The following is a 57,671-nucleotide window of genomic DNA, read 5'->3' as shown; positions in this document are numbered from 1 at the left end:
GAATGGCAATTCCCACGAAGAGTCCGTCACCCTGACGGATGAAGTTGGGCGATCGCTGACTTGCAACATAGAATATTCTATGAACCTAGAAGATCAAGAATACGCTTTGCTGCTTCCGATCGACTCACCCGTAGAAATTTTTACCTGGCACGGAGACGATAACGACGAAGCAGCAATTCCTGTAGAAGACGAGACCGAAATTGACAAAATTTTTGATACAGCTAGAGTTGTACTGCAAGAGCAGAACTTGACGCTCCGACGCACGGCGGTGACGCTGACTGTGGTTGGCGAATTGCCGGAATTTCCCGAAGAGGATATGGCATCCGATGTCGATCCAGATGAGGAGTCGGATTTCGAGGAGCTGATGTGGCTGACCAGTTTCTACCACGAAGAACAGGAATATGCGATTTATACGCCTCTCGACCCGTTCTTTATCTTGGCTAGAATGAATGACGACGGCAAGCCAGAATTGCTCTCGGAAGAAGAGTTCCAAAGGCTGGAACCGATGTTACCTATGCTGGAAGACCAGTTCTTTGACGAGCTTGATTAGATATTAATTGCAGGCATAAGGCCTGATGGCAAAAAGCAGAAGTTTTTACTATTTTATAAAAAAGTAAACTGCTCGCCCGATCGAACTTTTTCGAGATGGCACTTCTGCCTTCGCGATCGGGCTTTTGAATGGGATCGCGTGAATTGGGTCTTTTAAAAGGCTTGTATCCGTAACTTTTCGGTCATCAATCGCAGGTCATCAGTCATTAGTCGCTAGTTAATCGCCACTTATCCAGGACAACGGACTATGAATAAAGAACAAATGACAAAAGGCAGCGCACGCGAGAGCCAAAAAGGTACTCCGCAAGTCTCTAAATGGTTGTTTTATCTGGCGTTGCTGCCGGCAATCTGGGGAGTTGGCGCTTGGCAGGGCTGGGCTTGGTGGAGCTGGGCTTCGGCGCCGCCTAAAATAGCTGAAACGTCAACTTCCCCGGCAGAGGATGCTGCTGTTTCTATCCAAATCCCGGAGGGTACTCCCAGTCAAAAAATCGGCCGGGATTTAGAGGCCGCAGGGTTGATTCGATCGAGCTCGGCATGGAATATGTGGGCCCGCTGGCTGACTCTGCAAAACCGCGAGGGAGGTTTTCAAGCAGGAACTTACCAACTGTCGCCGACTCAGCCCCTGAGTGCAGTTGCTGAAAAAATTTGGAAGGGCGAAGTCGTACAGCAGAGTTTCACGATTCCAGAAGGGTGGTCGCTGCAACAAATGAGCGCTTATTTTGAAGCGCAAGGTTTTTTCCCGGCTAAGGATTTTATGGCGGTGGCGAGTCAAGTTCCCTACGCGCAGTACCCTTGGTTACCGAGTGGCCTGCCTCACTTGGAAGGTTTTTTGTACCCGGATACTTATCAGCTAGACGGCGATGCAATTAGTCCGCAAGCTGTCATTAAGCAAATGCTCGGTCGTTTCGAGCAGTTGGCTTTGCCGATATATCAAAAAAATCAGAAGAATACTAAGCTGGATTTGAAAGAGTGGGTGACGCTGGCGAGTATTGTGGAAAAAGAGGCTGTGGTGGCGGGCGAGCGCAATCTTATTTCTGGGGTATTTAACAACCGTCTGAATAAGGGTATGACCTTGGGTTCTGACCCGACGGTTGAATACGCCCTCGGCATTAGGCAAACGAAGGAGAAGCCTTTGACTTTCAAGCAGGTGGAAACGCCTTCTCCTTACAATACTTATATCAATGTAGGGCTGCCGCCAACTCCGATCGCATCTCCGGGAATAGCAAGTCTGGAAGCGACTCTGACTCCGGAAAAGACAGAATATCTGTATTTTATGGCTCGATACGACGGCACTCACATTTTTAGTCGCACGCAGGCGGAACACGATGCTGCTATTGCTAAAGTTGAGCAGCAGTTGCGATTGAATCCATAGATTGGCAATGACTAATAAAAAAGTAAAAAGTCAAAAGTAACAAAGGAAAAGCCATAATTATTAACTTTTGATTTTTTACTTTTTGACTCTTTAACTCCCAATTTATTATTTTTCAATCTAAACTCTAAAATCTAAAAGCTAAAATCATTATGACTTGGGGTAAACTACTACAGCCTGACTTAGTTTTAGGCAATTCGGTCGTGAATTTAACTGCAGATATTCTGCAGAAATATCAGATTAAAGGATTAGTGTTGGATGTGGACGAAACTCTCGTTCCCATTACGGCAATGAATGCTTCTCCTGAACTCAGTTTGTGGGTGCAAGAAATTAAACCCGTGGTATCGCTATGGTTGGCGAGCAATAATTTAAGTCAAAATCGGATCGGTCGAATTGCTGATTCTTTGAATCTACCTTACATCACGGGTGCTGCTAAACCGTCGCGCCGCAAGTTGCGAACAGCAGTGACGGCGATGAATTTGCCGGTGGAACAGGTGGCGATGGTGGGCGATCGACTTTTTACTGATGTTTTAGCTGGCAATCGTTTGGGTATGTTCACTATTTTAGTGGAACCAATGGTTGATGCTGGCTATGCGCTTCGCAAGTATCCGGTGCGCTCTTTTGAAGTTTGGGTTTCTCAAGCTTTGGGGGCTTCTCTGAAAATTAAAGATTAAATAGGGCATAGGGCATAAGGCATAGGGCATAGGGAATTGGGCATAGGGCATAGGGCATAGGGCATAGGGCATAGGGCATAGGGCATAGGTAACTAATGACAACAAACAACAGTCAACAGTCAACAGTCAACAGTCAACAGTCAACAGACAACAGTCAACAGTCAACAGTCAACAGTCAACAGTCAACAGTCAACAGACAACAGACTAAAACTATTGTTGTTAAAATTGGAACTTCGACGCTGACTCGATCGACTACAGGAAACTTAGCTCTTTCAACTATTGCTGCATTGGTCGAAATTTTAGCTGATTTGCGGCAGCAAGGCCATCGAGTAGTTTTGGTTTCTTCCGGTGCAGTTGGGGTTGGCTGCGCGCGCTTGGGTTTGACGGAACGCCCGCGAAACATTGCTATGAAACAGGCTGTGGCGGCTGTGGGCCAAGGGCGACTGATGCGGGTGTACGATGACTTGTTTACTACTCTGCAACAGCCGATCGCTCAAGTATTGCTCACCAGGGGCGATTTAGTGCAGCGTAACGGTTATGTTAACGCTTGCAATACTTTTCAACAACTGCTCAGGTTGGGCGTGATTCCGATCGTCAATGAAAACGATACAGTAGCGGTAGACGAACTCAAATTTGGCGATAATGACACGCTTTCGGCGCTGGTGGCGAGTTTGGTAGAGGCAGATTGGTTGTTTGTACTCACGGATGTCGATCGGCTGTATTCGGCAGATCCGCGCAGCAATCCCGACGCGCAGCCGATCGCCCTAGTCCAAAGTATGGCACAGCTCACAGAATTTCAGGTGCAAACAGGAGATTCCCGCAGCGGTTGGGGAACCGGCGGAATGGTGACAAAAATTGAAGCAGCCAGAATCGCCACTGCATCGGGAGTGCGGACTGTCATCACTGACGGCTGCTTTCCTGGTAATATCGAGAAAATACTTAACGGAGAGTCGATCGGTACTCAATTCGAGCCTCAACCGCGCCCTGTAAACGCTCGCAAACACTGGATAGCTAACGTGCTAATTCCAGCCGGAAAACTATATTTAGATGCGGGTGCTGTCAAGGCAATTTCCCACAGCGGAAAATCGCTTTTAGCTGCGGGTATTGCTCAAGTAGAAGGAGAATTTCAAGCTGATGATTCCGTGCAGTTGTGCGATGCAGCCGGCAAGCAAATTGCTAGAGGACTTGTGAATTATAGCAGTTTAGAATTGAGACAAATCCAGGGCTGCAAGTCCGATAAAATTGCTGAGATTTTAGGCTATGCAGGCGTAGAAACGGCGGTACACCGAGATAATTTAGTAATTGTTTAAACTAACAAATATCGAGACAGTCGATCGGGCAATGAGCGAAGGCAGAAATTGAGGATATTTGCAGCACAGTCTTGCAAGAATTTGTTTGGCTGTGCCGGAATAGCTCGTTCATCGCTTCTGTAAACAGTTCAAATACATTTTGTGCTAATTCTAAAGCTGCTTGGCATTCCGCATTAGTAAGTTTGATCTCTGCTAAAAGTTGCAACATCTCTGGCGTGTTTAAAAGGTAATAATTTTCTAAACCCCCATAACCTCCTCCAAAATCAACAGATTCTTTTTGGTTAATTTGCTGTAATTCCATTACCACTGCTAGCGCCGCCTCAAAAAAAACTTGGGCAGTTCCTTCGAGGACTTCCACTAACACCAGTTTCTGAATGGGAGAGGCTTTCCAAGCGTAGCGTTCGATCACGGAACAAAGCGATCGAGTTTTTTTAGTTTCTTCACCCCAAAGCAGTCTGAAATCGCCGTAACTCATTAATTGGTTTAAGCCCAGTTCCTCTAGGTATTCTAGATAGTCGTGCCAATAATAGTTTTTTTTATAAGTATATTTATTAATGAGTTCCTGAACTTTATTATTACTAGAAGATTCTCGCAGTACATATTTATTTAAATCGCTCAATCCCACAGCCAAAGGAGCGAGTACAGGTGCAAAAATTAGTCGTTGATTCGCGTGAATCTGTTTATTGGCTAGAAAGTCAAACAAGGGCAATTTTGCAAACTCTTGCTTTTTGGGTTCAATGAATCCTACAATGGCTTTCATACTTTTTTCGCCTGAATAATTGCTGTCAAGATAATCTTCATACCTCCGTTAATTATCTATATTTTCGAGCCTAAATAATTGTGTTTATTATCATACATATTTGTATTTGAGATCATAGGTAAGAGTGTTGGCAGTCACAGTAAATTGTGACTTGTATCATATTATGCCAGAAGTTCGAGCATCTTGTTCGCTAGAGATAAAATGTTCTAAATTTAGATTGCATATTTCAGGCGTTGCTCAAAGCCACCCCACAAGAGTTGGATTATTTATTTACCGATAATTCAAAGGCTGATTAACTTATATAGCAATCCTAAATCATTTGTGAATTTCTTACTCCCTCCCCTTGATAAGGGGAGGGTTGGGGTGGGGTAAAAAGTTTACGACTCCTGCAAGGATTGCTATATGGGCAAGTGAGCATCCTGTTCGCACTGCTAAAAAATGCTTTTTACAAAATCGCGGTGCTCCATGCAAATCAGTCCTAGACGCATAGAAGTCTCGAAACCAGGTTTTTTTGGAGATTCATAGCTGCTCAACAAAAAATTTTCTGAGAAACCCGGTTTCTTTAACCCTAGCTTTTATTGCTTCTTCCCTCTTTTCTCTTCCCTCTTCTTATTCCTTCTTCCTTCTTCCTGCGGTCATAAGCCAATACGGTTCACTTAACACTATTTATACCCCGGAGATCCCCCTCGCATCCCCCGAAAGCAAGGGGGACTTTGAGGGCATTCTTGTCCCCCCTTTTTTAAGGGGGGTTAGGGGGGATCTGTCTTAAGTGAACCGTATTGAGCCATAAGTCTCCAAATGACAATTTCCAATTCTCAGAATTGCCTTTAGGTGCGTTCTGAGTTACTCTATCTTTTGGATCAGTTAACACAATTATAGGAGTTAATCTTGGAACGGACTTTTTTAGCGATTAAGCCCGACGGCGTACAGCGCGGACTCGTCGGCGAAATTATCGGTCGTTTTGAAGGCAAAGGCTTTAAGCTAGTTGGCATGAAGCTAATCACGGCGAGTCGCGAACTTGCCGAACAACATTATGGCGTACATAAAGAAAGACCCTTTTTTGCGGGACTGGTAGACTTCATCACTTCCGGGCCGATGGTGGCGATGGTGTGGGAAGGATCCGGCGTTGTGGCCTCGGCGAGGAAAATGATTGGCGCAACAAATCCTCTGAATTCAGAACCGGGGACAATTCGTGGCGATTTGGCTGTGAATGTAGGCCGCAATATTATTCATGGTTCTGATGCTGTGGAAACTGCCCATGCGGAAATTAGTCTCTGGTTCAAGGAAGAAGAATTGAGTGCTTGGACACCTTGTTTAAATCCTTGGATTGTGGAATAGTTTTGATATTCTCCCGGTGGTTAATCGGGAGATATAGCATATTCCATGTATAGGTGGTACACACAATCTTGTAGTAAGTAAGGTGCGTCGCCACCCGTCAATCTGCAAGTTCCATTGAACCATAGAGCAGATCCGCACCCTACATAACACTATCCTGTCGCGGACTCACTCATAACTGTAAAATATAGAAGAGTTTGACATTTTTACTCGTTACCAGAATATTCCTGGTAACGAGAAGAAAAAACGTTAATCGGAACTTAAAAACTCCAAATAATTATTAGTCAATTCTTTGACTGCTAATTCGTAAAACTGCTGACCTTGTTCGGGGGTTGCTAAGCCGGGATTTGAACCCATTCTCCCGTCGGGAAATCGGCGGCGGAAATCAGCAGCACCGTAAATTTTGTACCCGGAAGCGACTTCTTCCGAAAGCGGAGCTTGCTTGATTGCTTCTGGATAAAGGTACTGGGTTAAGGCAATTTCGCTGGGGGTGGCGTGGGAACCTTCTTGGTTTCCGTATAATTCTTTTGCTAGTTTGTAGACTGAGCCGCACATGAACCAGTTGCCGATTTGACACTGGATTCGATCGGCATTTGGTAAATTTAAGTCTGACAAATGCGCGTATGTCTCGGAAAATGCTGCTTTCATTGTGGCAATGTTGCCGCCGTGACCGTTAATAAAGAAATATTTCTCAAATCCAGATTTTGCTAAAGATGTGATATAATCCCTGATTACGAGTATTAGCGTCTGCGGTCGGAGGCTGATTGTGCCGGGAAAGCTGGTGTGGTGCAAGGCCATGCCTACATTAATTGTCGGGCCGATTAAGGCATTGGCAGCTTCGCCGACTCCGCGGGCGATCGCACTCGCAGCAATGGCGTCAGTGCCGATCAAGCCGGTGGGCCCGTGCTGTTCGGTGGAGCCGATCGGGATAATTATGCCTCGGGAGCTATCGAGATAAGCTTCTACCTCGGGCCAGGTACTCAAATGCAGCAACATGATAGGCAGTCTACAGAATTTTTACTTGCTATCGTCGATCGTAGCCGGCACGGGGAAAAAAAGGACTTTGGGCAAACTTCTTATTGTCTTCTTAAAAAAGGCTCTACAGTGCGATCGCAACTTTACAGTTATATTACTTAACCTTAATAATTTAACCAATTAATTACCAAAACTTTACCTTTTAATAACCTTTTAAGAGTAGTATAGCAAGCATCTCCCTATAGATTGGGTGTTACCTGGTCCATTAACAGCGGGCAATGTTTTATGAAATTAACACCGACCCCGAAAAATGACCAGACTTCTGTGGCCTGGACGCAGGCAGACAGCGCGGTTCCGGCAACTGCTCTACGGCTGTATTCCTTACACGAGCAAGTAGCCAAGGTCGAGCGCGTGTCTGTGGGATGGACTGGCGAAAGATTCTAAGCGATCAAACAAATGGCGATCGTACAAGCGATCGCAGCGCGAGAGTGCCTCAGCTACTGAAGAAGGTACCTCGCGCTAGCCACATACAAACATCACTCCCATTGATATTTATGTCTTCTGCTGAATTAAGCGAAAGTCCTTCAAGGTTGGCTGTTGGACAAGCCGGCCGTATCTTGTTATTGGAAGGTGAAGATCTGTTGCGGGAAATGCTAGCTTTAGCCCTTAAAGAACAGGGCTACGAGGTGGTGGTTACTAGCGACGGGCGCAACGCTCTGCCTTCTGTACAGGCTTCTTCGTCATACCACGGTGAATTTGCCTTTAACCTGTTAATTATGGATTCAATTAACGGTTTGGATCTGTGTCGAATGTTACGACATCAAGGAAATCCCGTCCCTATTTTGATTATCGGTGCTAGAGGAAGTGCCAACAATTGCGCTTTTTATTTAGAAGCCGGATCGGATGATTATCTGACAAAGCCTTTTGGAATGCGCGAGTTTATCGCCCGCTGTCGGGCGCTGATGCGGCGCCAGCGCCTCGGTCAGTTGCCGCAACCGATGATGCTGCAATATAAGAGCATAACTCTGTATCCTGAAGAGTGCCGCGTGTTGGTTCGCGGTCTAGAAGTGAAATTTTCTCCTAAACAGTTTCGCTTACTAGAACTATTTATGAGTAATCCCCGGCGAGTTTGGTCTCGCGATCAGTTGCTGGAAAAAATTTGGGGCCAAGATTTTATCGGAGACAGCAAAACAGTTGACGTTCACATCCGCTGGCTACGCGAAAAGTTGGAAATAGATCCGGGCCAACCGGAATATATCATTACGGTACGCGGGTTCGGCTATCGATTTGGTTAAATTTTTAAATCAGTTGTAGGGTAGCAAGTTGCAGTCGAATTGACATAGGGACACAACATTCTTGTGTCCTTATTTGTCTATGTAGGGTGCGCCATACAATAGCTTGCAGGTGCAACCAGTAGATATCTTCCAGCAACTGTTGCCGTTCTCTTTTACCCGCTCGCGAGCGGTATAAACTCACATCTTGCACCATTCTCAAGAACAGGCAAGATGCCTGTTCCACAAAGATTGAATTTTCTTGTGGAACAGGCATCTTGCCTGTTCATAAAAAGCTTATTGAGAATGGTGCAACATCTCAGTATAAATCAAAACTCCCTTCTCCACTCCCAACAATGAAGTTTCGAGCAATCTCCTGCAACCGCAACAGCCGCCACCATATCTGAACAGGGAAATAATTCAATTAAAGACCATTTCGATGCTTCTTCGGAGTTTCCTTCAACATTTAACAGCGCGGCAGGTTCTCCTGGTGCGAGGCTGACATCAAACTGATTCAGGGGAATAGAAAGTCCTTTTCCGACTGCTTTAATGTAGGCTTCTTTGCGAGTCCAGCAGGTAAAAAAAGCAGTGGCTTGGAGATGTTCTGGGAGCAAACGCAACACAGAGTTTTCTAATGGTGAAAAAAACTTTTCAGCAATCTCCAGAAAAGGAAATCTTGGATTTATGCCTTCAATATCGACACCAATATCTCGATTTTTGGTAATAGCAATTATAGCCATTTCCCGACAGTGAGACAAATTGAAACGTAGGGTATTTCCACCTTGGGCGACGCTGAGAGAGGGTTTGCCGTAGGGATTGTAGTCAAAGCGCAAAATGTGAGAATTTATGGTAAGATAGCGACTCAGTATTTCTCTCAGCGCCCCACGACTCACAATAAATTGCGATCGACCTTTTGGAAAGTGGAAACGATCGGCTTTTGTCCGCTCGTCGGTAGAGAGAGTCTGTTGTAAACTCTGCAAGCAAGATTCTGTTTGAGCCAGAGAGACACGCCAAACATGAATTTCGTTGATGTCTAATGTCAGGTTTTGCGGTGTGGAATTCCACGAAGGAACGACAGCAATCATATATTTATCCGGCTTGATCCAAAACTTCCACGTACCAAATTACCGATATTCTTCTTTATCTTCTCTCTCTTCCTTCGCGCCCTTCGCGGTTCGTTAAATAAGTCCCAATTCCAACGGTCAATAAATCCAAGTTTTTACAACTTTTCCCGCTATTTTTTGTCCCAACCAAGGCGTATTTGCCGATCGCGACTTCAGACTTTGCCCGTCAACAGTCCAACTCATTTCCGGGTCGAACAAAATCAGCTCAGCAGAGACTCCCGGTGCAGCCGTGGGCGGAGTTTGACCGAGACAAACGGCAGGGCCTGCGCTCAAAACTCGCCACAGTTCCAAAGCCGAAAATTCGCCAGTTTCTACCAGTCCGTGCCATAGCAAAGGCAAAGCTAATTCCAAGCCGATCGCCCCGGGCGGACTATCAGCAAAAGCCACAGTTTTCTCCTCATAAGTATGTGGGTTGTGATCGATCGCGATCGCATCAATTACGCCATCTTTCACAGCTTGAATCAGCGCTAATTGGTCGTTGAGATTGCCCAACGGCGGTTCCAGGTGTAAATTCGGATCGTAGGCCAACGAAGCAGTCAGAGCATTTTTCCCGCCGCCGGAATTTTTCGAGTTTCCTGAAATGGCCCCGACATTCAACAGCAAGTGCATCCAAGTCACACTCGCAGTCACCGGCAAACCCCGCGCCTTCGCATCTCGAATCAATTCCACGCTGCGCGCCGTAGAAACGCGCATAATGTGAACCGGAGTGCCCGCAGATGGCACCAACTCCAGAATTGCCGCCAAAGCCGAAGTTTCCGCACTCGCCGGAATTCCCGGCAAACCCAAGCGCACCGACACCGCACCCTCCCGCGCCGCGCCATTTCCTGCCAAAGTTCGATCGCACGGCCACAAAGCCACCGACTTGCCCAAAGGCTGGATATACTCAAGCAAACGCCTCACCAGAGCCGGATTAGACAGCGGCAAACCGTCCGCAAAACCCACCACCGCAGAGGAGACCAGCTCGCCCAACTCAGCCATCTGCTGCCCTTTAACGCCCGCTGTCAGCGCGCCCCAAAAATACAAGCGGGGCAGCCCGATCGGCAAATTGCGAATATGTTGCTGCAACAAAGCTAAACCGGCCAAATTGTCAACAGGCGGCGACGTATCCGGCAAAATCGCCAGCCGCGTAAAACCGCCAGCCGCCGCAGCCTGCATCAAGGATTCCAGGGTTTCCCGATCCTCAAAACCCGGTTCTCCACTGTGACTGTAGATATCAGTTAACCCCGGCCCCAAAATCAGTCCCTGGCAATCCCGCACTTCCGTGTCAGGGGGAAACTCGGTAATTTTTTTGTCAACGGCTTCGATCTTACCTTCGGTAATTAGAATATCAGCGATGCGATCGCTCTCTGAAACTGGATCTAGCACCCGTACATTTTGTAGCAGTTCGCGGCTCATAAATTACAATTCATAATCAAATCCGCTCTTCATCGGAATTATTCATCTCTCTTGTCTCCCTCTGTGTTCTCTGCGTTCTCTGCGGTTAAATCATTCCGATCCAACCGGAAACGATATCAAACATAAAAATTCAAACATTTCAAAACTTATATAGCAATCCTCAATGATTTGTGTAATTCTTGTAGGGGCAAACCCCCCGTGGTTGCCCCAATGACGGCTGGGGTAGGCACGGGGGCACTACCCCTACATATTTGTACAACTGATTTAGGATTGCTTATCAGGTTTGTAGTGAGGACTTCAGTCCTCACTACAAACCTATTACAGTGCTCCGGCTGCTGTTTGGTCAAAAACGCCGCCGCTCAAATGAGTGGTCACATTCATCGCCTGCAATACCGGCAAACCATCGGGGCCGTGGGGATAATCAATCACGCTAACGGCTCCGTTTCCTTGTTTGAATTTCCAGAAATGTTCGGGTTCCAAACCGAATAGATGGCAGAGAATTGCTTTGTTAATGGCGTCGTGAGCAACGACAATCCCAGTACCAGAAACTGATTGTACGATTTCTCGCCAAGCTGCGATCGCCCGACTCCAAACTTGCTCCAAGTTTTCTCCTTCGGGCATTTGGACTGTTTCAGGAGATGTTTTCCATTCATCAAGCAAACCCGGATAGGATTGTTCTATTTCTGATTCAAACTTTCCTTCCCAAAGTCCGTGACTAATCTCTCTCAATTCGTCGCGGAGTTCCAGTTGCAAACCGCCGTGATATTTGAGAATAATTTCCGCAGTTTCTTTCGGGCGCAGCATCGAACTGCTAATCGCAAAATCCAATTTTATATCCTTGAGAAATTCTGCAGCTTGCCGAGCTTGTTCGCGACCGTTATCGTTGAGAGGTACGTCTATTTGTCCTTGAAATTTACCTGCTTTATTCCAATCTGTTTCGCCGTGACGAACCAGCAACAAGCGCGGGCCGCTGTGTCCGTCCCTCGGTTTCGGGAAAATTTCTCCGGTATGGGCGGTTAAATTCAGCGATTCTAATTGAACGGCAATTTTCTTATTTTGCTCTGTTTTTTCATCGCCACCTACAGGAGAAGGCCCAAAATTGATGACGCTAATCCCGCAATTTGACTGTTGAATTGATTGATAATAATTCGGGGTAATTTCCGACGCGGTGGCGATGAGAGCGCGGTTGATTCCGTTATGACCTACTACTAGAATTGTGCCGTCTTGGTGGCGCGATAAAAGTTCTTGCCAAAAATGACGGGCGTTAGCAAAAACGGCTAATACTGGAAAGTGTTCGATTTCTCCATCAGCAGATGGCAGTTTCATGGAAAATTTGTCGGGCTGTCTTTGCCACTGCTGATATGCTTCGGGGAATTTGTCTATAGCATCTTGGCGCAACATTCCTTCCCACAGAGGCAAATCGATTTCCATCAATTTATCAGTTGGCTGCAGTTGTGGCGGATTTGTCAAGCGCGACAAGATGATTTCCGCTGTTTCTTTGGCTCGTTGCAGGGGACTGGTATAGGCGGCATCAAAGGCGATACTGCTGAGTGTGTCGCCTACTTGCAGGGCGGCGTTGCGGCCTGCTTCTGTCAAAATTGATTTATCGAGGCGGCCTTGGATGCGGCGCTCTTGATTGTAGGTGCTTTTGCCGTGACGGACTAAGATAATGCGAGTCATTCGATTTTAGATTTTAGATTTTAGATTTTAGATTTAGCCTGTTACCGCGCTTCGAGTGCGCCGTGCACCCATTGGTGTCAACTTAAGCCTGAAACCGCTGATAAATGTCGCTTTTAGGCAAAGTCTAGATCCCCCTAAATCCCCTTTAAGAAGGGGGACTTTGAGAAGACTCCTGTCCCACCCTTATGAAGGGGGACTTTGAGAATACTCCTGTCCCACCCCCTACTCCCCTTATGAAGGGGGGGCTAGGGGGGCTCTGGTCTTAATAGTCCAACATCAGTCTATAACTGGGTTTGACGTTAAGTTAACACCAATGGTACGCACCTTACTTATACATGGCGGAGCGAGGATTTGTGGCGTAAGTCTTGTTGAGGGGAGTCAAAAAGATGAGCCAGTGAAATTTTACCAGTTGTCGGGATACTCTCGTCTGCAACAACCTATGATGAAAGACGGAAAAGATTTAGTCACGGATTCGCGCGGGACGGAAAAGCAGTAATGACACTGAAGCGGGTTATTTTAGGTATTTTAACGGCGATCGCGATCGCCCTGGTCGGTTTATCTTTACTTGCTAGTTGGAATCAGCCGCAAATTCAAAGCCGGCTGGAACTCTACCAAACAAATTTGCTGCTGCACGCCTCGGAGTGGCAAGGAGAAAATAATCAGAGTGCTAATTTAAGTTCGGCGCGCAACAATATTGTCGGTGCAGATCCTTTAAATACGGCTTTGACGCAATATCAAGAAGCGCGAGACTCGACTCGCAAAACTCTCGAAACAACTCAATCACAATTTAAAGGAATTCAGTCTGCCATCGCCTCCAAGTCTGCTGATAATACTCTGAACTTGGCTCAAAACAAGGCTTTGTCAGAGTCTATCGATCAACAGTCAGTGCTGCTAAACGAACTTGACTTGCGCTTGGGAATTTTGCAGGCAAGCAGCGGCAAAACTGAGGCGGCGCTTCAAACTTGGAAAAATTTAGTTGAGCGCTACCAAACTAAAAGTGATGACGATTCTTCGGTGGTAACTGCTAAAGTTTTAACTGGAATTTGGAGCAATCCGGCTCAACTGCTGCCGGATGCCGAGCCTCGCATTCAAAAGTCTTTGGACGGCTGGTTTCGCTATAGCGCTCTAGCTCAACTTTACAAGCTGCAAGAACGTTCTAAAGAGCTGGTGGCGCTGCAAGCAGCAGAGCAAGTAACGGCCCAGCAAGCTGTAGAAAAGTTGGCAATTATAGTGGGCGTTCCGGCTATATCGCTTTGTATTGGTACGGTTTTGCTGGTTGGTTTGACCGTGCAGTGGTTGTTGCAGCGGAAGCAGTTAGATACAGCAGGTTCCGGCCCGGTGCTGGCGCGAAATGCGAGCTTGATTTGGGATGTGCCTTGGGACGGTGAGATTGTTTGGCAGGTGCTTGTGGTCGGCTTTTTCTTTGTCGGGCAAATCTTGATTCCCTATTTGTTGCTGCCTGTTTCTCTGGCTGTTTTAAAACTCAACCCTGCTACTTTTGACCCGCGCGACAAGGCTTTTTATATCTTTGCTACTTATTTGTTGCTGTCGGCTGGGGGGCTTTCGGTACTGTATTTTTCAGTCAAGTCTTTTTTGCCTTTGCCGGAAGGTTGGTTTCGGATTAATTGGCGGGGAAGTTGGTTTTTGTGGGGTTTTGGCGGCTATTTTGTTGCTTTGCCTTTGGTAGTTTTGGTGTCGCTGATCAATCAGCAATTTTGGCAGGGACAAGGTGGCAGTAATCCGATTTTGCCGATCGTCCTTGAAGGTAGAGACAACGTGGCTTTGGTGGTGTTTTTCGGCACTGCTGCGATCGCGGCTCCGGTTTTTGAGGAAATCGTGTTTCGGGGCTTTCTGCTGCCTTCTCTGACTCGCTATTTGCCTGTTTGGGGGGCGATCGCAGCTTCTGCTTTCTTGTTTGCGGTGGCTCACTTGAGTGTCTCTGAGATTCTGCCTTTGGCGACTTTGGGTGCGGTTTTGGGGTTTGTGTATACGCGATCACGCAATCTACTTGCTCCTATGCTTCTCCACAGTCTTTGGAACAGCGGGACTCTCCTGAGTCTGTTTCTTTTGGGCGGCGGCGCGAGTTAATTGGGGCGGTTGTTAATAATTGTGAATTAATCGAGTTTTTTGGAGAGCGATCGTCAGGGCGATCGACTCTTGCCAAAAACAGCAGTAGGGTGCTCGGTGCGCCCCTGATATCTAGTCCGTTCAGTTGACAGTTGACAGTTGACAGCTTGCCCTGAGCGAAGTCGAAGGGTTGACAGTTGACCGCACGGGTAGCGACCTCTACCTGGAAGGAAGAGGATTGAAGTAATGAATAGTCTTCTTTTAATTTCTCCCGAGCAGGCTTTGGGCTTTAAACCAATTCTTTCTGGTAAAATAACCCGAATTCCTATAGGGGCGGGTTCACCCATATCTGTAATATCAGCAACAGATCCAGATCTGCCCGCCCCGGTTCCTTACTTTAGCGGAAAAACAGGGTTTAACATGGAAGTAATATCTTGTCGGCTGATGATTGAGAGACTCACGCGGGCGATCGTACCAAACGGAAGTTGACAATCCGGCTAATTTATAGCTAAATTTTAATTTAGGATGAGGCTTAAACCGAATGAGCAATTTGAACAGCCGCAACTTAGAGGGAACGCCGAGTTGGATGCGTTTCGCACCCTACGCAGCCTTGGGAATTTTAATATTTTCTCTCAATTCAGGCAGCGAACTAAATTATTTCTTGAGAGGCTACTTGGTCATTCTACAAGCTCAAGCCGGTATAGTTCTGCTGTATTTTGCGATGTCTAAGTTTCGCAAAAACCCAAATAAATGAGTAAAAATTAGTAAGATTACTTAGCTAGCTCGTTAAATGTCGAGAGTTAAAGGTCGATCGCGGAAGTTAAAATAAAAAACTGGGGAAAGTAAAAATGGTAAAAGATAAAACCGTAGCAGTTGTGTTAGCTTTCTTTGTAGGAGGTTTCGGAGTTCACAAATTTTATTTGGGCAATAACTTAGCAGGGGTATTATACTTGCTATTTTCTTGGACATTAATTCCGTCACTGATCGCATTTTTCGATTTTATCGGGCTGCTGCTGATGTCGGAACAAGCTTTTCAGGTACAGTACAATGGCGGCACGTTGCCGTCGGGGTATGCCCTCAGAGCCGCAAAAGATGTAACCGGGGCGATCGGCGAATTGAAAAAACTTTACGATATGGGCGCTATTACGGCCGAAGAATATGAAGAAAAACGCCAAAAACTGCTGCGAGAATTGTAATTAAGAAGGAATAATTCAGTTGACAGTTGACAGTTGACAGTTGATAGTTGATAGCGACCTCTACCTGGAAGGAAGAGGATTGGAGTAATGAATAGTCTTCTTTTAATTTCTCCCGATCCGGCTTGGGGCTTTAAACCAATTCTTTCTGGTAAGAAGAAAGAAGAAGGAAGCCCACTATTAAAAAAGTGGAATTGAAATAAGTGTGAGAACACAACTATTTAAGGATAAAATTAAAGTGTCTCAAGATTTATACTGGCTGCGTCAAACTCCAAATTGGGTGTGGTATGCTTTTATTCCCTACTTCGGCGGATTGGCGATCGCCTATGCAGGCCAAAAGTCAAATATTCGCAGTTGGATGGGATGGGGTGTTGCCATTACTTTAGCAGCACTAGCGGTATCTTCTTCAACTAATTTGGGTACGATCGTGTGGATTGCTCAAATTGTCACTGCTTTTAGTTTGAAAAAGCGCTATCTGATCAAAACCGCACCTAGAGGTTTACTGGTTCCTGCAACTGCGACAAATGCCGAAGAACTGGCAAACGTGCGCGGCAAAATAGATATTAATGAGTGTACCAAAGACGATATGGTCAGAATCTTGGGTTTGCCGATCGTCTACGCCAACGATATTGAATCTTTGCAAAACGAAGGCTACATTTTTACCCACGCCGAAGAGTTATCAGAAATAGCCGGAGTTCCCGAAAGTCACGTCAGACGCATCGCCCCGATGATTTGCTTCAGCTATAATTATCAAAAAGAATTGCAGTTTACTTGGAAACGGTTAAATATTCTTTCGCCGGAAGAGTTAATCGCCAGCGGTTTAGATCGATATGTTGCGGAAAAAATAGTTAGAGAAAGGCAGAGAAAAGGCGCTTACAAATCAGTTGTCGAAGTCAAGCGGCGGACGGGACTGCCTTTTGATTCCTACCGCCATATTTGTTAATTTACAGTTGTTAGCACGAACAGCTTATGACAACAAAATTAGAAGTTGACAGACAAAAATTGTATGATACAGATTACCTGAAATGGATTGAAACCACTGTGGAAAAGTTGCGGGTTCGCGACTATTCAAACATCGACTGGGAAAATCTGATTGCAGAAATAGAAGACATGGGGCGAAGTGAACGCCGGAGTTTAGAGAGTAATCTGGTGGTAATTCTCCTGCACTTGCTCAAGTGGCAATTTCAACCGGATCAAAGAAGCGGTAGTTGGAAAGGCAGCATTGTCGAACATCGCAGACGCATTCGCAAAGCTCTGAAAGATTCCCCCAGTCTCAAACCATATCTTGAAGAGGTACTGGCTGAATGCTATGCGGATGCAGCGGAACAAGCAAGTGCTGAAACTGGATTGCTTGTAGAGACGTTTCCGAAATTATGTATCTACAGTGCTGTCGAGGTTCTAGATTCTGAATTTTTGCCAGATTTTCGGCCAGAGGAGATGATTCAAGGGTAGTATGGCAAAAAAGCTCGATCGCCTCCTGGTAATTGACATTAAATGCACCTGCGGGCAAAAATCTCCGCCAGCAGGCGGGCAAGCGCGAAATTATAAAAAAAGTATTTATAATCTTGACATTTACACAAAATAATGATATTTCAATATATTGTGAAACTCGTACTTTTCCCTAGCATAAACTCCAAACCAGGGTAAGTTTTCCAGAATCTGCCTTAAATATCAGTGGTAAGCTATCTGAATTATTATTGAAATGCAAAACGACACAATAGTAGCAGTACCGCTAACATCAAATTATGTCTGACTCTCCTCCATCCCAAATCTCCCCAGAAGCTGCACCGGAAAGTGCTGCTACCGAAAACCGCGGTGCCAAAACTCGGCAACTGTTGGGCATGAAAGGGGCCGCTAGCGGGGAAACTTCCATCTGGAAGATTCGCTTGCAATTGATGAAACCGATTACCTGGATTCCCTTAATTTGGGGCGTGGTGTGCGGGGCGGCGTCTTCTGGAAACTATGTTTGGAACCTAGAGAATTTCTTGATCGCAGCAGCTTGTATGTTGATGTCAGGGCCGTTGCTGACCGGTTACACTCAAACTTTGAACGATTTTTACGATCGCGACATCGACGCCATTAACGAACCCTACCGTCCAATTCCCTCCGGTATCATCTCGATTCCCCAAGTAGTAACGCAAATTTTGGTATTATTAGCCGCTGGGATTGGGGTGGCTTATGCTCTAGACTTGTGGGCGGGTCATGAATTCCCGATAATGACTGTTTTGACTCTCGGCGGCGCGTTTCTAGCTTATATCTACTCTGCGCCCCCGCTGAAACTCAAGCAGAATGGCTGGTTGGGAAATTATGCCCTGGGTGCTAGCTACATTGCCCTGCCTTGGTGGGCGGGTCAAGCTTTGTTTGGTACACTAGATCCCACTATTATGATTTTGACCCTGTTTTACAGTTTGGCAGGGCTGGGAATTGCGATCGTCAATGATTTCAAAAGTGTTGAGGGCGATCGGCAATTAGGGTTAAAATCTTTACCAGTGATGTTTGGCATCAGCACCGCAGCTTGGATTTGCGTTTTGATGATCGACATCTTTCAAGCTGGGATTGCAGGCTACCTGATCAGCATCCACCAAAACCTTTACGCTGTCATTCTGCTGCTGCTGATAATTCCCCAAATTACTTTTCAGGATATGTACTTTTTGCGTAATCCCCTGGAAAATGATGTTAAATATCAGGCAAGTGCTCAGCCTTTCCTGGTTTTGGGTATGCTGGTAGCAGCCTTGGCACTGGGTCATGCGAGTTAAGCAGAGTTTTGAGGTTTGAGTTAAAAAATTTTGAATTCAAAAAATCTAATTCACTTCTCAAAAAAATACCAAGCTCTGCAGCGTTAAGAAAAGTTTTGAATTTTGAGTGGTGAATTAAAAAGTTTTTAATTCAAAAAACCTAATTCAAGGCAGCGTGTTATTCAAGAAAAAATGTCGAATTAAAAATTAAGAATTTAAGAAAGCTAGCTTTTTTAATTTTTAATTTTTAATCGGACTTGATGAGGTTTGAAGGTCTGAACGTGGCAGAATTTTTCTCAAATATCAAAGATACATTGAGCAAAGTCACTAACGCAATAAGCGGTAATTCCGATCGAGAACCGCCGAAGGATGCGAAGGGCAATAAGCTCAACTCGCCGGAATCGGAGGCGGAATTTTCTCCACGGACAAGGGATGAGCGATCCGAGTATGTAGTATCAGAAGATGCTGCGCCTCTAGAAGAGTCAGAATATTTAGAGTCAGAATATTTAGAGTCAGAATATTTAGAGCCAGAATACGCTCGATATCCAATAGTCAATCGCAATTGGCAAGGGTTGAAGCGCTTAATTGCGTGGTTGGAAATTGAACCTCAAGTTACCAGCTTGCAAACCAAGGGAAAAGAATTGTTGCGGCCGGGATTAAGTTTGCTGGGAACTAAATCCCCCCAAAAATCGGATAGTAGCGAATTGCCGGAAAATAGCGCATCGCCGAACACCCAACTGCAGATAAATACGGCACTAGAGGAAAATAGCGCACCGCAGGAAAATACTAAAAAACGTATCCCCCGCCGTCCTAAATTTTGGATAAGTTTAGGTGTGGCTAGTATAGGCGGGGGCGCTTTAATCTACGGTTTATGGATTTTGTACACCTTAGACAAAGGTTTGCCCGATGTTAACGATTTGTCAGCGTTTAACCGCGACGGAACGCTGACAATTAAGGCGGCAGATAATACGATTTTGTTGCAGTCGGGGCCTGCAACTAGAGATAAACTGCAACTTAAAGAAATTCCCGAACTGTTGGTTAAAGCTTTTATTTCCATAGAAGACCGCCGTTTTTACCAACATCGCGGGGTGGATTATCAAGGTATTGTGCGATCGATTGTTTCTAATTTGATAGCGAGAGATTTAGTCCAGGGCGGCAGCACAATTACGCAACAATTGGCTCGCGTTGTTTTTCTCAATCAGGAAAGAAGTATTAGGCGGAAGGTTCGGGAAGCTCTTTTAGCTCAGAAAATAGAGCGGGAGTTGAGTAAAGACCAAGTTTTAGAAAGATATTTAAATCTGGTTTATTTGGGTTCGGATGCTTACGGAGTGGCAGATGCGGCTTTGGTTTTCTTTAGCAAAACAGTCGATAAATTAACTTTGGCAGAGATGGCAACTTTGGCGGGTTTGCCGCCGGCACCGAGCGAATATTCGCCTTTGGTGAATCCCGATATTGCTAAGAAACGGCGCAATCTTGTGCTGCAACAAATGCAGGAAGCAAAGGTAATTACAGAGGCTGAGGCGAAGGAGGCGATGGCGGAACCTATCGCAGTTAAACCAAGTCCGCCGAAGCGATTTAAAGTAGTCGCACCTTATTTTGCTAGTTACATTCGGAAGGAATTGCCGCGCTATGTTTCTCAGGATGCTTTGGAAGCTGGTGGTTTGACTGTTGAGACGACGGTGGATTTGAAGTGGCAGAAAATAGCGGAACAGGTGGTTAAAGATGCGATCGAAGTTGATGGCCGCCGTCAGGGTTTTGAACAGGCCGCTTTAGTTTCTATGGACACTAAGACTGGGGAAGTTAAGGCGCTGGTGGGCGGCGGAAATTTTAAGGAAAGTGAGTTTAATCGCGCTACGCAGGCTTTGCGGCAGCCCGGATCGACGTTTAAAGGGTTGGTTTATGCCGCGGCGATGGCTGCTGGTTTTTCTCCCTATGACGGTTACGAAGACGAACCAATTATTATCGACGGCTATCAACCGAATAATTATGGCAAAAAATTTAGCGGTTGGCGATCGATGTCTGATGCTTTGACGCGTTCGGTGAATGTCGTAGCTGTGAAGGTGTTGATGGATGTGGGCTTTGAACCGACGATCAAATTAGCCAACGATATGGGAATTAAATCGAAATTGAGTCCGATTTATTCCCTAGCTTTGGGTTCTTCGGAGGTAAATTTGTTGGAGTTAACCAATGCTTACGGTACTTTAGCCTCGCAAGGGAATTTTATTGAAGCCCACGGAATTAAGCGGGTGATTAATCAGCGGGGAGATGTGATTTATCAGGCTAATTTTAAACCGAAGCGGGTTTTGGATAAGGATAGTGCTGCGATTACTACTTGGATGTTGGAGGGTGTTGTGCAAGACGGTACGGGGGGGCCTGCTGCTTTAAACGATCGCGCTGTGGCTGGCAAAACTGGTACTTCGGAAAATGTCAGGGATTTGTGGTTTATCGGTTATATTCCACAGGTGGTGACTGGCGTTTGGCTAGGGAATGATGACAATTATCCCACCTGGGGAACTAGCGGTACGGCGGCTTACAATTGGCGCGATTTTATGAATCAAGCTGTTAAGGGAATGCCGGTTGAGAAGTTTCCGAAGTTGCCGGAGTTGGAGGGCCGCAAGGGCAGTATTAAAGCTAAACCAGTGCAGCCTAAGAGGATTATTCGGGGGATGATTGTGAATGAGGATGGTGCGATCGTGCCTTACAATCCCAATCCTCAGCCGAAGTATTACCCACCGCAAGAGCCAGCTTATCAAGAACCTGCTTATGAAGAGCCAGCTTATCAAGAACCTGCTTATCAAGAACCTGCTTATCAAGAACCGGGATATTAAACTCTCGGTTTGGAGTAAGGGTTTTAGTTTTTTTTCAATTGCTTTAGCCTCACCATAAAAAAGCCGTCCATCTGGTGTCTGTGCGGCCACACTTTCACCCATCCTTCGGGTGATGGCTGTACGGGTAAATCAATTGTTGGCAGTTCGATTTGCCAGTGAGGATTGCTGTCTAAGAACGATCGCACAACTTGTTCATTTTCCAAGGGATGAATCGTGCAAGTTGCGTAAACTAATACGCCGCCGGACTTGACAAATGTCGCGGCATTTGCTAATAGTTCCGATTGCAGTTGGGATTGTTGTTGAATGTTTTCCGGCGTGTGCCGCCAGCGGGCGTCGGCGCGGCGGTGGAGGGTTCCGAGGCCGGAACAAGGTGCGTCTAATAATACTCTGTCTGCTAGGTTGATAAATTCTGGGAATTCGCGGCTGTCTCCGGTATGAATTTTAATGGATTTCATCTGGAGTCTGTCTGCATTTTCTTTAAGTTTTTTGAGTCTGCTGGCGGTTTTGTCGCAGGCATAAATAGTGCCTTCATCCTGCATTAGTTCAGCGCTGTGGGTGGTTTTCCCTCCGGGCGCAGCGCAGGCATCGATGATGATTTCCCCTGGCTGTGGATCGAGTAAATGGGTGACTAATTGAGCGCTGCTGTCTTGGATTGTCCACCAACCTTCGCTATATCCGGGAAGGTTTTGAATTGCGCCGGTGCTACCATTTAGTCTTAATGCTTGGGGTAAATGGGCGATTCTGCTAGTGGAGATGTTCTGGGCTTGGAAGGCAGTTTCGATTTGGGCGATCGAGGTTTTTAAGGGATTGATTCTGAGGTGAATTGTGGGGGATTGATTGAACCATTCACAGAGTTGTTCCGTTTCAGTTTCGCCTATTTGTTCGATCCACAATTCTACTAGCCAGTCGGGGAAACTGTGGATAATTCCGAGGCGTTCGACTGATGATTTATACTTAGTAATTGTTAATGGGTTTAAGTCGGTTTCTGTTAAACGGATGTATTGTCGCAGCAAACCGTTGACAAAACTGCTGAGTCCTGCAAAGCCATTTTCTTTTGCTAGTTGAACGGTGGTGTTGACGGCGGCGGAGGGGGGAATATTGTTGAGATATTGGAGTTGATAGAGGCCTAAATGCAGGAGGGTGCGGAGGTCTGGCGGTTGTTGGGAGGATTTTTTTGTGGCTAGTTTGTCGATGATGAAGTCGATCGATCGCATTCTCCTAACGCTACCGTACACTAATTCTGTGACTAAACGGCGATCGAGGTCGCTGAGTTGGGAGTTGCGGAAAGTGCGATCGAGTGCGGCATCTGCGAATGCACCGCGGCGGTGGACTTCGCGGAGTGCGAGAAAAGCTATTTGGCGGGGATTTTGCATGGCGGCTTGCTAATAGGTCAAGTTATTATAGGTTGTTTGAGGATTGAAAATAAAAAATAGAAATCACGGCGATTGAAATCGCATCTATACAAACAAAGATAAGACGGCGATTGAAATCGCGCCTATACAAACGATGTCCGCCTCTGCGGACGGAAGAAAATAACGCGGTTTTAACCGCCCGGTCTTTTTTGTTCAAATTTCGTCGGGATTGATGCCCATTTCTCGCAATTTCTCGGAAAGGCGATCGGCTTTTTGCTGTGCTAACTCTTTATCTTGCCGTTCTTGTTCCATTTGTTGCTGTGTTAGTTCCATTTGTCGCTGTGCTGATTCCTGTTGTCTTGACAACTCCACATAAGACAAAAACTTCTGTCCATCAGGCCGATAAATTTCCAAGTCTCCTGATGCAGTTTGAAAACGGATCTGCAAACGCGGACTCACCCAACCATCCATTAATTCAATATAGTTGAGTTTTCCATCAGAACGCAGCCAACCAATTAATTCATTATCCTCTGGACTGTAGACATAATATTCTTCGACTCCATAATCCTGGTAGAAATTAAACAGCTTAAACAGTGCTCCGATTCGATTTCCCGGCGAGAGGATTTCAAAGACAACTTGCGGGGCGATATTATCTTCAAGCCACTGTTGGTAGGAACCTCTGTAACCTTTCGGTCTGCCAAACACTACCATCGTATCAGGTGCTTGGCGAGTTTTGTTATCTCCTTCCACGGGATACCACAGCAAATCACCTGCTACAAAGACATTTTCGTTGTCTTTGTATAAGGCATCTATTCCGCCTTGAATGGTGACAATTAGTTCAAACTGTTTGGTATTGTCTGACATGGGTTTGCCGTCGCTGTCTGGGTAGATGATTTCTGCTGAGGTTTTAGTTGGAATTGTTGCGGTCATGGGGATGAGTCCTTTGCTAGTATCATCAATTTCTATTTTATACCTATTTTATAGGACTTACCCACGGGGCCCAGAAACCTGTTTTTTTTACGAAAATACTTCGTTCGTACTCGAAGATTAGGTAAAAAACCCGGTTTCTTTGTCGGAGTGCGTAAGTCCTGTTTTACTTATTCGGGTTTTGTTGACACCAATGGTTCTAATAAATTGCGTTCTTCTATAGGAAGTTCTAGCAAAACTCGTCTGTCGCCCTTGGTTTCCTTATAGCGGACAGCGGCATTCAGCAGGCGCATGGGAATTTGGAATTGTTCGTAGTTGCTGGTTAGTTCTTCCCACAATTCTAACCAAGTGCGTGCAGCTTTGTCGCTTACCATTTCTGACATTAGCGCGGGGATGTTTCGCACAATTCCCTGTCCTAAAAATGAGATAATTTTGTGCTTTTCGTAAACTGCAATTAGGCTGGCGATGCGAGTTTGAGATATCGCTAGATTGTGTGTACTCGCGAATAGGTTGTTGATAATTAACTTGGCATCATCTGCCTCAGCTTCATCGCCTGGTTCTAGGCGTTGGAATGCGTCGTCTAAGGCGGCGATGCCCTCATCCCAGCGATTCAATCCGAGAATAGCAATGGCACGGTTGAAGAAGACAGATGAATGTTGAGAACCCAGTTCGATCACTTTGTCGCAAGATATTAAAGCTTCTTCATAGCGGCCGAGATTATCCAGCGTCCAGCCTCGGCTAAACCAAGCCCACTCATAATTGCTGTCAAGTTCGATCGCCCGATCATAAGATACTAAGGCTTCTTCATAGCGTTTGAGGTCGTCGAGTACATGACCTCGCTGAACCCAATCCGACTTATCATTGGGGTCAAGTTCGATCGCCCGCTCGTAAGATACTAAGGCTTCTTCATAGCGTTTGAGGTTGTTGAGTACATAGCCTCGACACCCCCAAGCCCACTGATTATTGGCATCAAGTTCGATTGCCCGATCGTAAGATACTAAGGCTTCTTCATAACGTTTGAGTGTGTCGAGTAAAAGACCTCGAAGAAACCAAACCAACAGATAATTCGCATCAAGTTCGATAGCCCGATCGTAAGATACTAAGGCTTCTTCATAGCGTTCGAGGTTGTTGAGTACATCCCCTCGCTTAACCCAAGCCCACGGATCATTTTCGTCAAGTTCGATCGCCCAATCGTAAGATTCTAAGGCTTCTTCATAGCGTTCGAGGTTGTTGAGTACATCACCTCGCATACGCCAAGCCCACTGATAATTGACATCTAGTTCGAGCGCCCTATCGTAAGATTCTAAAGCTTCTTCATAGCGTTTGAGGTTGTCGAGTACATCGCCTCTGCTAGCCCAATCCCACGGATCATCCTCGTCAAGTTCGATCGCCCGATCAAACGATTCTAAGGCTTCTTCATAGTGTTTGAGGTTGTTGAGTAGATAACCTCGCTTAGCCCAATGCCACGGATCATACTCGTCAAGTTCGATCGCCCTATCGTAGGATACTAAGGCTTCATCATAGCGTTTAAGACATTCGAGTACATCGCCTCGATTCGCCCAAGCCCTCGCATAATTGGAGTCACTTTCAATAGCCTTATCTAAACATTCCAAAGCTTCATCGTAGCGTTCCAGGCTATTTAAACAGCGTCCCTTTTCTACCCAATCCCTTGCCTCGCCGCGACTTGCTACCAATTTTTCCGCATATTCTAAAGCCGAAACATAGTCTTTCTGTTCAATACAATTTTCAATTTCATCAAAATAAGCCTTCAGACGCGCGTCTTCCTCATTTCTCTCAATAGCCTCAAGCGCCCGCGTGTAATATTCTCGTTCCATCACAGCATCAGGTGGAATTGGTTTCAAACCTTGCCGATACATAAAATGACTTTCTTTCTCCGCAAAATCAACATCTGCCATCCTCAATCCCAATCGCTGCTGCAACTCTTGCCGCGTATACCAAACCCGAATAAAATCCACAATTAATCGAATCGGTTGATTTCGCTGCTTCTTTACCTCCAGACAAAAACGCATCAATGGTTCCCGCAATTCATACCACGATTCCCGTCCTATCTCCTCAGTTTTGACATAACCCTTATCTCGCAAATCTTTAAGTTGGCTAGATACAGTTCGCTGCTCGATAAAACAGCGTTTAGCAATTTCTTTTACTGGTGCGGCACCACCTCGATCGCACAAAAAATCAACAATTTTTCGCTGCTGATTTGATAGATATTTCATCCGATCCTGATAGTAGGGCGTGAGGCTATCCAGCATTTCCATGAACGGTTCTACCAATTTATCTAGCGATTCAGGAGTCATCAGAAAAGCCGAAAAGACAATATAGACGCGAGGACTGCCACCAGAAAGGTAATGCACAACTTTAATGCGAGCGCGCCCTGTTGGACTTTGAATAAAAGATGCTAAATCACTATTCCCTTCTAACTTTGCAATATGCTTTAATAAAGCTACAGCATCATCGAGCTTAAACTCATTTAATTCATGTAAATCAAAAAAACCATAAAAAGGATTATTAGAGAGCTTGACTCCATCAAACAAACTTTGTGATGTTGCCAAAATTGTCAAAAACGAATAATTTTTAATGTACGCCATCAACTGCTTCTGCCCGAAATCCCCCAAGCCGCTAAACACGTCCTCTAAATTTTCGACAATCAACAATAGCACCCGCTTGCCAACAAAGTCTCTCAGCAATTCTGCGGCCTTGAATTCAGCTTGCTCCGGCGACAAATCATAAAGCTTTTCAACATCATCCTGTAACTGAGCTTCATATTCTGGCTTATATTCTTTAGCAATTGCCCGGAATATTCCCCGCAATAAATCCAAAAAAGACGCAATCCCCCATTCCTCTTCTTGCAGCCACGCAATTAGCAATTTATCCCGCAAATCTTCCATCTTAACTACGCGATGATAAATCAGGGAAACCAAGTGCGTTTTGCCAATGCCGCGCGGCCCAATTAGTAGTTGAAAATGCTTGTTATCTGTTAGGGCGCTCACCCGAATTAGCTCTACTAAATGTTCTGCCAGTGCGTGACGCTGTACTAAGATAGCTTCCAGGGTTTCTGGTGACATCAAGCTAGGAGTAAATCGAGAGATAAATGTATTTTTCATAATATCTATTGGGTTTAACTGGTTCCTCGGCTGTGCCTGGGAACCTATATCTAGAGGCTCTGCCTCGTCGGTTGCGGAGGAAAACAGGAGGCACAGCCTCCGGATCAGCGTCCCCAGGCAGAGCAGGGAAGGAGAAAATGCTTGTTAGACAAGGCTTTGAGAACTTATACGTCTAATTTACCATAGGTTGTAAAAATATACGTTATTTTTGTTGTATATTTTTTGAAGCAGTGTTAGACTGCCTTTAACAAGCAAACAAGCGCCCCTAGGTGGTACTAGAGACGCTCTCAATTGCTTATCAGTTTTCGGGAGCCACTGGCTGCAACCAGTAGGACTCTCATGTTGTTTATGGTCTATATAGACCGAGGATTTCTCATGACTAATTATAACAGCGAACAGCTCAATCTGTTCACCCAGCCGATCGCAGTTTTGGTGGAAATGGGCTGCAATGTTGAACGTGCCGCCGAATATACCAAATGCTCAAAAAGCTCAATCTACGATCGGCTAAGAAAAAATAAACCCTATCTGCGACAGGTTCCCACAGGTACGTGGCAAATTTACTCTACAGGCAAAAAAGATGGCTCAATTCTTGTGAATGTTGCCTTCATTTATTCTCCAAAAGATAAGAATTGGAGACTTGCTTGAGCTCAAATCTCAAGGCTGCGTTAGTCCAAAGCTTAACGCAGCCTTCTGCCTCTTCGGTTGCTGAGGAAAACAGCAAGCAGAGCCTCCAAATCTGCGTCCCCAGGCAGAGCCAGGGAACAAGAAAAAATCTGAAAAATATTCCTTAAGACTTGTTACAATACACAAAACTTCATACTTTCCCCAACACTGGATGACCTTTTTCAACGCCTCCGAACCCCTAATCCGCTGCAAACAGGAACATCTCGACGTACAAGACCGCGAAGGCCTGTTGCAACTCCGCTGGCAAATTGGAAATATTACTCTTTTCTCAGGACTTTATACCCGCATCGACCAAACTTTTCTGCTTTGGGGTTTGGTGACAGGGGGGATTTTTTTTACGGCTCAGTTTGTCCCTATCAGTTGGAGCTTTCAGGCGATTCTGTGGTCAAGTTTGACTTTAGTTGGCACTGCGGCAATGGCTGTTTTGACTTTGTTTTGGGTAAGAGTCGAGCGAGTTAGCTGGATTCTTTACTCTTGGGCGATTTTGATGATAACTGGTTTGGTTCTGACCGATTGCAGTATTTTTGCCGGTTGGGGAGGTTTGTTGCTGCACCTTTGCGATTTATGGTTGGGGTTGAGCGCGATCGGCTATTTTTGTACTGGACTCGGTTTGCGATCGCGCACTTTTATCGCGATCGGACTAACTCATTTATTTAGCATCCCTCTATTAACTTTTGTTGCACCTTGGCAATATCTAACCACTGGCATAATTATGGCCGGCTGTTTGTTGTTATTGTCCGAATTGCAGTGGGATATGCGATCGCCGATCGACAATACTTTGCTAAGTGCAGAACACAAAGAATTTAACCGAATTCAACAGCAACTGCGACAGAGTGGCGCAATTATATCCAAATAAATCACAAATGTAAAGAATTCTGTACAACAGCTAAGACTTGACACAAATCCAACACAATAGAAAGATACAGCATCAATAAAAAACAAACTTTAACCAGAACAGGAGTTTTGCTGTTTGACCTGTGAATCGCCACCCTAAGGAGAACCGTGTCCGGGAGGCGACTGGCGAACAAATGCTGTACTTGCGACGATAAAAGTTAATTCGGGTTGACAGTAGTTGTTGAAATCAAAATGTGGTGCAGGGTTTTTACCGTTTCCCCTGCTTTGCAGTCTTCTCGGAGAGGCTAAACCCTCTACCAGAACAGCCTGAGGAGATTGGCACAAAATTCGACAGTCGGTCAGGCGGATTTTTGAGTCAGCGTGTTTAATAAAATTGGGAAAATGCTCGCTTAGAGCTTTGCAGGACTTACTATTAAACAAGTCCTGCTTTATGATGGGAAATTTAAATTATGTTTTTCTCGGGCGTGCGTTTTCGCAATATTTCCCTTACTTCCATTAAAATCTGGCCCAACATATTTTTGCCGCTGCCATCTTTACCGCAACCCCAATAGTAATCAACAGGGGAATTTTCGACTATTTCCTCATCCGCAGTAGCGAGTAAAATTTCTCTAATTTCGGCATGAGTTTCAAATTTTCGGAGTACGGCTTTTCGCATCATATCATCTTTTACGTCTTCCCAATCTTTGCGGAGGGGACGAGATCGATCGCGTCCCATTTTTGCTGCATCTTTCGGTGTTTTTGCTTGGCGAATTTGGTCGCAGTGAACCGTTGCGGGAAACTTTTGTGCTTGAAAATAATGCTCAGTAGTTGGCCAATATTCTCCGTCTAACTCGAATCCATGACTGGAAAAATTAGAAAAACAGCCGTATTCGCTGCCAGTGGTGTAGAAATAGATAGCCATAAAGTCTGCGATTTCAATTTCGTTAATAATCTTGATTGATGGTCAGTTTTACCTCTCGGTATTATCCACTATCTTCAACCGCAAATCAATAGTTTCAAGATAGGAAGCGATGTAAGACAGCAGGGCATAGATAAATACTATCACCCCTACCATTTCCAAAATTTCCTCAACAGAAGCCAACAAACCGTAGATCAAGTTTCGCTGACCTACCGCATCTGCATAATAGCCACAAACCATTTCCATGCCAAGTGCTCCACCGACATATATACTGCCTGCCAGTAAAAAGAAATGCCTTGTTTTCCGGGGTAGGTGCCGGAGAAACTTGAGATAAGCCAGCGCAGTAACCGCAACAAAAATTGCCCCCGGAATTACCCAAATGAAGTAAAAAATTCCCCCTAAATCTAGTGCTTTTCGCAAGTCGTTAATAATTAATATTTCGTGCAGACTCAATATTTCATCTAAAGAAAAAAATACAAACATGAATGCCAGCGCTTTCCAGTGTCCAAAATACCGATCGCCCTGCTTCTTCTTAGCAGTAGCAATAATACCTAGCAAAATCGCGCAAAACAGCAAAGTAAATGACGAGTACCACGAAGGATAATTTATTTCCCTGTCTAAATTAAATAAACTAATCCAGCGTTCTTGATAGTTGAAACCGTAGCGCAGAACTTGTACAATGCAACCAGCAACAGCAAAAAAGAGCACCCAAATGCTGAGAGAGAAAGCAACTCTCTTCGGCGAAACAGAAATTAGGAATTTCATCAAGTTTTTGATAAACTAGAACAAGCAAAATCAAACTATAAAGTAAAAAGTCAAAAATCGCAAGAGAGGCGCAATCCGCCACCTCGGATTTTTATCTACAAAAAATCACCAATCACTGACAATGCACGTTCAAATTGAAACATTCACTGTCCGCAAGCGGTTTGCCCTAACCATCAGCCGCGGTACAACAGCCCAAAGTACGAATTTATGGGTAAAATTAACACACGAAGGTATCGAAGGTTGGGGAGAAGCATCCCCCTTTTCCAGAGGTTCTAAGCCCCAAACTACCGAAAGTCTGCTAGCAGCATTGCAGGAAGTTGCACCGCTACTAGAAAAGTTTACTCCGTTCGATCGCCAAAAAGTCGAACAAATCTTCATCGAAGTCGAGTTACCCTCCGCCGCCCGCGCCGGCATCGACATGGCAATGCACGACTGGCTGGGCCACAAAGCAGGCTTGCCGCTGTGGAAAATGTGGGGATTAGATCGATCGCGCATCGTCCCCACATCCGTCACCATCGGCATAAATTCGCCGTCTGGTGCAAGAGAAAGAGTGCGCGATTGGTTTGGCAAAGATGCGACAGATCCCGCAAGCATCAAATACCGCGCCGTCAAGGTAAAATTGGGCAATCCCGAAGGAATCGAAGCCGACAAAGCTATGTTAATCGCAGTATTAGACGAAGCGCCACCCAACATTCAAATCAGTGTTGATGCTAACGGCGGTTGGAGTTTAAAAGATGCTGTTCAAATGTGTCGCTGGCTGGAAAAATATAACATCAAGTATGTCGAACAGCCGCTGTCACCAGTAGCAGATTTGGCTGAATTCGCAGAACTTTACCGTCAATCACCGCTGCCAATTTTTGCTGATGAAAGTTGTTTTAATAGTTCGGATATACCGAAGTTAGCACAATGCGTCCACGGCATCAATATCAAAATGATGAAATCCGGCGGATTGAGCGAAGCTATGCGGATGATTCACATCGCCAAAGCCTGCAATTTGGAAGTGATGTTCGGCTGCTATTCCGATAGTGCGATCGCAAATACAGCAGCAGCACAACTTTCACCCCTAGCTGACTATTTGGATTTGGACAGTCACTTAAATTTAATCGACGATCCTTTCACCGGTGCAGTCGTTGAAAATGGGTGTTTGTTGCCAAATGGGCGATCGGGATTGGGAGTGCAGCGAATTGACATTGTAGAAGATTGACATTGTAGAATAAAGGTATCGCTCAAAACTAATCTGGAAATGCCATGATGCCAGTGGAATCAATTGCAGAGGAAACTGATAGAGAAGCAGAGCTTTTCTTTGAAGGACACAAGCCGCCGACTGATTTAATTTTTGATGATGGTGCAGAAATGGAAAGCAACCGCCACCGTATAGCCATGAACGTTTTAATCCGTTCCGTAGAACAAGGTTTAGCTAGCCGGAACGATTTTTTTGTCGGTGGCAATATGTTTATTTATTACAGTGCTAAACAGATTCGCAATCAGGATTTCCGAGGCCCGGATTTTTTCGCTGTGTTGGGTGTTGACAGCAATACTTCCCGACAAGGCTGGGTAGTTTGGGAAGAAAACGGACGTTACCCGGATGTCATTGTGGAACTGCTGTCGCCGTCAACGGCAAATCAGGATACAGGCAAAAAAAAGGATATTTACGAGCAGGTTTTTAGAACGCCTGATTATTTTGTTTTCGATCCTTTCGATCCGAATTCTTTGCGGGGATGGCATTTAGATAATAATCAACGCTATCAACCGTTAGTACCCAACGAGCGGGGTTGGCTGTGGAGTCAAACTTTAGGCTTTTGGTTGGGGGCTTGGGAAGGAATTGTCGATCGAGAAACAGCAGTCTGGGCGCGTTTCTACGACGAGTCTGGCAATCTAATTCTGTTACCTGAGGAAGCTGCTCAACAGCAAGTAGAAACTGCTCAACAGCAAGCCGAAGCTGCTCAACAGCAAGCCGAACAGGAACGCCAACGAGCCTCGCGACTAGAGGCCAGATTGCGAGAATTGGGAGAAGATCCGAATGCTTTAAATCAGTAATCGCAAATCATAGCGAATAATCAATTGTAGATTGTAGATTTAATCTACAATCTACAATCCCCGATCTTAAAAGTGAACCAATGACTCAAAACTATCCTATCAAAAATGGCAAAGTTGCTATCTTGCTGCACGAGGGAATTCTCGGCCATTCCGGCAAAACAGGCTTAGCCTTTTTACGCTACAGCGAAGCACAAATTGTAGCAGTAATTGACCGCCAATGTACAGGAAAATCTTTGTCTGAATTAACTGGTATTCCTCAGCAAGTACCGATTGTTGCTTCCGTTGCAGAAGCACTGCAATTTGTGCCGGATATTTTGCTAATTGGTATCGCTCCATCTGGCGGTGTTTTGCCGCCGGAATGGTTGCCAGAAATTAATCAAGCGGTAGCAGCAGGTTTGTCGGTTGTCAACGGTTTGCACGCGAAACTTGCACCTTTGATAACGGTTCCGTTAACCGAAAATCAATGGATTTGGGACGTGCGTCAGGAACCGAAGTCTGTTGGGGCGATCGCCTCTGCCGCCGCTGCTAAATTAAGCTGTCGCCGCGTGTTAACCGTCGGTACAGATATGAGCGTTGGCAAAATGTCAACCAGTTTGGAACTCAATCGCACTTGTTTGCAGCGGGGTTGGCGTTCCAAATTTTTAGCAACCGGACAAACGGGTTTAATGATTGGAAATGAAGGCATTGCTTTGGATGCAGTACGAGTTGATTTTGCCGCTGGTGCTGTCGAACAAGCGGTGATAAAATTGGGTTCGGAATGCGATATTCTGCACGTAGAAGGGCAAGGTTCGCTACTGCATCCGGGTTCGACGGCGACTCTGCCGCTGTTGCGGGGTACGCAGCCAACTCACTTAATTTTAGCGCACCGAGCCGGACAAATTCACCTTCGCCATCACCCGCACGTAGCAATTCCCAGGTTATCGAAAGTGGTTGAATTGTACGAAATGGTAGCTGCTGCTGCGGGTGCTTTTGTCGGGGCAAAAGTGAGCGCGATCGCCCTTAACACTCATCACTTAAATGAGGCAGATGCGCTGTTAGCAATAGCTGAAATTCAAGCAGAAACGGGATTGGCTTGTACCGATCCGGTGCGGTTTGGCGCGGAGGTGTTGCTGGGGGCGATCGCCAATTGATATGCTACAATAAGTTACAACTAGCTAAGAGCTACTGAAAATTATGACACAAAGCATTCAAGCAAAAACACTGACACTGCGCGATGTCAAAACAAAATTTAACTTCCAACTTGCAGAAGACGAGCAATTTTTCCGGGAGTGGATTGACGATTTACCAGAAATTATTGATGAAGAAAAGCGCTATCTAGACAAAATAAAGGTTGGCTATATTAACAGTGCCCAGTACCCCATGATCGAAGATACCGTGAAAATGGTGGTATTGGCTCCCTTGCTATTTTTAGCAGATTTTTTCCTAACTCCGTTTCACATAGAGTCCGAAAAATCGGTGGAACTTCTTACGGTGGATGAAGGTATACTTGTCAGAGGAAGTATTGATATTCTGCTTTTAATTGAATCTTTTTGGGTTGTGGCGATCGAAGCCAAGCGAGCTCAATATTCCCTTGATGCAGGACTTCCACAGCTACTCTTTTATATGCTGAGTAACCCCAATCCTGACAGACCAACTTTTGGACTTCTGACAAATGGCAGCAACTTCAGATTCATTAAATTGGTTAAACAAGACACTCCGCAGTACGCTTTATCTTATGAGTTTGTAATCGATCGCGCCCAGGACTTTTACGAAGTTTTTCGCATTTTCAAACGAATCGCTGCTGTAGTTTCCAACTATAACTCATGATTGCAAGTTCTGTTTCCTTACCCCCAGAATGCGTTCTACGCCCAGCGTCGGAGCAAGATATCAAATCAATTAGAAAGTTAGTCTGGAGTGCCAAACTCGATCCAACTCAGTTGCGCTGGGAGCAATTCTGGGTTATTGAATGTGAGGGAAAATTGGCGGCTTGCGGACAGTTGCGCAACTTTTCCGGCGCGCAAGAGTTGGGTAGTTTGGTGGTGGCGAAGGATTGGCGCGATCGCGGTTTGGGCATTTATCTCACAAAATATTTAATTCAACAAGCTACAGAACCGCTATACTTAGAATGTTTGGGAAAGCGACTCGCATCATTTTATACTCGCTTTGGCTTCGTAGAAGTTTCTGTGCAAGATTTGCCGCAGTCGCTTAAATTTAAGTTCGGTTTGTCTCAGTTAGCTAAAATTTTATTCAGAATTCCTGTAACAATTATGCAGTATCGAGAAAGTTTTTTATAAGTATGACTTTTATGAATTTAAGATTCTGAATTTATGAATTGATTTTAATTTCGACTTGTTCCATAATTGCGATTACAGGGCTAAAGCTAAAAAGTGGTTTTGTACGCTACTTATAGGATTCGCGGTGCAGTGTGCATCGCCCTACATATAGAGATTATGCGTCTCAGACTCGATTGCAGGGTGCGATCGACGTGCATTCATCAAAAACTTCTACCTCATCAGACTCGATCGCACTTGCATTCGTCACTACAAACTCATAACGGGTATTTTACCGGAGATGGTGTCAGTCATGGACTAGATATATATGGATCTTCCTGATGGGGCTACAGAGATTGCGTAAGTTCAGAGTTCACAGCCTGCGGTAGTCCACTTGGCTGAATTGGCACAACTATCAGCCAGATTCGTAGGCTGAAACAATTGATAAATCGTTGATTGCGGTTGTGAAATTGTCCTGTGCCAATACCAGAGAGAGAAAGTGTCAGGGCGATCGCCCCACAGACATTCGATTCCTGGCAAATTAGTAAGTGTAGAGCAAACGAGTCACAACCCAGTCAAAAAAAGTAACCCCAAAAATAAAACATTTTCACAGTAGCAGTAATGCGGAATCAATCAATCTCTAATGTAGTTGACAACATCTACCCTTGAGGCAAAACCCACCAACGGCTCAACCACTAAATCCTTAATTCAATACCTCGGAATTACCGAATTTAGACCGCCCGCAACCGCTGCTCAAATCCCTTCAATATTTCAAAAATTCTTTACCTTTAATCCGGGTAGAGGCAGACAAGACAAGAACAATGAAATATCAGGGCAATCAATCAATCTCAACCGAGGAAATGCAGCCTCTTAAATAGCACAAACAGACAATTACACATCCCTATATTTTAACACAACAGGAGTAAATATCATGTTCAACGTACTAAAAGCTTTCGGCTCTATCTTCTCCACTCAAGGATACAGCACCGCCAACAATATGTTAATCAAAAATTACGTCAACACCAATTTTCACTATTTCAACGAAGAAGCAGTCGTCGATGAATCGATTTACCCGAATCAAACAGGTCGCGTCCGCTTCCAAGGTAGCTGGTGGCCCGCACGGTGCGATCGCCAAATCACCCTCACACCCGGAGACACCGTTTATGTCATCGGCGTTGACAGCATCACTCTGTTAGTTTCCCTCGCTCCCGCAGACTAAATCAGAGCATCAACAACCAGGAAATGCGACCTTTAAAATAGCATAAATAGGCGATTAAACTTCCATATATATTAACACAAAAGGAGTCAGGGAAATGTTCAATTTAGCAAAAGCTTTCGGTTCTATTTTTTCTATTCACACTTACAGCACAGAAAACAATATGTTAATCGACAACTACATCAACACCAATTTTGTCTATTTCAACGAAGAAGCAGTCGTCGATGAATCGATTTACCCAAATCAAACAGGTCGCGTCCGCTTCCAAGGTAGCTGGTGGCCCGCACGGTGCGATCGCCAAATCACCCTCACACCGGGAGACACCGTTTATGTGATCGGCGTTGACAGCATCACTCTGTTAGTTTCCCTCACTCCCGCCGACTAAACGAGAACTCGATCCAAACTGCCTAATTTTTCACACCACACATGATTTCGGCAGGGTTTATGCAAATAAACCCTGCCTTTTTTATGCTTAAATAAGTTGAGACACATCCTAGCCATATTTAAACCAGTGAACTTTCAATCAGTCATTGCAACACTGAATCAATTCTGGAGCGATCGAGGCTGCCTGATCGCCCAATCCTACGACACAGAAAAAGGTGCAGGAACCATGAATCCCCACACCTTTCTCAGAGCAATTGGCCCCGAACCTTGGTCTGTAGCCTACGTCGAACCCTGTCGCCGCCCCACCGACGGACGCTACGGCGAAAATCCTAACCGCTTCCAACATTACTATCAATATCAAGTTCTGATTAAACCCTCTCCTCCCAACATTCAAGAAGTTTATTTAGACTCACTCAGAGCATTAGGAATTCGCCCAGAAGACCACGACATTCGTTTCGTTGAAGACAACTGGGAGTCGCCCACCCTCGGAGCTTGGGGTGTGGGCTGGGAAGTCTGGCTTGACGGGATGGAAATTACTCAATTTACCTATTTTCAACAGTGCGGTAGCATAGATTGTCGCCCCGTTTCGATTGAGATTACCTACGGGCTAGAACGCCTCGCAATGTATCTCCAAGAAGTTGATGCGATGACCAAAATTCAGTGGAAAGATGGTATAACTTACGGTGATGTTTTCCTGCAAGGGGAAATAGAACAATGTACTTATAATTTTGAAGCTTCTAATCCTGAATTGTTGTTTACTTTGTTTGGATTGTACGAGCAAGAAGCTGAACAATTAACACAAAAAGGCTTGGTTTTACCTAGTCTTGATTATGTACTCAAATGTTCTCACACTTTCAATTTGCTTGATGCTAGAGGTGTGATTTCGGTGACGGAAAGAACTCGCTATATTACCAAGATTCGGAATTTGGCGCGCCGGGTTGCTCAGCTTTATTTGGAACAGCGCGAACATTTGGGTTTTCCTTTGGATAAAGCTGTGAAGGTTTGACAAAGCAGTTCGGTAACGGATTCTTTAATAGAGGGCGGGTTTTGCCTTGATACAGTCGATTGTTTCATAAATTATGAGCCCCTACAAGCGTTTGGTGGGGGCGGGTTTTGCCTTGATACAGTCGATTGTTTCATAAATTATGAGCTAAACCCGCCCCTACAACAGACCAATAGTCATACCATATTTTAAATTAATTCAATGCCTAATTATTCAGAAAATAATACAGATACAACTGCTCAATTGCGTGTTGATGGTGTAAGTTTGAAAACACCGATCGCCTCTAGCTACTTATTAGACAATATCTCGTTTGATGTGCACAAGGGCGATCGCATCGCAATTGTCGGCCCTTCGGGGGCTGGGAAAACTACGCTGTTGCGGTTGTTAAACCGACTCAGCAGCCCCACCAGCGGCTCGATTTATCTGGAAAATCGGGATTACCGACAAATACCTGCGATCGAACTCCGCAGACAAATCACCCTAATTTTGCAAGAATCCAAGCTTTTGGGGATGTCGGTGCGGGAGGCGTTGGCTTATCCTTTGAAGTTGCGGGGTGTGACTCCATCAAACATTGCTGAGAGAATTAGCGGGGCGATCGCACAATTACACATACCCCAAGAATGGCTCGATCGCACCGAATTGCAGCTTTCCACTGGCCAAAAACAGTTAGTGGCGATCGCCCGCGGCATCATTTTGGAACCGAAAATATTGCTTTTAGACGAACCAACATCCGCCCTAGACGCAGGAAAAGCCGCCCACATTTTGCAAGTATTAACACAGCTAACTAACAATCAAACCACAATTTTAATGGTCAATCACCAATTAGAATTAGCCGAACAGTTTAGCACGCGAGTCCTGCATTTACAGCGCGGAAAACTCCTCGAATATTCCCCATCTCATCAAATAAATTGGCTGCAACTGCGGCAAAATTTAATCCAAGCAGAAGCAGAAGCAGAACAAGAATGGTGAACATTTGTAGGGTGCGCCGAGGCGCTACAGAATCAATGAGCGCCCCCTCCACCACCCGCACCCGGTTTCACCTTTTTAAAACCCAAAATAGCAATCCCGCTTACCAGCAATGCAATTCCCACAAAATAAAAACAATCATTAAAAGCCATCACATAAGCTTCCCGACGCACAATATTATCAATTCCCTGAATTGCCTGATTTTGCGCCACGCTCAAATCAGCACCGCGACTCACAAAATACTGAGTCATTTGATTTATTCTCTCCTGCGTTGCCTGATTGTACAAAGAAACAGATTCCCCTAATCGATTCGAGTGAAATTGCTCGCGCATCGTCACCAAAGTTCCTAGGGCCGCAATCCCCATCGAACCTCCCATATTTCGCATCATATTAAACAAACCAGAAGCCGAACCAGCCTCGTGTTTCTCCATACCAGCCGTGGCAATAGTTGACAGCGGTACCATAATTAAAGGCTGTCCCAATGCTCGCACTAATTGCGACCAACGCAACTGATCGATGCCCGTCTCGTGAGTCATGCTGGCATTCATAAAACAACTCACCGCAAACAAACTCACACCGATGCCAATCATCAGCCGCAGATCGATTCGCTGCATCAATTTCGGCACCATCGGCACGAGGAATAACTGCGGCACGCCGCCCCACATAATCACCTCGCCAATTTGCATGGCATTATACTGCTGAATCTGACCTAAATACAGGGGCAAAATGAATACCGAACCGTACAATCCCACCCCCAAAGAAACATTCACAACAGTTGCTAAAGCGAAATTGCGGCGACTCAATAATCGTAGGTTAATAAACGGTTTTTTTCTAGTTAGTTCAATCCAGAAAAAAGCGCTGATAAATATGGCATAAACTATGCTTAAACGCAAAACCAAATCAGAACTAAACCAGTCTTTGCGGCTGCCTTCTTCTAACACAACTTGCAGGGAACCCAGGCCGATCGCCATTGAGGCAATTCCCCACCAGTCGCCCCCTTTTAGCAGTTCGAGCCGCATCGGCGTCGGGGCGACGGCATACCACACACCTGCTAGCAGCAGCAGCCCCGGAACCAAATTTAAATAAAAGACATATTGCCAGCCGTAATTCTCCGTCAGCAAACCTCCCAATGTCGGCCCGATGGATGGTGCAAAAGTAGCTGTCAGGGCAAACATCGCCATGCCGACTGGTTGCTTTTTGGGCGCAAATTTGTTAGCAAAAACGTAAAAGCCATCGGAATTAAAATCCCACCAGTCAATCCCTGCAACCCCCGAAACACAATCATTGAACTCAAATCCCACGCCCAAGCGCAGCACATGGAAAAGAATACAAAGAAAGCGGCATTTACCAAGATGTAGCGGCGAACAGAGAACACCTGCGATAGCCAACACGTCAGCGGAATTACGACAATTTCTGCGACTAGATAAGAGGTGGAAATCCAAGAACCTTCTTCTAAAGTTGCGCCTAAAGCTGCTTGAATATCTTTGATAGAAGCGTTGGTGATTTGGATGTCCAAAACCGCCATGAAAGCGCCGATCATTGTTGCCATGACGCCGATCCAGGTTTTTAAGGGAACGCGATCGTCGCTTTGCTGTTGGGGAATTGCACTGGTATTTGCCATTGGTTTTGCATCTTGTGTAATTAATTTGGATGTTTTAACCGCAGAGGGCGCAGAGGGCGCAGAGAAAGAGAGGGGAGTCAAGAAGGAGAGAAGTTTATCAATTTTTTAGGAAATTAAACCCATTTTTTGATAAATTGGTCTGACTAAGTGTTTTAAAGCGGGCAACTGTTTGCTAAAAACTACCGCTGCTAAAATACAAATTATACCGCCAAGTATGACTGTGTTGGGAGAGCCGATATAATTGGCCAATCCGCCGGCTACTAAATTGCCAAATGGTGTGACTCCAAAAAATGCCATTGTGTAGATGCTCATTACTCTGCCGCGTTTGTCGTCTTCTACAATTGTTTGCAAGAATGTGTTTCCTGCTGCAAATTGGATGATGAAACCCCACCCCACGAATAACATCATGATTAATGACAGCCACAAGACTCGGGATAAACCAAAACCGATCAGTCCGAATCCCATGACGGCGGGGGAAATAGCAATTAATTTGCCGATACCGACGACACTTTTTCGTCCAATTAAATAAATCGCGCCTGAAAATGCTCCGACTCCAGAAGCTGCCATCAAAAAGCCGAGGGTTTGTGCGTCGCCGTGGAGTATTTTTGTGGCAAAAATTGGGACTAATACTGTGTGTGACATTCCGGCGAAGCTGACTAATGATAATAAGAGGAGAATTGCTCTAATCGGCGGAAAGCCGAAGGCGTAAACGAATCCTTCTTTTAATCTTTGTAAGGGTTTTGTATTAGTTTCGGGAATTTGGCGCGGCTTGATTTTCATCGCTAATAAGCCTGCAATTACGGCGATGTAGCTGATTCCGTCAATCAGGAAACAATAACTAGAGCCGATTGTAGCTATCAGCAAACCTGCAATTGCCGGCCCGATCAATCTGGCTCCGTTGAACATGGAAGCGTTGAGGGCGATCGCATTTGCTAAGTCTTCTTTTTTGTCTACGATTTCGGGCACGAAAGCTTGTCGTGCTGGTGCGTCAAACGCATTAATTGCCCCTTGAAAGAAACTCAATACCAGGATTTGCCAGATGTTCACGACTCCTGTTAGCGCTAAAAATGCTAGGGCTAAGGATTGAACCATTGCTAATACTTGAGTGGCAATTATGACTCTGTGCCGGTTCCAGCGATCGATTAAAACTCCTGCAAAAGGCAGTAAAATTAATGTGGGGATTTGACTGGTAAATCCGACTACGCCCAGCATCAAAGGTGAATCGCTTAAATGGTAGACAAGCCAAATAGTAGCGACTTGGGTCATCCAATTGCCAATGAGTGAGATGCCTTGTCCTGCAAAAAATAGGCGATAATTTCGAGATTTGAGGGCCGGAGGAAGTTTTATGGATTTGATTTTTGCTTGTAGATTCATGTATCAGTACGGATCGAGCAATCCTATTTGATTGGTAAACATTTTGTAGGTAGCGCCTCTGGGCTATTGATTTTCACAATCGCCTAAAAACCTTTGTACTTATTGTTTATAGCGGAGTCTCCCTCCGCCTTGCATCCCCCAATCGAATGGGGAATTTAACTGGGTTGTTTGCTCCTTCTTAAGGTATAGAGGATGCTCGTTGATTTTGGAGTCCGATCACCCAAAAATAATACTTTTGAAGTATTTGTGGAGATTTGAGTATTCAGGATTTATGAACTCCCATCACAGAAACCGGGTTTTTTATGGAATTTGGCCGCTGTTACCGCGTATTTTTCGACAAAAAGCCCGGTTTCTGGCCGATCGCGGGTTGCTCAGAAACCGGGTTTTTTGGGGAATTTGCGGGCTGTTACCGCGTATTTTGTCGAAACAAACTCGGTTTGTGCCCTTCCCTCACTCAATGCTTAACAGCCAAGTCCCCAGGTAACGCATCAATGGAACATCCCCTGGAGTGCGGATGCGGACGTTGAAATGGTACATTCCGCCGGGACTGGGGTTTCTGACGTTGGAGAGCACAACTTCAACGTTGCTACCGGCAGGAATTGGCTCTGTGGGATAAATTTCTATGAATCGATTTTCTTTGTCCCAGATTACTTCTTGCAATTCTATTGTTTTGTCTTTGACGCGCACTTTAATGTCTTTTTGGTCGAATTCGCCTTTGTAATAGTCTGGATAGGAAATATTCAGTTGGGCGATCGCCAGACTTACTTTTTTGGAAGGAATTCGTAGCCGGTATCTGTCGCCGCTCATCCCGGCTTTGCCGTAATCCAAGCGATAGTTTAATTGGTTGGCGCGATCGGGGCCGCCGAAAATTGTGAATCCGGGCATCGACTGGGCTAAACTGATGGCGGGTAAGCCTGTCAGCAAACAACCTGTAACTGCTAGTGCTGAAAATAATCGTCTCATAATCGCTCCTCTGACCAAAATTAGAATGGAACCTTAAATATTTACTGCGGGCAATTTGCAATGAATGCCTTTAATATAGCGATTGTTTTGGCAATTTGATGAGTGCGATCGCCCGAGTTCAATCAATTTTTTTTTGTGTAATACTGACAACTGACATTCAAACTACAGAATTAGGCAGCGTTTTATTTTATCATGCTCGGCTGCAAATTTAACAATTTAGCGAATTTGAATCTATAAGACAAGTTAAAGAAGCGAGTGTATTTTTGGCGATCGGCTTTAGTATCAACGTGAGAAGCCAGAAGCGATTTCAACCGCGGACTGGGAAAAACAGCCAGCGATTGAAATCGCGCCTACACAAACGATGTCCGCCTCCGCGGACTGGGAAATTTGAATTTCAACCTGCGTCGGCAGGTTTTGTCTGACTTTCTGGCGGTTTCAACCGCCCTGTCTCGTCCAGGCGCGGTTTCAACCGCCATGTATGCGTGCGGTTTCAACCGCCCTGTCTATGTCTAGAGTAAAGGAGAGTTAATGAAATTAGCGATCGCCAAAGAAGTCCAAGCAGAGGAACGCCGGGTAGCCTTAGTACCCGACGCTGTAGCCCGATTAGTCAAACAAGGCGTCGAAGTTTGGGTAGAGGCCGGTGCCGGCGCAAAATCCTTTTTCTCGGATCTTGCTTACGAAGAAGCCGGAGCTCGTGTTATCGGTGATACCGCTACGCTGTGGGGCGAAGCCGATGTCGTCGTCAAAATCGGGGAATTGCAAGAATCAGAAGTTCATCAACTTCGCGAAGGAGGAGTTTTCATCGGATTTTTGAATCCTTTGGGAAATCCGGCTTTAGTGCAGCGGTTGGCAGATCGCCAAGTAACGGCATTCAGCATGGAAATGATCCCGCGCACCAGCCGCGCTCAAAGCATGGATGCACTGTCATCCCAGGCCAACGTCGCCGGTTACAAAGCCGTACTGATTGCAGCTTGTGCATTGCCGAAATATTTCCCAATGCTGACAACGGCGGCGGGTACCATTCGCCCCGCGAAAATATTGGTGATGGGAGTAGGCGTTGCGGGCTTACAGGCGATCGCGACAGCGCGACGTTTGGGCGCAGTCGTCGAAGCCTTTGACATCCGCCCAGAAACCAAAGAACAAGTACAAAGCTTGGGCGCTAAATTCGTTGATGTCGAACTCAAGGAAGAAACAGTCGCCGCCGGTGGTTACGCAAAAGAGTTATCAGAAGCCGCCAAAGAATACACCCGCCAAGTCCTGACTCAACACGTCAGCGCTTCCGATGTAGTGATTACAACTGCTCAAGTTCCTGGCAGAAAAGCACCTATTTTAGTTACTAGAGAAATGGTTTCTCAAATGAAGCCCGGATCGGTAATTGTTGACCTCGCGGCCGAACAAGGCGGCAATTGCGAATGTTCTGAAGCGGGGAAAGATGTTGAATGGAACGGCGTTAATGTTATCGGCCCGATTAATGTGCCCTCGTCGATGCCGGTACACGCTAGCGAAACTTACTCGAAGAATATCTCGGCTTTAGTTCAGTTGATGCTGAAAGATCAGGAACTCAATTTGAATTTTGAAGATGATATCATTGCTGGTTCTTGTGTCGCCCGCGATGGCGAAATTAGCAACCAGCGAGTTCGGGATGCTTTGGCTGCTCAAGCATCCGTAGTCAATTAGATGGTTCATGAAAATATCCCGGCGATTGAAATCGCGGCTACACAAACAAAAATATCCCGGCGATTGAAATCGCGGCTACACAAACAATGTCCGCCTCCGCGGACTAATCAGATTCTCTTGTTATTTCTTAGTCTGCCTCCGCAGACTTCGTTTGTGTAGTAGCGGTTTCAACCGCCGAATCATAAAGGGATGACTGGCGGACACAACCGGAAACGAGTTATTTCCAATTACCAATTACCAATTGTTATGGCAGAAGGATTGATTGCAGGTTTAGTGGTGTTTACTCTAGCGTCGTTTGTGGGATTTGAAGTAATTAATAAAGTCCCGCCGACGCTGCACACACCTTTGATGTCGGGATCGAATGCGATTTCGGGAATTGCAGTTTTAGGCGCAATTCTGATTTCGGGCCAGGGAAATGTGACTGTTACTTCGATTTTGGGGACGATCGCGATCGCCCTGGCCACAATTAACGTTGTCGCCGGTTTCTTAGTAACCGATCGAATGCTGCAAATGTTCAAGAAAAAAGAGGTTAAAGCGTGAGCGATTTTCTACCCAGTGGCATTCAGCTAGGCTATCTAGTGGCCGCATCTTTATTTATCGTCGGTTTGAAACAATTGGGCTCCCCGGCTACTGCGCGTCAAGGAAACGTGTTAGCTGCGATCGGGATGTTTATTGCGATCGCCGGTACTTTACTCGAAAAGCAAGTTATCAGCTACGAATTGATTGCTATCGGCATCATCATCGGTTCCATTGTGGGAACAATTATGGCGAAAACCGTCGCGATGACGGATATGCCGCAGATGGTGGGTTTGCTTAACGGTTTCGGGGGCGCGGCTTCTGCACTCGTTGCTGTGGGGGAATTCTGGCGCTATCTCAGCATCCCGGAATCGCCAACTCCCGATGCGACAATCACGATCCTTTTGGGCGTATTAATCGGCGGAATTACTTTCACTGGTAGCCTTGTGGCGTTTGCAAAGCTGCAAGAATTGCTACCGGGTGCGCCGATGACGTTTCCGCTGCAACAGCCGTTTAATGCCATGCTGGCGATCGCACTTTTAGCCGGCAGCGGTTATATGCTGACGAATCCCGAAAATGTGCCGGTATTCCTAGCTTTGGTGGCGATTTCCAATATTCTGGGAATCATGTTTGTGCTACCGATTGGCGGTGGCGATATGCCCGTGGTGGTGTCGCTGCTTAACTCTTATTCGGGGATTGCGGCGAGTGTGGCTGGGTTCATTTTGATGAACAATATGCTGATTATTGCCGGTGCATTGGTGGGCGCGTCGGGGATTATTTTGACGCAAATCATGTGCAAGGCGATGAATCGATCCTTGGGTAGTGTGCTGTTTAGCGCCTTTGGTAGCGGTGGCGGAAGTGCTGCGGGTGCTGCTGGGGCTGCTGGTGTTACTGACAAAACTGTTCGCAGCATCAATCTCGAAGAAAGTGCGATGATGTTAGGCTATGCGCGATCGGTGGTAATTATTCCTGGTTACGGGATGGCTGTAGCGCAAGCCCAGCACGCAGTACGCGAGTTAGCCGACGGTTTGGAAAAAATGGGTGTTGACGTGAAATACGCGATTCACCCGGTGGCTGGGCGGATGCCGGGGCACATGAATGTGTTGTTGGCGGAAGCAAACGTGCCTTATCCGCAGTTGTACGATATGGACGATATCAATCCGCAGTTTGAAGAGACGGATGTCGCTTTAGTAATTGGTGCGAATGATGTGGTGAATCCGGCGGCGCGTCACGATACGGCGAGCCCGATTTATGGGATGCCGATTTTGGAGGTTGATAAGGCTAAACATACGATCGTGATTAAGCGCGGGATGAGTGCTGGTTTTTCGGGTGTTGACAATGAGTTGTTTTATAAGGATAAGACGATGATGTTGTTTGGTAGTGCTAAGGATGTGGTTGCGAAGTTGGTGGCTGAGGTGAAGCAGTTGTAGGATTTTGCAACCGCAGATTAACGCTGATTAACGCTGATGATTAAGCCCGGTTTTTTGGATAAACCGGGTTTTTATTTTGGGCGATTTTTTTATCCAATGCTAGCTTGGTTCACATATTCACTGGAGATTGGTGTATGTGAAAATCCTTGTTTTCTGGCTGTTTGAAACCATTTTTCTGCTTCAGTGCGATCGGCGGCTACACCATCAGCACCGCACAGATAAATTCCTGCTAAATTGTTTGAGGCAACACCATAGCCTTGCTCGGCGGATTTGATGTACCATTTAATTGCTTCTAATATCCTCTTTTCTCGACCTAATCCTAAATGGTACATACTCGCAATGATGCACTGGGCTTCAGCATTTCCCTGTTCTGCTAGCGGTTTTAACAAGATAAAGGCTTGGGTATAATCTTGGGTATTAAAAGCGGCTAGACCTTTTTCTAATTCAGACATTAACGACGATTAATAAATTCTATATATTATAATAGCTTTGGATATATAAGGGAGAACTCCAGTATCCAGTAGAAATTGAAGTTCTCCCTCCACGATCTAGTTTTCTTGACTCAAGTTTTCTTGACTCAATTAAGACTCAGAACCAGATGCTTCCTCCGATTTTAACGTATTATCCCCCTGACTATGCCAAGGTTGTAGTGGTTTTGCCGACTCCAAAACATGAGTTTTGACAAAAATATTGCCACTTGTAAACTTTTCCTGAGTCTTGTAAACATCCAGACCGAATGGTGTAAGTTCATTCAACTCATTCATGTCTAGCTCTTCGTGCTTTTGATTACTCATTTTTGACTCCTTTTTTACTTTTGAACATCCGCCAATCCAATAAATGACTTGGATTGACGAATACTTTGACTTCGCCATGTGATTAAGCTATTGAGCTTTCGCGCAAGTGAGTGTAGATAGATTGCGCTTCTGGCGAAAGATTACTATTTGGATAAGCAAGTTGATACCAATATCGACCAACTTGGCGTAATCCATCAGTTCCTTGACTTCGTGCTTCAAACTCTTGTTGATTAAGTTTGTGGGCCGCTGCAATTAAAGCTGGTCTTAACTGAGTCAGTTCAAAGTGATGAAATATTTTTTTGTTGGGATCGATACAAAATACACCAGCTTCATAAAGTGTTTGAAAAAACATCAATCCCACTGAAGTTTCTCGAATGCTTTGATGGGTCTTGATCGGCTCTACATAAGCTCTATATCCATAATGAAAAAATCTGATCGCAAATACACTAAATGCGAATATATCTGCTTGATCGGTGGTCAAGTCAAGATGTTCTGCCCACCTAATAGCATTAAGACAAGCACGAAATTCCTCTACAGCCTCATGAAGTAGGCAACTCTTGGATTTATCGAATGGCCAACAACCAGCAAAATGACCTCGATTGTGTCCTTCAGCGTGCAAAATTGCAAGTAGCTTTGCTTGCTGATCCAACAGCGACTTATCTACTTCTCGTAATCCATAAATAACTTTGTCCCCCCTCCTGATTGCAGTATTGAAGTTCTGTTCAAGAAGGGTAGCATTGAGGACTAACCGTTGATCGAAATCTTCAATATCTCCATTACTTTCTTTATAACCAACTTGAAAAACAGCAAAATCATCAACAGTATTGGTAGTTTCAACACCCTGAGACACTACTGATTCACTAAAGTCTGATACTGCAATTGGCTCAATAAACATAACTGGCTTTGGCTCATGCCTGCACATGAGTATTGAGTCATCACGTACTCTAGCACTTGCGATATCAAACTTAAAACGTACTTCTGAAACCTCGGATGAAATTCGACCTATCATCCACGCATAGCGCTTATGACTATTAATTATTACAGGAGCTATCCATGCAACAGGTTGTTGATAGGTAACTGGTAGGTCAAATAAATACTCATTTATTATTCTATTGTTACCCTCGATCGAGCATATTAGTGCATGACAAAGGTTGTCAGGAAGATCGATAGCCTCGATCCGCTGAATCAAAACTTGTTCTGTTAAGCTATCTGACAAACGGAACAAGTTCAGTAGTTCTTGCCATTGCGTCTCTAATGCAGTAATCATGTGGCTTGCGTACTGAATAGTGCATGAACATTTTGTAATTTCCATATAGTAAACTTTTCTCTCACAATCTGAAAAGCGGAAAAAGACGGATCTTTTTTAACCTTTGATGTGCAAGTCGGATCTGGACGGATATAGACGGATAAAGTCGGGTATAATAACGCCAGTTCTCTCACATTTATGCTGATGGACATTCACCAGGTATTGGAATTTGTAGATAAAGTTGTCTATGCCAAGACAGGCAAACGTCTAAATGACTTGCAGCGCGGAATTATCGAGGGAACACTGAAGCAACAGAAGTATACTGAGATTGCAGATACTTATCGTCTTACACAAGGTCACGTTAAAGATGTGGGTTACGAACTTTTACAAATGTTATCTGATACCTTTGATGAACCTGTTGATAAAGGTAATCTTAAATCTGTTCTCGATCGGCAAGGAAATCTGAATATCTCGGATTGTACTATTGGTAATAGCAACATTATTGGCTATATCAATGTTTGTTCCGATCGCCCTACTGCGACCCCAGATGAAAATCCGCCTAAAAATCCTGACTTTCAGCAGGCAAAGGATGAAGCCAAAATTGAAAAAATTCGTCAGTTGCGGCAGTTTGGCTTGAGCGACGAGCAAATCGCAGAGGTGCTGGGGCTAACCTTGGAAGAGGTGAAGCAAGTGGATAAAGCGTTATAATTTAGCTAGGATATTCTATCTGTAAAAATGGGATAGTAAATAATGACACTCACCGAATTAAAAATTGATCTAGCATCCTTAAATTCAGCCGACAAAGCAGCGGCTATAGAAATTTTACTTCAAACCTTAAGCACTGGTGCTATAGGCATTAAAAAAACTCCCGGCGTGTGTGGCGGTGATGCCTGTGTCGGCAATACTCGCATACAAGTTTGGGTACTTGTGGGTTATCGCCGTCTCGGATGCAGCGATGCTGAACTTTTTAAGTGCTATCCCCATTTGACTGCGGCTGATTTAGTCAATGCTTGGGCTTATGCTGATGCTTACCCAGACGAAATTGAACAAGCAATCAAAGAAAATGAGGAAGCCTAAAACATGGCACGAATTTATGCAGACGAACAGTATCCGTTGCCAGTAGTTGAGTTTCTGCGACCTTTAGGTCATGATGTTTTAACAGTTCAAGAAGCCGGAAACGCAGGATTAGGAATTCCTGATGAGGATGTATTGGCTTTTGCAGTGAGTAATGAGCGAGCAGTTTTGACTCTCAATCGAGGGGATTTCATTCGACTGCATCGCTCACAACCAGACCATACTGGTATTATCATTTGTACTCAAGATAGCAACTGGGAAAGACAGGCGACCCGAATTAATGAGGCTATTTCGGTTGAAGAAACATTGAGTGGCAAATTGATTCGGGTGGTACGTCCCCAAAGCTGAAAAAAAGCCGTAGCTTGCGGAGCTCCCAGCCATCGCCCAAACCCATCCTAAAATCTTACAATTAAATTCCCCATTTATCCCCAGATTAGGTAAAATCATTTGGGTGTCTGAGGATAAACTATATGCGCTTGGTTAAATATATTGCGATCGCCATTATCAATGCTTTCGGTGTCGTCATCGGTATAATTTGGGTTGCAATCCCCGCAACACTCGCTCAACCTTCCCTAAACTACCAACTCGCACTCTCCGCGCGACAGCCAGACGGCGACACTCCGCAATCGCTGCCGGAACTCTACAAATTGCGCGATCGGCTCAAGGTACAATTAGATAAACTTGCCCAAACTCCCGACAGCAGTCTGTTTTCCCCAGAATATTGGCAACCAGAAAGCCCCCGCCACCAATCCGAAACTCTGACGCAGCAACTCCAAAACGTTCAAAATCAGATTCAAATAGAAAAACAAGCCAAAAATAATTGGGACGAAGCTGCTAGAATTGCCTCCCAAGCCGTCGTCATTGGACGCACTTCTAAAGCTGATCCCGCTACTTGGGAAGAGTCGCAACGCTTTTGGCAATTGGCTATCAATAACCTCCGACTCATTCCCCACGGTTCTTTTTTGGCTGAACGGGCGATCGACAAAACCATCGAATATCAAGGAAACCTCAGTGTCGCTACCTATGAAATGCAAGTCGCACGATCTGTTGAGAAAATTAGAGCCGAGGAAGAAGAGATCAGAGAGCGAACCCGCAAAGAGCAAGAGAAAAAAGAATTTGCTCGTCGAGAAATAGAGAGAAAAGAGCAAGAGAAAAAAGACCGGGCTAGAAAAGAAATTGAAAGGCAAGAGTTTGAAAAGCAAGAATTAGCTAGAAAAGAAATTGAAAGGCAAGAAGCAGCCAGAAAAGAACTTGAAAGGCAAGAATTTCAAAGGCAAGAGTTAGCCAGAAAAGAACTTGAAAGGCAAGAATTCCAAAGGCAAGAGTTAGCTAGGAAAGAACTTGAAAGGCAAGAAGCAGCCAGAAAAGAAGTTGAAAGACAAGAACTTGAAAGGCAAGAATTAGCCAGACAAGAAGTTGAAAGACAAGAACTTGAAAGGCAAGAGTTAGCCAGACAAGAACTTGAAAGGCAAGAGTTAGCCAGACAAGAATTAGCCAGACAAGAACTTGAAAGACAAGAGTTAGAGAGAAATCAGCAAGCAACTTCTCAACCAACTCCTGAATCAACTGCAACACCAACTCCCGCCCTAGTTACGCCTGCTGCGTCCCCGTCGAACTTTTTCTTTGCGGGAGATACTAACAGAGATGGCCAAATTAACGAGCAAGACGACGCCGGAAAAGAACAATGGTCTTTGTCCAAGGGCGCGCTAATTTTATTTAACGATCGCAATAACGATCGCGGCAAGATACCGACTTGGAAACAAACGAAAGTTAGCGCTCCCCGCCGTGCAGCAATGCTTTCTCAAGTTAACTTAACACTGTCTGAGAACTTCAAAACCTCTCAGTTATTTATCACGGCTGATAGCATTGCTAGCCCTCACATCAGCGTTTTTCAGAAGACGGGCGACGGCTGGCAACCTGTAGATATATCCGGTGCTAAACCTCTAGTTTTTAGCACGAATATTGTTTTAGGTGTGGAAGCCAAACAATTTGCCGATCGCAATTGGAACGGCACTGTTAATCTCAAAGCAACTGCCCAAAACAACGGTCAAGAAATCGTCTCCACAACAATCCAAATGGGCGTTAGCCCTTGGATGATAGCGCCCAATACAGCACCAGTAACCGAAGTTCAGGTCAGCGACAGAGGCGCGGTAAACAGCGAATTTATCTCGCAACTAAAACAAGCAGTAGAACCCACCGGCGCTAAAGTAAAAATTCTCCAGGGCGATCGCACTTGGATGCAAGATACCCAGAAAAACGGATTCGTTCAACTCCCTGAAGAATCGGAGATACGCCAGTTTAATGTAGCCCTAAAAAGCAATAGTGAGCCAGAGAAAAACCCGCCTATTAAATCAACTCAAAACCGGGATTGGAAAGTAGTAAAAATTGGCAATCCACGTTCTTTAGACCCTGTAAGTCAGTGGTCTGACGGATACGGCAACTTGCAGGTGACACCGCCGATTCCCGGACACCCAATGGGTCGAGTTTATTATGGGAATTCGGGAAATGCTAGTTTTAATCCAGAGGTACTTGATTTTATTCAAGCTCAGAGAATTCAAGGGCCCCCAGTGGATATTGATACTTCTTGGCTTTTGACTCGCCAAGTCGATGAAATTATCAATTTTATTCCCACTCAAACTCCCGGACAATATGTAATGGCGATCGCCAGTCCCGAAGCCGGAGTTAAGCTGTTGGAAGAATTGGAGGGAAGAGGTTACGGCGATGTGGCGATCAATCGTGGTTTGAGCACTCAAACAACTGTCAGCGACGCCTTGAAAAACCGTGCTTTAATTCAACACAATCTCTATTTGCAAAATCAGAAACTTAATCCGATTATAGAGAAGTTGAAAAGAGAGTTTTTACTCGGAGACGACCAAATTGTTCAAGTTCCGGCGATGTTTGGCTACAGCGGTTATGCTTGGTGGCCAAATATGGTCAATTCGGTGCCAGTTAACGGCAAGTTGTTAGTTTCAAATCCGCGCGGGCCAATGATTGACGGTGTAGATTACACTCAGGAAAGATTGCGCCAATTGCTGCTTCCTGCTGGCGTCAGCGTTAGTTTTCTGGATGACAGGTATTATCAAGAATTGAAAGGAAACGTGCAGTCGGCGACGAATACTGTGAGGAAGCCTGAAGAGCGGCCTTTTTGGCAGTCTTTGCCTAATAATTGAGTCCGGTAGTAAGTTGCGATCGCAATTTGTGCTCAATATTTACCGAAAATGGGTAAATTGCGATCGCCCTTGCCGACAGATTTCTCGATCGACATGGACGGCATTTTGTCAAGGGCCTTGCCGTATCGGTGCAGGCGATCGCACCAGTAACGTAAAATGTATAAAAGCGGTCTTTGTAAAATAAATTTAGCCCCATGAGCGACGAACAGGAAAAAAAACAAATTTTGACTCAGCAACCGGAAACAATTTCTCCTACCAGCGATGAGTTCGATCGCAGTGAAATTGCCAGGGCCGATTCAACTTCCGCATCAGCAGAAACTCCCGCAGAAATTGCCGCGCCCGAAGAGATTTCAGCGCCAATCGACGCAGCCGAAACAATTACAGTTGCCGCCGATAGTACGCCGGAAACAACTCAAATTACAAGTTATCCGCCTCCAACAATTCCACTTGCCAACCCCGAACCAAAACCAGCCCGAAAGTGGCAAATTTTAGCAGTTTTTCTCAGCGGAATGTTAGTCGGTTCCGTCCTTAGTCTCGGCAGTTTGCTAGGGTGGAAAATGTATCAGGAAAGAGCGAACCTTCAAATCAGACTGCCCGCTGACGTACCCCTCCCCCAAAGCCCTCCAACCGTCGCAACAGCGCCCGCCAACCGCCGGCCCGGACTTCCCCCAGCACCTGGAACTCGACTGCCCGCCACAATCTATCCGTCGCCCCGTCCCACTCAAATACCCTCTGTGTCTGGCGTTCCCCAACTTACTTCGCCGTCACCGTCGCCGTTGCTGTTGCCTTCTCCTTCTGCTTCTCCCACTGCGGTTGAAACCCCTGTAACCGAGCGAGTTTACTTTCAAGCTGGTGCTACGGGAACTACTCTGAGCAATAGTTTGCGAGCCAACATATCCAGGCGCTACTTACTGGAGTGCAATAGCGGCCAAAGCATGACAATAAAGGTTCAAGAAGGTCAAGTTAGCGCAGCAATTATTGCTCCTAACGGCGAAAATTTAGGTACTGCTGATGGCACAGGTCAGTGGCAAGCTCAACTAGCCAGTAGTGGCGATTATACTATTGAAATTTCAGGCGATCGCCAAGCAAACTACGTTGTTAAAATAGAAGTAAAATAGTAAGTATAATCGTATCGGGCGGTAGTTGCCAAATATATCAACCCGCCCCGCCAATTACCAATTACTAATTACCAATGGTCGCACAAGTATCTCCAAGCATCTACGAAGCAAAGACTCAGGAAATAGCTAAAGAAATCCTGAAGGCAACTCAAGACAAAAAGCGATCGTTTTTTGGTCAACTGCAAGACCAAATGCGCTGGGACGACAAACTGATGGATTGGGCGATGGCTAGCCCCGGACTGCGGGTGCAATTGTTTCGATTCATCGACTGTTTGCCGGCACTCCGCAGCAAGCCGGAAATTGCCCGCCACCTGCAAGAATACCTGACCGCTGAAGAGGTAGAATTGCCCGAAGCTTTGAAAAAATTGCTCAATTTTACTAACGCTGAGTCGATTCCTGGACAATTGGCCGCGACGACGGTTGCGCCTGCGGTGGAAACTTTGGCACACAAGTATATTTCTGGGGAAAATATCAAGCAGGTAATTAAAACCTTAGAGCGACTTCGCAAAGATAAAATGGGTTTTACAGTTGACCTTTTGGGGGAAGCTGTCATCACTGAAACTGAGGCGCAAATTTATCTTAACCGCTATTTGGAATTGATGGAGGAACTGGCGAAGGCAGCAAAAAATTGGTCGCAGGTAGATGCAATTGACAAAGCTGATGATGAAACTTTGCCGCGAGTGCAAGTATCGGTAAAATTAACAGCTTTTTATTCTCAGTTTGACCCGCTGGATGCTAAAGGCAGCGAGGAGAAAGTCAGCGAGAGAATTCGCCTGTTATTGCGCCGCGCCCAAGAGTTGGGAACTGCCGTTCACTTCGACATGGAACAGTACGCCTATAAGAGTTTAACTCTGAGCATTCTCAAAGACTTATTGTTAGAGGAAGAGTTTCGCAGTCGCACGGATATCGGTATCACGTTGCAAGCATATTTGCGCGACAGCAAGCAAGATTTACAAGACGTTATTGCCTGGGCAAAAAAACGCGGAAATCCGGTAACAGTGCGGCTGGTAAAAGGCGCTTACTGGGATCAGGAAACTATCAAAGCGATGCAGAAAGATTGGCCGCAGCCTGTCTACAATGACAAAGTTGCTACTGATGCAAATTTCGAGCAGATGACGCAGTTGCTGCTAGAAAATCACGAATATTTGTATGCAGCAATTGGCAGTCATAATGTACGATCGCAAGCCAGGGCGATCGCCATTGCCGAAACTCTCAATATACCACGCCGCCGCTTTGAAATGCAGGTACTGTATGGCATGGGGGACAAATTGGCTAAGCTTTTGGTCGATCGGGGTTATCGCGTCCGAGTCTACTGCCCCTACGGCGACTTATTGCCTGGAATGGCTTATTTGATCCGCCGATTGCTGGAAAATACCGCCAACAGTTCGTTTATCCGGCAAAGTTCCGAAGAAATGCCGATCGAACAATTATTAGCCGCACCAGTTGCTAATGGCAACGACCAGCTAGTTTACAGCAAAGTATTCCCCAACGTCGCCGATACAGACTACGCCAATACCAAATTGCGGCAACAAGCAGAAACAGCCATCAAATCAGTGCGCGCCAACCTAGGCAAAACCTACTTACCCCTAATCGATGGCGAGTACCAAAACACCGAAACCACAGTTAATTCCCTCAACCCTTCCAATCCCACAGAAGTAGTCGGCAAAATCGGATTGCTTTCCGAAGAACAGGCCAAACAAGCCCTTGAAGCAGCAAAAGCAGCCTCCACCAGTTGGCGAAAAACCCCCGTCCGACAGCGCGCCGGCGTCCTCCGAAAAGCCGCAGAATTGATGGAACAGCGGCGGCACGAACTGTCAGCTTGGATGGTGTTTGAAGTCGGCAAACCCGTCAGAGAATGCGATGCCGAAGTTTCCGAAGCTATTGATTTTTGCCGCTACTACGCCGACGAAATGGAACGGTTGGAACAAGGAAAAAATTACGACGTAGCCGGAGAAACCAACCGCTATACTTATCAGCCGCGCGGCATTTCTCTGATTATTTCTCCTTGGAATTTCCCCCTCGCAATTCCTGTAGGCATGACAGTTGCATCGCTGGTGGCAGGCAATTGTACTTTGCTCAAACCTGCGGAATTTTCCTCAGTAATTGCAGCGAAAATAACAGAAATTTTGCTAGAAGCTGGCATTCCCAAAGGCGTATTTCAATACGTGCCTTGCAAAGGTTCAACCGTCGGCGCTTACATGGTGAAACACCCCGACGTTCACATGATTACTTTCACCGGTTCTCAGGAAGTTGGCTGTCAGATTTATGCCGCTGCTGCGATTTTGCAACCAGGACAAAAACACCTGAAACGAGTAATTGCGGAAATGGGCGGCAAGAATGCAATTATTGTCGATGAAAGTGCGGATTTAGACCAAGCAGTTGCAGGCGTAGTTTATTCAGCATTTGGATACAGTGGCCAAAAATGTTCCGCTTGTTCGCGAGTAATTGTAGTCGAATCGGTGTACGATAATTTTGTGGCAAGATTGGTAGAAGCGACGCGATCGCTCAATGTCGGCCCAGCAGAAAATCCCGGCACTCAAGTCGGCCCTGTGATCGATGCCAGCGCCCAGTCGCGCATCCGTGAATACATCGAAACAGGCCGCGCCGAAGCTAAAATAGCTTTAGAAATGCCGGCACCGGAAACCGGTTATTTTGTCGGCCCAGTCATTGTTACGGAAGTATCGCCCACAGCAACTATCGCCCAAGAAGAAATTTTTGGCCCGGTGTTGTCGGTGATTCGGGCAAAGAATTTCAACGAAGCGATTACGATTGCTAACGGTACGAATTTTGCTTTAACCGGCGGATTGTATTCTCGCACACCTTCACATATCGATCGCGCCCAAGCCGATTTTGAAGTCGGAAATCTGTACATAAATCGCGGAATTACCGGCGCTGTGGTATCGCGGCAACCCTTCGGAGGATTCAAACTTTCGGGAGTTGGTTCCAAAGCCGGCGGCCCGGATTATTTGCTGCAATTCCTCGAACCCCGCACAATAACCGAAAATATTCAGCGGCAGGGTTTTGCGCCGATTGAAGGAGTGGATTAGTCAGTTGACAGTTGACGGTTGACGGTTGACGGTTGATGGTTAACAGTTGTCAGTTGTCAGTTGATGGTTTTCATTAGTCATTAGTCATTAGTCATTGGTTAGCAGTTAATGATTAAACACTTTTGACTAATAGACCTCTCCAATAATTATTGTGGAACAGGCATCTTGCCTGTTCCAAACTTGCTTTTCTGGTGAGGTGTAATGACTAGAGTTAATAAATTGTATAGGTTAATGAGTTGTAAAGTTTTCCGAAATTGGTGGGTTTTTGCGATTGTTATTGTATTAGTCATAGGCATTTTATTTCGATTCGCCAATCTCGATCGCAAATTTTACTGGATCGACGAAACATATACTTCTTTGAGAGTTTCGGGCTACACCGAAGCCGAAATAATCAAACAAATTTCGTACCAGAAAATAACCTCGCCCTCGGATTTACAAAAATATCAGCAGATAAATTCCGAAAAAACTTTAAGCGATACCCTGAATTCTTTAGCAACAGAAGACCCCCAACACCCCCCTCTGTATTACGTACTAGCGCGATATTGGGCGCAGTGGTTCGGCAGTTCCGTTGCAGCAATGAGAAGTTTGGCCGCGGTGATTAGCCTGCTAGTATTTCCCGCAATTTATTGGCTGGCTTGGGAGTTATTTGAATCTTCAGCCGTAGCGTGGATGGCGATCGCAATTTTCGCAATTTCTCCCTACCACATCCTATTTGCCCAAGAAGCAAGACAGTACAGTTTGTGGACGGTAACTACTATTCTATCCAGTGCAGCCTTGCTGCGAGCAATGCGCCCTGAGTCAACTCAAAATGCGATCGCCCTTGTTCTTTCCTGGGCGCTTTATGCAGGCACAGCAACACTGGGATTGTACACCCACTTGTTATTTGTCTGCGTCGCTGCCGCCCACGCAATCTACGTTGCAGTTATTGCTAACTGGCGCGATGTAAAAACATTCATTTCCTATTATGTAGCAGCTTTAATCGCTTTTATCTGCTTCATGCCTTCCCTGGTAAATACTGTAGAAAACTTCAATCAAGTTAGAAGCACAACAGCATGGGCAGAACAAACAAATTACTTAAGATTAGTCAGCAGGTGGGTTGGTTCCCTCAGCATAGCATTTTTTGATATAGGCATTGATGGAACTGCCAACGCCACACAACTAGCCTTGGTAATTCCCGTTGGTATCATGATTTTAGCTTTAGTCGGCTATGCTCTTTATTTTCTGTGCCGACAAACACCAAAGCGAGTGTGGTTGATTGTATTGTTATTAATTGCAACAACTGCTTTGTTTTTAGCAATACCTGATATAATCAAGGGTGGAAGGCGATCGGCAAATCCGCGATATTTAGTTCCTTGTTATGTGGGAATTCAGCTAGCAGTGGCTTACCTACTGTCTGCAAAAATTAGTAACAATTTGGAGAAGTTAAAACAGCAAAAACTATGGAAAATAGTTATAGTTGCAGTTTTTTCCGCAGGTATTATATCCGGTGGAGTTAGTTCTCAAGCAGATATTTGATGGAATAAAGGCAGCGGTTGGTTGGGTGCCTTGGAAGTAGCCGCGACTGTTAATCAAGCCAGCAATCCCCTGATAATCAGCGATACCAACATTGCATACATCATGCCTTTAAGTTATTACCTAGAACCAAAAGTCAAACTGCTAATAGAACCCCGCTGTTACACTTCTTGCTACAAAAATCGAGAATTGGCAAAGAAAAAACCCCAACCCCCGCAAATTCCCGGCGGTTTCAGTGAGTTGTTTTTATACAAACCGTCAAAGGCTTTGCGATCGGCAATTCAGCAACAAAACTATCAAATAGATCCGGCTGACACTAATGTTGAGCTGTAAGGATTCAGGTCTGAAAAATGGGAATGAGCTCGGGCATAGGAAAGTAGTCACAAGAATGGGCAGAAATAGCCTC

General features: G+C 45.4%; 53 protein-coding genes and 1 pseudogene (1 of these 54 running past the window's edge). 36 read left to right on the top strand and 18 right to left on the bottom strand.

All coding sequences use genetic code 11. The features are described from left to right. From QUA44_RS21035 to proB, 4 genes are all read left to right on the top strand, one after another. Positions 1-550 carry the 3' portion of a DUF3727 domain-containing protein gene (locus QUA44_RS21035; RefSeq protein ID WP_333253857.1) on the top strand. The gene continues 29 nt to the left of window position 1, outside the view, so 550 of the gene's 579 nt are visible here — the last part of the coding sequence; its start codon lies off the left edge, out of view; the stop codon is at positions 548-550. Between the two features lie 246 nt (positions 551-796). After that, positions 797-1,921: an endolytic transglycosylase MltG gene (gene mltG / locus QUA44_RS21030; RefSeq protein WP_333253859.1), complete on the top strand. Its 1,125-nt coding sequence runs from the start codon at positions 797-799 to the stop codon at positions 1,919-1,921. 149 nt (positions 1,922-2,070) lie between these two features. Next, positions 2,071-2,592, top strand: a complete 522-nt coding sequence (locus QUA44_RS21025) for a YqeG family HAD IIIA-type phosphatase (RefSeq protein ID WP_333253860.1) — start codon at positions 2,071-2,073, stop codon at positions 2,590-2,592. A 95-nt stretch (positions 2,593-2,687) separates the two neighbouring features. Beyond that, entirely contained in the window at positions 2,688-3,902 is a 1,215-nt protein-coding gene (proB, locus tag QUA44_RS21020) for a glutamate 5-kinase (protein WP_333253862.1), read from the top strand. A gap of 1 nt (position 3,903) precedes the next feature. On the opposite strand, the gene QUA44_RS21015 is transcribed toward proB, so the two are convergent. Beyond that, the gene (locus tag QUA44_RS21015) at positions 3,904-4,662 is read right to left on the bottom strand and encodes a hypothetical protein (RefSeq protein WP_333253864.1); all 759 of its coding nucleotides are present in this window, start codon (positions 4,660-4,662) and stop codon (positions 3,904-3,906) included. A gap of 888 nt (positions 4,663-5,550) precedes the next feature. On the opposite strand from QUA44_RS21015, the gene ndk reads away from it, so the two are divergent. Next, positions 5,551-6,000 carry a nucleoside-diphosphate kinase gene (gene ndk / locus QUA44_RS21010; protein WP_333253867.1) on the top strand — a complete coding sequence of 150 codons (450 nt, stop codon included), beginning with the start codon at positions 5,551-5,553 and terminating at the stop codon, positions 5,998-6,000. A 246-nt stretch (positions 6,001-6,246) separates the two neighbouring features. On the opposite strand, the gene QUA44_RS21005 is transcribed toward ndk, so the two are convergent. Beyond that, a complete protein-coding gene (locus QUA44_RS21005) occupies positions 6,247-6,993 on the bottom strand; it encodes a creatininase family protein (RefSeq protein ID WP_333253869.1) in 747 nt (248 codons plus the stop codon). A gap of 533 nt (positions 6,994-7,526) precedes the next feature. Here QUA44_RS21005 and QUA44_RS21000 point away from each other — a divergent pair. Beyond that, a complete protein-coding gene (locus QUA44_RS21000; RefSeq protein ID WP_333253872.1) occupies positions 7,527-8,267 on the top strand; it encodes a response regulator transcription factor in 741 nt (246 codons plus the stop codon). A 4-nt stretch (positions 8,268-8,271) separates the two neighbouring features. Here QUA44_RS21000 and QUA44_RS20995 read toward each other — a convergent pair whose 3' ends face one another. The 4 genes from QUA44_RS20995 to QUA44_RS20980 all read right to left on the bottom strand — a co-directional run bounded on the left by QUA44_RS20995 (position 8,272) and on the right by QUA44_RS20980 (position 12,442). Then, the gene (locus QUA44_RS20995) at positions 8,272-8,520 is read right to left on the bottom strand and encodes a hypothetical protein (RefSeq protein ID WP_333253874.1); all 249 of its coding nucleotides are present in this window, start codon (positions 8,518-8,520) and stop codon (positions 8,272-8,274) included. Positions 8,521-8,572: 52 nt separating this feature from the next. Next, complete coding sequence (locus QUA44_RS20990) at positions 8,573-9,328, bottom strand: 4'-phosphopantetheinyl transferase superfamily protein (protein WP_333253876.1); 756 nt, start codon at positions 9,326-9,328, stop codon at positions 8,573-8,575. Positions 9,329-9,445: 117 nt separating this feature from the next. Then, the gene (locus QUA44_RS20985) at positions 9,446-10,762 is read right to left on the bottom strand and encodes a dihydroorotase (RefSeq protein ID WP_333253878.1); all 1,317 of its coding nucleotides are present in this window, start codon (positions 10,760-10,762) and stop codon (positions 9,446-9,448) included. Between the two features lie 318 nt (positions 10,763-11,080). Further along, positions 11,081-12,442, bottom strand: coding sequence for a histidine phosphatase family protein (locus tag QUA44_RS20980; protein WP_333253880.1), 1,362 nt, complete (start codon positions 12,440-12,442; stop codon positions 11,081-11,083). A 495-nt stretch (positions 12,443-12,937) separates the two neighbouring features. Here QUA44_RS20980 and QUA44_RS20975 point away from each other — a divergent pair, with 495 nt between their 5' ends. From QUA44_RS20975 to QUA44_RS20940, 8 genes are all read left to right on the top strand, one after another. After that, entirely contained in the window at positions 12,938-14,530 is a 1,593-nt protein-coding gene (locus QUA44_RS20975) for a type II CAAX endopeptidase family protein (protein ID WP_333253882.1), read from the top strand. Positions 14,531-14,755: 225 nt separating this feature from the next. Further along, the gene (locus tag QUA44_RS20970; RefSeq protein ID WP_333253883.1) at positions 14,756-14,998 is read left to right on the top strand and encodes a hypothetical protein; all 243 of its coding nucleotides are present in this window, start codon (positions 14,756-14,758) and stop codon (positions 14,996-14,998) included. Between the two features lie 52 nt (positions 14,999-15,050). Continuing rightward, positions 15,051-15,263 (top strand): hypothetical protein, encoded by a 213-nt coding sequence (locus QUA44_RS20965; RefSeq protein WP_333067199.1) that lies wholly within the window; start codon positions 15,051-15,053, stop codon positions 15,261-15,263. Between the two features lie 94 nt (positions 15,264-15,357). Then, positions 15,358-15,705, top strand: a complete 348-nt coding sequence (locus tag QUA44_RS20960) for an NINE protein (protein WP_333045272.1) — start codon at positions 15,358-15,360, stop codon at positions 15,703-15,705. 202 nt (positions 15,706-15,907) lie between these two features. Next, positions 15,908-16,645 carry a helix-hairpin-helix domain-containing protein gene (locus tag QUA44_RS20955; RefSeq protein WP_333253885.1) on the top strand — a complete coding sequence of 246 codons (738 nt, stop codon included), beginning with the start codon at positions 15,908-15,910 and terminating at the stop codon, positions 16,643-16,645. A 26-nt stretch (positions 16,646-16,671) separates the two neighbouring features. Then, positions 16,672-17,154: a DUF29 domain-containing protein gene (locus tag QUA44_RS20950; protein ID WP_333253888.1), complete on the top strand. Its 483-nt coding sequence runs from the start codon at positions 16,672-16,674 to the stop codon at positions 17,152-17,154. 293 nt (positions 17,155-17,447) lie between these two features. Further along, positions 17,448-18,458 (top strand): chlorophyll synthase ChlG, encoded by a 1,011-nt coding sequence (gene chlG, locus QUA44_RS20945; RefSeq protein ID WP_333253890.1) that lies wholly within the window; start codon positions 17,448-17,450, stop codon positions 18,456-18,458. A 239-nt stretch (positions 18,459-18,697) separates the two neighbouring features. Further along, positions 18,698-21,265 (top strand): PBP1A family penicillin-binding protein, encoded by a 2,568-nt coding sequence (locus QUA44_RS20940; RefSeq protein ID WP_333253961.1) that lies wholly within the window; start codon positions 18,698-18,700, stop codon positions 21,263-21,265. A 23-nt stretch (positions 21,266-21,288) separates the two neighbouring features. Here QUA44_RS20940 and QUA44_RS20935 read toward each other — a convergent pair whose 3' ends face one another. The 3 genes from QUA44_RS20935 to QUA44_RS20925 all read right to left on the bottom strand — a co-directional run bounded on the left by QUA44_RS20935 (position 21,289) and on the right by QUA44_RS20925 (position 26,666). Continuing rightward, complete coding sequence (locus tag QUA44_RS20935; protein WP_333253893.1) at positions 21,289-22,638, bottom strand: 16S rRNA (cytosine(967)-C(5))-methyltransferase; 1,350 nt, start codon at positions 22,636-22,638, stop codon at positions 21,289-21,291. 192 nt (positions 22,639-22,830) lie between these two features. Continuing rightward, positions 22,831-23,547: a Uma2 family endonuclease gene (locus QUA44_RS20930; protein ID WP_333253895.1), complete on the bottom strand. Its 717-nt coding sequence runs from the start codon at positions 23,545-23,547 to the stop codon at positions 22,831-22,833. Positions 23,548-23,714: 167 nt separating this feature from the next. Then, on the bottom strand, positions 23,715-26,666 hold the full coding sequence (locus QUA44_RS20925) for a tetratricopeptide repeat protein (RefSeq protein WP_333253898.1): 2,952 nt from the start codon (positions 26,664-26,666) through the stop codon (positions 23,715-23,717). 375 nt (positions 26,667-27,041) lie between these two features. On the opposite strand from QUA44_RS20925, the gene QUA44_RS20920 reads away from it, so the two are divergent. Both QUA44_RS20920 and QUA44_RS20915 read left to right on the top strand, forming a co-directional pair. Continuing rightward, the gene (locus QUA44_RS20920; RefSeq protein ID WP_332984812.1) at positions 27,042-27,311 is read left to right on the top strand and encodes a hypothetical protein; all 270 of its coding nucleotides are present in this window, start codon (positions 27,042-27,044) and stop codon (positions 27,309-27,311) included. Positions 27,312-27,501: 190 nt separating this feature from the next. Further along, positions 27,502-28,206: a hypothetical protein gene (locus QUA44_RS20915; protein WP_333253900.1), complete on the top strand. Its 705-nt coding sequence runs from the start codon at positions 27,502-27,504 to the stop codon at positions 28,204-28,206. Between the two features lie 441 nt (positions 28,207-28,647). Here QUA44_RS20915 and QUA44_RS20910 read toward each other — a convergent pair whose 3' ends face one another. Both QUA44_RS20910 and QUA44_RS20905 read right to left on the bottom strand, forming a co-directional pair. After that, complete coding sequence (locus QUA44_RS20910) at positions 28,648-29,106, bottom strand: NADAR family protein (RefSeq protein WP_333253902.1); 459 nt, start codon at positions 29,104-29,106, stop codon at positions 28,648-28,650. Positions 29,107-29,154: 48 nt separating this feature from the next. Then, a complete protein-coding gene (locus QUA44_RS20905; protein WP_333253905.1) occupies positions 29,155-29,868 on the bottom strand; it encodes a hypothetical protein in 714 nt (237 codons plus the stop codon). 121 nt (positions 29,869-29,989) lie between these two features. On the opposite strand from QUA44_RS20905, the gene QUA44_RS20900 reads away from it, so the two are divergent. From QUA44_RS20900 to QUA44_RS20860, 9 genes are all read left to right on the top strand, one after another. Then, positions 29,990-31,072: a dipeptide epimerase gene (locus QUA44_RS20900; protein ID WP_333253908.1), complete on the top strand. Its 1,083-nt coding sequence runs from the start codon at positions 29,990-29,992 to the stop codon at positions 31,070-31,072. A gap of 47 nt (positions 31,073-31,119) precedes the next feature. Next, a complete protein-coding gene (locus QUA44_RS20895; protein ID WP_333253963.1) occupies positions 31,120-31,905 on the top strand; it encodes a Uma2 family endonuclease in 786 nt (261 codons plus the stop codon). 80 nt (positions 31,906-31,985) lie between these two features. Next, positions 31,986-33,035 (top strand): DUF1611 domain-containing protein, encoded by a 1,050-nt coding sequence (locus tag QUA44_RS20890; protein WP_333253910.1) that lies wholly within the window; start codon positions 31,986-31,988, stop codon positions 33,033-33,035. A gap of 43 nt (positions 33,036-33,078) precedes the next feature. Beyond that, positions 33,079-33,711: a type I restriction endonuclease gene (locus QUA44_RS20885; RefSeq protein ID WP_333253912.1), complete on the top strand. Its 633-nt coding sequence runs from the start codon at positions 33,079-33,081 to the stop codon at positions 33,709-33,711. Beyond that, positions 33,708-34,178 (top strand): GNAT family N-acetyltransferase, encoded by a 471-nt coding sequence (locus QUA44_RS20880; RefSeq protein WP_333253915.1) that lies wholly within the window; start codon positions 33,708-33,710, stop codon positions 34,176-34,178. Before QUA44_RS20885 ends, QUA44_RS20880 begins: the two co-directional genes overlap by 4 nt. A gap of 907 nt (positions 34,179-35,085) precedes the next feature. After that, positions 35,086-35,373 (top strand): NfeD family protein, encoded by a 288-nt coding sequence (locus QUA44_RS20875; RefSeq protein ID WP_332973118.1) that lies wholly within the window; start codon positions 35,086-35,088, stop codon positions 35,371-35,373. Positions 35,374-35,467: 94 nt separating this feature from the next. Then, positions 35,468-35,755: an NfeD family protein gene (locus QUA44_RS20870; protein ID WP_333253919.1), complete on the top strand. Its 288-nt coding sequence runs from the start codon at positions 35,468-35,470 to the stop codon at positions 35,753-35,755. A gap of 126 nt (positions 35,756-35,881) precedes the next feature. Further along, on the top strand, positions 35,882-36,760 hold the full coding sequence (glyQ, locus tag QUA44_RS20865; protein ID WP_332995334.1) for a glycine--tRNA ligase subunit alpha: 879 nt from the start codon (positions 35,882-35,884) through the stop codon (positions 36,758-36,760). A gap of 198 nt (positions 36,761-36,958) precedes the next feature. Next, a complete protein-coding gene (locus QUA44_RS20860) occupies positions 36,959-37,726 on the top strand; it encodes an ATP-binding cassette domain-containing protein (RefSeq protein WP_333253922.1) in 768 nt (255 codons plus the stop codon). 32 nt (positions 37,727-37,758) lie between these two features. Here the strand turns inward: QUA44_RS20860 and QUA44_RS20855 are convergent. The 3 genes and pseudogenes from QUA44_RS20855 to QUA44_RS20845 form a co-directional block, all read right to left on the bottom strand. Continuing rightward, positions 37,759-39,248 (bottom strand): annotated as a pseudogene (locus tag QUA44_RS20855) (DHA2 family efflux MFS transporter permease subunit). A 201-nt stretch (positions 39,249-39,449) separates the two neighbouring features. After that, on the bottom strand, positions 39,450-40,718 hold the full coding sequence (locus QUA44_RS20850; RefSeq protein WP_333253928.1) for an MFS transporter: 1,269 nt from the start codon (positions 40,716-40,718) through the stop codon (positions 39,450-39,452). 450 nt (positions 40,719-41,168) lie between these two features. After that, entirely contained in the window at positions 41,169-41,681 is a 513-nt protein-coding gene (locus tag QUA44_RS20845) for a DUF2808 domain-containing protein (protein WP_333253930.1), read from the bottom strand. Positions 41,682-42,209: 528 nt separating this feature from the next. Here QUA44_RS20845 and QUA44_RS20840 point away from each other — a divergent pair. The 3 genes from QUA44_RS20840 to QUA44_RS20830 all read left to right on the top strand — a co-directional run bounded on the left by QUA44_RS20840 (position 42,210) and on the right by QUA44_RS20830 (position 45,304). Beyond that, positions 42,210-43,358, top strand: coding sequence for a Re/Si-specific NAD(P)(+) transhydrogenase subunit alpha (locus tag QUA44_RS20840; protein ID WP_333253932.1), 1,149 nt, complete (start codon positions 42,210-42,212; stop codon positions 43,356-43,358). A gap of 246 nt (positions 43,359-43,604) precedes the next feature. Further along, on the top strand, positions 43,605-43,898 hold the full coding sequence (locus QUA44_RS20835; protein WP_106150865.1) for an NAD(P) transhydrogenase subunit alpha: 294 nt from the start codon (positions 43,605-43,607) through the stop codon (positions 43,896-43,898). Beyond that, complete coding sequence (locus tag QUA44_RS20830; RefSeq protein WP_333253934.1) at positions 43,895-45,304, top strand: NAD(P)(+) transhydrogenase (Re/Si-specific) subunit beta; 1,410 nt, start codon at positions 43,895-43,897, stop codon at positions 45,302-45,304. The genes QUA44_RS20835 and QUA44_RS20830 overlap by 4 nt, the downstream gene beginning before the upstream one ends. Positions 45,305-45,393: 89 nt before the next feature. On the opposite strand, the gene QUA44_RS20825 is transcribed toward QUA44_RS20830, so the two are convergent. The 3 genes from QUA44_RS20825 to QUA44_RS20815 all read right to left on the bottom strand — a co-directional run bounded on the left by QUA44_RS20825 (position 45,394) and on the right by QUA44_RS20815 (position 47,410). After that, entirely contained in the window at positions 45,394-45,756 is a 363-nt protein-coding gene (locus tag QUA44_RS20825; protein ID WP_333253936.1) for a tetratricopeptide repeat protein, read from the bottom strand. A 129-nt stretch (positions 45,757-45,885) separates the two neighbouring features. Further along, positions 45,886-46,098, bottom strand: a complete 213-nt coding sequence (locus QUA44_RS20820; RefSeq protein WP_333253938.1) for a hypothetical protein — start codon at positions 46,096-46,098, stop codon at positions 45,886-45,888. 82 nt (positions 46,099-46,180) lie between these two features. Further along, the gene (locus QUA44_RS20815; RefSeq protein WP_333253941.1) at positions 46,181-47,410 is read right to left on the bottom strand and encodes a hypothetical protein; all 1,230 of its coding nucleotides are present in this window, start codon (positions 47,408-47,410) and stop codon (positions 46,181-46,183) included. A 138-nt stretch (positions 47,411-47,548) separates the two neighbouring features. On the opposite strand from QUA44_RS20815, the gene QUA44_RS20810 reads away from it, so the two are divergent. The 4 genes from QUA44_RS20810 (at position 47,549) to QUA44_RS20795 (ending at position 51,588) form a co-directional block, all read left to right on the top strand. Next, positions 47,549-48,052, top strand: a complete 504-nt coding sequence (locus QUA44_RS20810; protein ID WP_333309890.1) for a hypothetical protein — start codon at positions 47,549-47,551, stop codon at positions 48,050-48,052. A gap of 42 nt (positions 48,053-48,094) precedes the next feature. Then, positions 48,095-48,421 carry a DUF433 domain-containing protein gene (locus QUA44_RS20805; protein WP_333253945.1) on the top strand — a complete coding sequence of 109 codons (327 nt, stop codon included), beginning with the start codon at positions 48,095-48,097 and terminating at the stop codon, positions 48,419-48,421. Positions 48,422-48,424: 3 nt separating this feature from the next. Next, positions 48,425-48,766, top strand: a complete 342-nt coding sequence (locus tag QUA44_RS20800) for a DUF5615 family PIN-like protein (protein ID WP_333253947.1) — start codon at positions 48,425-48,427, stop codon at positions 48,764-48,766. A 122-nt stretch (positions 48,767-48,888) separates the two neighbouring features. Beyond that, positions 48,889-51,588, top strand: a complete 2,700-nt coding sequence (locus tag QUA44_RS20795) for a protein-arginine deiminase family protein (RefSeq protein ID WP_333253949.1) — start codon at positions 48,889-48,891, stop codon at positions 51,586-51,588. Here the strand turns inward: QUA44_RS20795 and QUA44_RS20790 are convergent. Next, positions 51,578-51,784 carry a hypothetical protein gene (locus QUA44_RS20790; protein ID WP_333253951.1) on the bottom strand — a complete coding sequence of 69 codons (207 nt, stop codon included), beginning with the start codon at positions 51,782-51,784 and terminating at the stop codon, positions 51,578-51,580. The two genes, QUA44_RS20795 and QUA44_RS20790, sit on opposite strands and share 11 nt — an antisense overlap. Here QUA44_RS20790 and QUA44_RS20785 point away from each other — a divergent pair. From QUA44_RS20785 to QUA44_RS20770, 4 genes are all read left to right on the top strand, one after another. Further along, entirely contained in the window at positions 51,783-52,706 is a 924-nt protein-coding gene (locus QUA44_RS20785; RefSeq protein WP_333253953.1) for a hypothetical protein, read from the top strand. The genes QUA44_RS20790 and QUA44_RS20785 overlap by 2 nt on opposite strands. A gap of 74 nt (positions 52,707-52,780) precedes the next feature. Further along, the gene (gene pruA, locus QUA44_RS20780) at positions 52,781-55,753 is read left to right on the top strand and encodes an L-glutamate gamma-semialdehyde dehydrogenase (RefSeq protein WP_333253955.1); all 2,973 of its coding nucleotides are present in this window, start codon (positions 52,781-52,783) and stop codon (positions 55,751-55,753) included. A gap of 201 nt (positions 55,754-55,954) precedes the next feature. After that, the gene (locus QUA44_RS20775; RefSeq protein WP_333276683.1) at positions 55,955-57,268 is read left to right on the top strand and encodes a glycosyltransferase family 39 protein; all 1,314 of its coding nucleotides are present in this window, start codon (positions 55,955-55,957) and stop codon (positions 57,266-57,268) included. Positions 57,269-57,298: 30 nt separating this feature from the next. Then, complete coding sequence (locus QUA44_RS20770) at positions 57,299-57,598, top strand: hypothetical protein (RefSeq protein WP_333253959.1); 300 nt, start codon at positions 57,299-57,301, stop codon at positions 57,596-57,598. The last annotated feature ends 73 nt before the right edge of the window (positions 57,599-57,671 follow it).

It is taken from the genome of Microcoleus sp. N9_A2 (assembly GCF_036701775.1).
GTDB lineage: Bacteria > Cyanobacteriota > Cyanobacteriia > Cyanobacteriales > Microcoleaceae > Microcoleus.
The sequence above is the reverse complement of the archived record's forward strand: the minus strand, read 5'-3'. Positions and strand labels throughout refer to the sequence as shown.

What these genes read in the sequence shown, in the direction of transcription:
- mltG (WP_333253859.1), top strand. Translation starts at nt 797, where the DNA reads ATGAATAAAGAACAAATGACAAAAGGCAGCGCACGCGAGAGCCAAAAA.
- QUA44_RS21025 (WP_333253860.1), top strand. Translation starts at nt 2,071, where the DNA reads ATGACTTGGGGTAAACTACTACAGCCTGACTTAGTTTTAGGCAATTCG.
- proB (WP_333253862.1), top strand. Translation starts at nt 2,688, where the DNA reads ATGACAACAAACAACAGTCAACAGTCAACAGTCAACAGTCAACAGTCA.
- QUA44_RS21015 (WP_333253864.1), bottom strand. Translation starts at nt 4,662, where the DNA reads ATGAAAGCCATTGTAGGATTCATTGAACCCAAAAAGCAAGAGTTTGCA.
- QUA44_RS21005 (WP_333253869.1), bottom strand. Translation starts at nt 6,993, where the DNA reads ATGTTGCTGCATTTGAGTACCTGGCCCGAGGTAGAAGCTTATCTCGAT.
- QUA44_RS21000 (WP_333253872.1), top strand. Translation starts at nt 7,527, where the DNA reads ATGTCTTCTGCTGAATTAAGCGAAAGTCCTTCAAGGTTGGCTGTTGGA.
- QUA44_RS20995 (WP_333253874.1), bottom strand. Translation starts at nt 8,520, where the DNA reads ATGCCTGTTCCACAAGAAAATTCAATCTTTGTGGAACAGGCATCTTGC.
- QUA44_RS20990 (WP_333253876.1), bottom strand. Translation starts at nt 9,328, where the DNA reads ATGATTGCTGTCGTTCCTTCGTGGAATTCCACACCGCAAAACCTGACA.
- QUA44_RS20985 (WP_333253878.1), bottom strand. Translation starts at nt 10,762, where the DNA reads ATGAGCCGCGAACTGCTACAAAATGTACGGGTGCTAGATCCAGTTTCA.
- QUA44_RS20980 (WP_333253880.1), bottom strand. Translation starts at nt 12,442, where the DNA reads ATGACTCGCATTATCTTAGTCCGTCACGGCAAAAGCACCTACAATCAA.
- QUA44_RS20975 (WP_333253882.1), top strand. Translation starts at nt 12,938, where the DNA reads ATGACACTGAAGCGGGTTATTTTAGGTATTTTAACGGCGATCGCGATC.
- QUA44_RS20970 (WP_333253883.1), top strand. Translation starts at nt 14,756, where the DNA reads ATGAATAGTCTTCTTTTAATTTCTCCCGAGCAGGCTTTGGGCTTTAAA.
- QUA44_RS20965 (WP_333067199.1), top strand. Translation starts at nt 15,051, where the DNA reads ATGAGCAATTTGAACAGCCGCAACTTAGAGGGAACGCCGAGTTGGATG.
- QUA44_RS20960 (WP_333045272.1), top strand. Translation starts at nt 15,358, where the DNA reads ATGGTAAAAGATAAAACCGTAGCAGTTGTGTTAGCTTTCTTTGTAGGA.
- QUA44_RS20950 (WP_333253888.1), top strand. Translation starts at nt 16,672, where the DNA reads ATGACAACAAAATTAGAAGTTGACAGACAAAAATTGTATGATACAGAT.
- chlG (WP_333253890.1), top strand. Translation starts at nt 17,448, where the DNA reads ATGTCTGACTCTCCTCCATCCCAAATCTCCCCAGAAGCTGCACCGGAA.
- QUA44_RS20940 (WP_333253961.1), top strand. Translation starts at nt 18,698, where the DNA reads ATGAGGTTTGAAGGTCTGAACGTGGCAGAATTTTTCTCAAATATCAAA.
- QUA44_RS20935 (WP_333253893.1), bottom strand. Translation starts at nt 22,638, where the DNA reads ATGCAAAATCCCCGCCAAATAGCTTTTCTCGCACTCCGCGAAGTCCAC.
- QUA44_RS20930 (WP_333253895.1), bottom strand. Translation starts at nt 23,547, where the DNA reads ATGACCGCAACAATTCCAACTAAAACCTCAGCAGAAATCATCTACCCA.
- QUA44_RS20925 (WP_333253898.1), bottom strand. Translation starts at nt 26,666, where the DNA reads ATGAAAAATACATTTATCTCTCGATTTACTCCTAGCTTGATGTCACCA.
- QUA44_RS20920 (WP_332984812.1), top strand. Translation starts at nt 27,042, where the DNA reads ATGACTAATTATAACAGCGAACAGCTCAATCTGTTCACCCAGCCGATC.
- QUA44_RS20915 (WP_333253900.1), top strand. Translation starts at nt 27,502, where the DNA reads ATGACCTTTTTCAACGCCTCCGAACCCCTAATCCGCTGCAAACAGGAA.
- QUA44_RS20910 (WP_333253902.1), bottom strand. Translation starts at nt 29,106, where the DNA reads ATGGCTATCTATTTCTACACCACTGGCAGCGAATACGGCTGTTTTTCT.
- QUA44_RS20905 (WP_333253905.1), bottom strand. Translation starts at nt 29,868, where the DNA reads ATGAAATTCCTAATTTCTGTTTCGCCGAAGAGAGTTGCTTTCTCTCTC.
- QUA44_RS20900 (WP_333253908.1), top strand. Translation starts at nt 29,990, where the DNA reads ATGCACGTTCAAATTGAAACATTCACTGTCCGCAAGCGGTTTGCCCTA.
- QUA44_RS20895 (WP_333253963.1), top strand. Translation starts at nt 31,120, where the DNA reads ATGCCAGTGGAATCAATTGCAGAGGAAACTGATAGAGAAGCAGAGCTT.
- QUA44_RS20890 (WP_333253910.1), top strand. Translation starts at nt 31,986, where the DNA reads ATGACTCAAAACTATCCTATCAAAAATGGCAAAGTTGCTATCTTGCTG.
- QUA44_RS20885 (WP_333253912.1), top strand. Translation starts at nt 33,079, where the DNA reads ATGACACAAAGCATTCAAGCAAAAACACTGACACTGCGCGATGTCAAA.
- QUA44_RS20880 (WP_333253915.1), top strand. Translation starts at nt 33,708, where the DNA reads ATGATTGCAAGTTCTGTTTCCTTACCCCCAGAATGCGTTCTACGCCCA.
- QUA44_RS20875 (WP_332973118.1), top strand. Translation starts at nt 35,086, where the DNA reads ATGTTCAACGTACTAAAAGCTTTCGGCTCTATCTTCTCCACTCAAGGA.
- QUA44_RS20870 (WP_333253919.1), top strand. Translation starts at nt 35,468, where the DNA reads ATGTTCAATTTAGCAAAAGCTTTCGGTTCTATTTTTTCTATTCACACT.
- QUA44_RS20860 (WP_333253922.1), top strand. Translation starts at nt 36,959, where the DNA reads ATGCCTAATTATTCAGAAAATAATACAGATACAACTGCTCAATTGCGT.
- QUA44_RS20850 (WP_333253928.1), bottom strand. Translation starts at nt 40,718, where the DNA reads ATGAATCTACAAGCAAAAATCAAATCCATAAAACTTCCTCCGGCCCTC.
- QUA44_RS20845 (WP_333253930.1), bottom strand. Translation starts at nt 41,681, where the DNA reads ATGAGACGATTATTTTCAGCACTAGCAGTTACAGGTTGTTTGCTGACA.
- QUA44_RS20840 (WP_333253932.1), top strand. Translation starts at nt 42,210, where the DNA reads ATGAAATTAGCGATCGCCAAAGAAGTCCAAGCAGAGGAACGCCGGGTA.
- QUA44_RS20835 (WP_106150865.1), top strand. Translation starts at nt 43,605, where the DNA reads ATGGCAGAAGGATTGATTGCAGGTTTAGTGGTGTTTACTCTAGCGTCG.
- QUA44_RS20825 (WP_333253936.1), bottom strand. Translation starts at nt 45,756, where the DNA reads ATGTCTGAATTAGAAAAAGGTCTAGCCGCTTTTAATACCCAAGATTAT.
- QUA44_RS20820 (WP_333253938.1), bottom strand. Translation starts at nt 46,098, where the DNA reads ATGAGTAATCAAAAGCACGAAGAGCTAGACATGAATGAGTTGAATGAA.
- QUA44_RS20815 (WP_333253941.1), bottom strand. Translation starts at nt 47,410, where the DNA reads ATGGAAATTACAAAATGTTCATGCACTATTCAGTACGCAAGCCACATG.
- QUA44_RS20810 (WP_333309890.1), top strand. Translation starts at nt 47,549, where the DNA reads ATGGACATTCACCAGGTATTGGAATTTGTAGATAAAGTTGTCTATGCC.
- QUA44_RS20805 (WP_333253945.1), top strand. Translation starts at nt 48,095, where the DNA reads ATGACACTCACCGAATTAAAAATTGATCTAGCATCCTTAAATTCAGCC.
- QUA44_RS20800 (WP_333253947.1), top strand. Translation starts at nt 48,425, where the DNA reads ATGGCACGAATTTATGCAGACGAACAGTATCCGTTGCCAGTAGTTGAG.
- QUA44_RS20795 (WP_333253949.1), top strand. Translation starts at nt 48,889, where the DNA reads ATGCGCTTGGTTAAATATATTGCGATCGCCATTATCAATGCTTTCGGT.
- QUA44_RS20785 (WP_333253953.1), top strand. Translation starts at nt 51,783, where the DNA reads ATGAGCGACGAACAGGAAAAAAAACAAATTTTGACTCAGCAACCGGAA.
- QUA44_RS20790 (WP_333253951.1), bottom strand. Translation starts at nt 51,784, where the DNA reads ATGGGGCTAAATTTATTTTACAAAGACCGCTTTTATACATTTTACGTT.
- pruA (WP_333253955.1), top strand. Translation starts at nt 52,781, where the DNA reads ATGGTCGCACAAGTATCTCCAAGCATCTACGAAGCAAAGACTCAGGAA.
- QUA44_RS20775 (WP_333276683.1), top strand. Translation starts at nt 55,955, where the DNA reads ATGACTAGAGTTAATAAATTGTATAGGTTAATGAGTTGTAAAGTTTTC.